The 57,087-nt window shown below is 68.5% G+C and carries 54 protein-coding genes and 1 rRNA gene (1 of these 55 running past the window's edge); 37 read left to right on the top strand and 18 right to left on the bottom strand.

Annotated elements, in window-relative coordinates; all coding sequences use genetic code 11:
* Nucleotides 1-2,192, top strand: partial view of a phenylalanine--tRNA ligase subunit beta gene (gene pheT / locus RN607_RS08220; protein WP_313541788.1) — the 3' portion only. The gene continues 427 nt to the left of window position 1, outside the view; the window shows 2,192 of its 2,619 coding nt (coding positions 428-2,619); the start codon falls outside the window, past its left edge; it ends in the stop codon at nt 2,190-2,192.
* 71 nt (nt 2,193-2,263) lie between these two features.
* On the opposite strand, the gene RN607_RS08215 is transcribed toward pheT, so the two are convergent.
* Nucleotides 2,264-3,370: a type I restriction endonuclease gene (locus RN607_RS08215; RefSeq protein WP_313541785.1), complete on the bottom strand. Its 1,107-nt coding sequence runs from the start codon at nt 3,368-3,370 to the stop codon at nt 2,264-2,266.
* A gap of 198 nt (nt 3,371-3,568) precedes the next feature.
* On the opposite strand from RN607_RS08215, the gene RN607_RS14675 reads away from it, so the two are divergent.
* From RN607_RS14675 to RN607_RS08205, 3 genes are all read left to right on the top strand, one after another.
* Entirely contained in the window at nt 3,569-3,907 is a 339-nt protein-coding gene (locus RN607_RS14675; RefSeq protein ID WP_376784142.1) for a DUF2510 domain-containing protein, read from the top strand.
* A gap of 127 nt (nt 3,908-4,034) precedes the next feature.
* Nucleotides 4,035-4,592, top strand: coding sequence for a hypothetical protein (locus tag RN607_RS08210; protein WP_313541782.1), 558 nt, complete (start codon nt 4,035-4,037; stop codon nt 4,590-4,592).
* Nucleotides 4,582-4,980 carry a hypothetical protein gene (locus RN607_RS08205; RefSeq protein WP_313541779.1) on the top strand — a complete coding sequence of 133 codons (399 nt, stop codon included), beginning with the start codon at nt 4,582-4,584 and terminating at the stop codon, nt 4,978-4,980. The genes RN607_RS08210 and RN607_RS08205 overlap by 11 nt, the downstream gene beginning before the upstream one ends.
* A 310-nt stretch (nt 4,981-5,290) precedes the next feature.
* On the opposite strand, the gene RN607_RS08200 is transcribed toward RN607_RS08205, so the two are convergent.
* The 5 genes from RN607_RS08200 to RN607_RS08180 form a co-directional block, all read right to left on the bottom strand.
* Nucleotides 5,291-5,650 carry a VOC family protein gene (locus RN607_RS08200; protein WP_313541777.1) on the bottom strand — a complete coding sequence of 120 codons (360 nt, stop codon included), beginning with the start codon at nt 5,648-5,650 and terminating at the stop codon, nt 5,291-5,293.
* A gap of 51 nt (nt 5,651-5,701) precedes the next feature.
* Nucleotides 5,702-8,113 carry a glycoside hydrolase family 2 TIM barrel-domain containing protein gene (locus RN607_RS08195; protein ID WP_313541774.1) on the bottom strand — a complete coding sequence of 804 codons (2,412 nt, stop codon included), beginning with the start codon at nt 8,111-8,113 and terminating at the stop codon, nt 5,702-5,704.
* Nucleotides 8,114-8,134: 21 nt separating this feature from the next.
* Nucleotides 8,135-8,776 carry a TetR/AcrR family transcriptional regulator gene (locus tag RN607_RS08190; RefSeq protein ID WP_313541771.1) on the bottom strand — a complete coding sequence of 214 codons (642 nt, stop codon included), beginning with the start codon at nt 8,774-8,776 and terminating at the stop codon, nt 8,135-8,137.
* Between the two features lie 158 nt (nt 8,777-8,934).
* Nucleotides 8,935-9,873: an NAD(P)H-binding protein gene (locus tag RN607_RS08185; RefSeq protein ID WP_313541768.1), complete on the bottom strand. Its 939-nt coding sequence runs from the start codon at nt 9,871-9,873 to the stop codon at nt 8,935-8,937.
* A gap of 155 nt (nt 9,874-10,028) precedes the next feature.
* Nucleotides 10,029-10,457, bottom strand: a complete 429-nt coding sequence (locus tag RN607_RS08180) for a hypothetical protein (RefSeq protein WP_313496101.1) — start codon at nt 10,455-10,457, stop codon at nt 10,029-10,031.
* 170 nt (nt 10,458-10,627) lie between these two features.
* Between RN607_RS08180 and RN607_RS08175 the strand changes: the two genes are divergently transcribed.
* From RN607_RS08175 to RN607_RS08165, 3 genes are all read left to right on the top strand, one after another.
* Nucleotides 10,628-11,188 (top strand): HAD domain-containing protein, encoded by a 561-nt coding sequence (locus tag RN607_RS08175; RefSeq protein WP_313541766.1) that lies wholly within the window; start codon nt 10,628-10,630, stop codon nt 11,186-11,188.
* Nucleotides 11,189-11,506: 318 nt separating this feature from the next.
* Entirely contained in the window at nt 11,507-13,075 is a 1,569-nt protein-coding gene (locus RN607_RS08170; RefSeq protein WP_313541763.1) for a DEAD/DEAH box helicase, read from the top strand.
* A gap of 450 nt (nt 13,076-13,525) precedes the next feature.
* Entirely contained in the window at nt 13,526-15,022 is a 1,497-nt protein-coding gene (locus RN607_RS08165) for an HNH endonuclease signature motif containing protein (RefSeq protein ID WP_313541760.1), read from the top strand.
* A 443-nt stretch (nt 15,023-15,465) separates the two neighbouring features.
* Here the strand turns inward: RN607_RS08165 and RN607_RS08160 are convergent, their stop codons facing one another.
* Nucleotides 15,466-15,774 (bottom strand): single-stranded DNA-binding protein, encoded by a 309-nt coding sequence (locus RN607_RS08160; protein WP_313496094.1) that lies wholly within the window; start codon nt 15,772-15,774, stop codon nt 15,466-15,468.
* 95 nt (nt 15,775-15,869) lie between these two features.
* Complete coding sequence (locus RN607_RS08155) at nt 15,870-16,667, bottom strand: alpha/beta fold hydrolase (RefSeq protein ID WP_313541757.1); 798 nt, start codon at nt 16,665-16,667, stop codon at nt 15,870-15,872.
* 172 nt (nt 16,668-16,839) lie between these two features.
* On the opposite strand from RN607_RS08155, the gene RN607_RS08150 reads away from it, so the two are divergent.
* From RN607_RS08150 to RN607_RS08140, 3 genes are read left to right on the top strand one after another with little or no spacing between them, the layout of a single operon-like run.
* Nucleotides 16,840-18,477 (top strand): sodium-dependent transporter, encoded by a 1,638-nt coding sequence (locus RN607_RS08150; RefSeq protein WP_313541754.1) that lies wholly within the window; start codon nt 16,840-16,842, stop codon nt 18,475-18,477.
* Nucleotides 18,474-18,620 carry a methionine/alanine import family NSS transporter small subunit gene (locus RN607_RS08145; protein ID WP_313496088.1) on the top strand — a complete coding sequence of 49 codons (147 nt, stop codon included), beginning with the start codon at nt 18,474-18,476 and terminating at the stop codon, nt 18,618-18,620. The genes RN607_RS08150 and RN607_RS08145 overlap by 4 nt, the downstream gene beginning before the upstream one ends.
* Nucleotides 18,621-18,627: 7 nt before the next feature.
* A complete protein-coding gene (locus RN607_RS08140; RefSeq protein ID WP_313541751.1) occupies nt 18,628-19,149 on the top strand; it encodes an O-acetyl-ADP-ribose deacetylase in 522 nt (173 codons plus the stop codon).
* 204 nt (nt 19,150-19,353) lie between these two features.
* Here the strand turns inward: RN607_RS08140 and RN607_RS08135 are convergent, their stop codons facing one another.
* Nucleotides 19,354-20,229, bottom strand: coding sequence for a LysR family transcriptional regulator ArgP (locus tag RN607_RS08135; protein ID WP_313541748.1), 876 nt, complete (start codon nt 20,227-20,229; stop codon nt 19,354-19,356).
* A 70-nt stretch (nt 20,230-20,299) separates the two neighbouring features.
* Between RN607_RS08135 and RN607_RS08130 the strand changes: the two genes are divergently transcribed.
* The 7 genes from RN607_RS08130 (at nt 20,300) to RN607_RS08100 (ending at nt 26,476) form a co-directional block, all read left to right on the top strand.
* Nucleotides 20,300-21,184 (top strand): LysE/ArgO family amino acid transporter, encoded by an 885-nt coding sequence (locus RN607_RS08130; RefSeq protein ID WP_313541746.1) that lies wholly within the window; start codon nt 20,300-20,302, stop codon nt 21,182-21,184.
* 107 nt (nt 21,185-21,291) lie between these two features.
* Complete coding sequence (locus tag RN607_RS08125) at nt 21,292-21,819, top strand: GNAT family N-acetyltransferase (protein WP_313496081.1); 528 nt, start codon at nt 21,292-21,294, stop codon at nt 21,817-21,819.
* Between the two features lie 172 nt (nt 21,820-21,991).
* Nucleotides 21,992-22,732 carry a hypothetical protein gene (locus RN607_RS08120; protein ID WP_313496080.1) on the top strand — a complete coding sequence of 247 codons (741 nt, stop codon included), beginning with the start codon at nt 21,992-21,994 and terminating at the stop codon, nt 22,730-22,732.
* 245 nt (nt 22,733-22,977) lie between these two features.
* On the top strand, nt 22,978-23,142 hold the full coding sequence (locus RN607_RS08115) for a hypothetical protein (protein WP_313496078.1): 165 nt from the start codon (nt 22,978-22,980) through the stop codon (nt 23,140-23,142).
* A 102-nt stretch (nt 23,143-23,244) separates the two neighbouring features.
* The gene (locus RN607_RS08110) at nt 23,245-24,405 is read left to right on the top strand and encodes an Rv2578c family radical SAM protein (RefSeq protein WP_313541743.1); all 1,161 of its coding nucleotides are present in this window, start codon (nt 23,245-23,247) and stop codon (nt 24,403-24,405) included.
* A gap of 41 nt (nt 24,406-24,446) precedes the next feature.
* Entirely contained in the window at nt 24,447-24,833 is a 387-nt protein-coding gene (locus RN607_RS08105; protein WP_313496075.1) for an ACT domain-containing protein, read from the top strand.
* 2 nt (nt 24,834-24,835) lie between these two features.
* The gene (locus tag RN607_RS08100; protein WP_313496074.1) at nt 24,836-26,476 is read left to right on the top strand and encodes a cation:proton antiporter; all 1,641 of its coding nucleotides are present in this window, start codon (nt 24,836-24,838) and stop codon (nt 26,474-26,476) included.
* Nucleotides 26,477-26,627: 151 nt separating this feature from the next.
* Here RN607_RS08100 and RN607_RS08095 read toward each other — a convergent pair whose 3' ends face one another.
* A complete protein-coding gene (locus tag RN607_RS08095; RefSeq protein ID WP_376784141.1) occupies nt 26,628-27,533 on the bottom strand; it encodes a cation diffusion facilitator family transporter in 906 nt (301 codons plus the stop codon).
* 111 nt (nt 27,534-27,644) lie between these two features.
* Between RN607_RS08095 and RN607_RS08090 the strand changes: the two genes are divergently transcribed.
* Nucleotides 27,645-27,986, top strand: a complete 342-nt coding sequence (locus RN607_RS08090) for a hypothetical protein (RefSeq protein WP_313541740.1) — start codon at nt 27,645-27,647, stop codon at nt 27,984-27,986.
* A 32-nt stretch (nt 27,987-28,018) separates the two neighbouring features.
* On the opposite strand, the gene RN607_RS08085 is transcribed toward RN607_RS08090, so the two are convergent.
* The 4 genes from RN607_RS08085 to zwf form a co-directional block, all read right to left on the bottom strand.
* A complete protein-coding gene (locus RN607_RS08085) occupies nt 28,019-28,630 on the bottom strand; it encodes a sugar O-acetyltransferase (protein WP_313496071.1) in 612 nt (203 codons plus the stop codon).
* Nucleotides 28,631-28,754: 124 nt separating this feature from the next.
* The gene (locus RN607_RS08080) at nt 28,755-30,668 is read right to left on the bottom strand and encodes a DUF4914 family protein (RefSeq protein WP_313496069.1); all 1,914 of its coding nucleotides are present in this window, start codon (nt 30,666-30,668) and stop codon (nt 28,755-28,757) included.
* Between the two features lie 205 nt (nt 30,669-30,873).
* Entirely contained in the window at nt 30,874-31,917 is a 1,044-nt protein-coding gene (gene gnd / locus RN607_RS08075) for a phosphogluconate dehydrogenase (NAD(+)-dependent, decarboxylating) (protein ID WP_313496068.1), read from the bottom strand.
* Nucleotides 31,914-33,347 carry a glucose-6-phosphate dehydrogenase gene (gene zwf, locus RN607_RS08070; protein WP_313496067.1) on the bottom strand — a complete coding sequence of 478 codons (1,434 nt, stop codon included), beginning with the start codon at nt 33,345-33,347 and terminating at the stop codon, nt 31,914-31,916. Before zwf ends, gnd begins: the two co-directional genes overlap by 4 nt.
* 248 nt (nt 33,348-33,595) lie before the next feature.
* On the opposite strand from zwf, the gene tal reads away from it, so the two are divergent.
* From tal to RN607_RS08050, 4 genes are all read left to right on the top strand, one after another.
* Nucleotides 33,596-34,705, top strand: a complete 1,110-nt coding sequence (gene tal / locus RN607_RS08065) for a transaldolase (RefSeq protein ID WP_313496065.1) — start codon at nt 33,596-33,598, stop codon at nt 34,703-34,705.
* A gap of 41 nt (nt 34,706-34,746) precedes the next feature.
* Nucleotides 34,747-34,914: a hypothetical protein gene (locus RN607_RS08060; RefSeq protein WP_313496063.1), complete on the top strand. Its 168-nt coding sequence runs from the start codon at nt 34,747-34,749 to the stop codon at nt 34,912-34,914.
* A gap of 70 nt (nt 34,915-34,984) precedes the next feature.
* Nucleotides 34,985-35,812 carry a phosphodiester glycosidase family protein gene (locus RN607_RS08055; protein ID WP_313541737.1) on the top strand — a complete coding sequence of 276 codons (828 nt, stop codon included), beginning with the start codon at nt 34,985-34,987 and terminating at the stop codon, nt 35,810-35,812.
* A 130-nt stretch (nt 35,813-35,942) separates the two neighbouring features.
* On the top strand, nt 35,943-36,551 hold the full coding sequence (locus RN607_RS08050) for a hypothetical protein (protein ID WP_313496059.1): 609 nt from the start codon (nt 35,943-35,945) through the stop codon (nt 36,549-36,551).
* A 22-nt stretch (nt 36,552-36,573) separates the two neighbouring features.
* Here RN607_RS08050 and RN607_RS08045 read toward each other — a convergent pair whose 3' ends face one another.
* Complete coding sequence (locus RN607_RS08045) at nt 36,574-37,074, bottom strand: GNAT family N-acetyltransferase (RefSeq protein WP_313496057.1); 501 nt, start codon at nt 37,072-37,074, stop codon at nt 36,574-36,576.
* 20 nt (nt 37,075-37,094) lie between these two features.
* On the opposite strand from RN607_RS08045, the gene RN607_RS08040 reads away from it, so the two are divergent.
* Nucleotides 37,095-38,660 carry an MFS transporter gene (locus tag RN607_RS08040; RefSeq protein ID WP_376784139.1) on the top strand — a complete coding sequence of 522 codons (1,566 nt, stop codon included), beginning with the start codon at nt 37,095-37,097 and terminating at the stop codon, nt 38,658-38,660.
* Nucleotides 38,661-38,675: 15 nt separating this feature from the next.
* Here RN607_RS08040 and RN607_RS08035 read toward each other — a convergent pair whose 3' ends face one another.
* Nucleotides 38,676-39,656, bottom strand: coding sequence for a quinone oxidoreductase family protein (locus RN607_RS08035; RefSeq protein ID WP_313496053.1), 981 nt, complete (start codon nt 39,654-39,656; stop codon nt 38,676-38,678).
* 46 nt (nt 39,657-39,702) lie between these two features.
* On the bottom strand, nt 39,703-40,320 hold the full coding sequence (locus RN607_RS08030) for a hypothetical protein (RefSeq protein WP_313541734.1): 618 nt from the start codon (nt 40,318-40,320) through the stop codon (nt 39,703-39,705).
* Between the two features lie 71 nt (nt 40,321-40,391).
* On the opposite strand from RN607_RS08030, the gene argC reads away from it, so the two are divergent.
* The 8 genes from argC to argH all read left to right on the top strand — a co-directional run bounded on the left by argC (nt 40,392) and on the right by argH (nt 49,102).
* A complete protein-coding gene (gene argC / locus RN607_RS08025; protein WP_313541731.1) occupies nt 40,392-41,441 on the top strand; it encodes an N-acetyl-gamma-glutamyl-phosphate reductase in 1,050 nt (349 codons plus the stop codon).
* Nucleotides 41,442-41,463: 22 nt separating this feature from the next.
* Nucleotides 41,464-42,639 (top strand): bifunctional glutamate N-acetyltransferase/amino-acid acetyltransferase ArgJ, encoded by a 1,176-nt coding sequence (gene argJ / locus RN607_RS08020; protein WP_313541728.1) that lies wholly within the window; start codon nt 41,464-41,466, stop codon nt 42,637-42,639.
* A gap of 7 nt (nt 42,640-42,646) precedes the next feature.
* Nucleotides 42,647-43,564, top strand: coding sequence for an acetylglutamate kinase (gene argB, locus RN607_RS08015; protein ID WP_313496045.1), 918 nt, complete (start codon nt 42,647-42,649; stop codon nt 43,562-43,564).
* On the top strand, nt 43,561-44,808 hold the full coding sequence (locus RN607_RS08010) for an acetylornithine transaminase (RefSeq protein ID WP_313541725.1): 1,248 nt from the start codon (nt 43,561-43,563) through the stop codon (nt 44,806-44,808). The genes argB and RN607_RS08010 overlap by 4 nt, the downstream gene beginning before the upstream one ends.
* Nucleotides 44,805-45,734: an ornithine carbamoyltransferase gene (gene argF / locus RN607_RS08005; RefSeq protein ID WP_313496041.1), complete on the top strand. Its 930-nt coding sequence runs from the start codon at nt 44,805-44,807 to the stop codon at nt 45,732-45,734. Before RN607_RS08010 ends, argF begins: the two co-directional genes overlap by 4 nt.
* A gap of 41 nt (nt 45,735-45,775) precedes the next feature.
* Nucleotides 45,776-46,231, top strand: a complete 456-nt coding sequence (argR, locus tag RN607_RS08000; RefSeq protein WP_313541722.1) for an arginine repressor — start codon at nt 45,776-45,778, stop codon at nt 46,229-46,231.
* Nucleotides 46,232-46,273: 42 nt separating this feature from the next.
* The gene (locus RN607_RS07995) at nt 46,274-47,476 is read left to right on the top strand and encodes an argininosuccinate synthase (RefSeq protein ID WP_313496039.1); all 1,203 of its coding nucleotides are present in this window, start codon (nt 46,274-46,276) and stop codon (nt 47,474-47,476) included.
* A gap of 195 nt (nt 47,477-47,671) precedes the next feature.
* A complete protein-coding gene (argH, locus tag RN607_RS07990) occupies nt 47,672-49,102 on the top strand; it encodes an argininosuccinate lyase (protein ID WP_313541719.1) in 1,431 nt (476 codons plus the stop codon).
* A gap of 20 nt (nt 49,103-49,122) precedes the next feature.
* Here argH and RN607_RS07985 read toward each other — a convergent pair whose 3' ends face one another.
* Complete coding sequence (locus RN607_RS07985) at nt 49,123-49,605, bottom strand: YbaK/EbsC family protein (RefSeq protein WP_313541716.1); 483 nt, start codon at nt 49,603-49,605, stop codon at nt 49,123-49,125.
* A gap of 23 nt (nt 49,606-49,628) precedes the next feature.
* Between RN607_RS07985 and RN607_RS07980 the strand changes: the two genes are divergently transcribed.
* The 6 genes from RN607_RS07980 (at nt 49,629) to RN607_RS07955 (ending at nt 56,805) form a co-directional block, all read left to right on the top strand.
* Entirely contained in the window at nt 49,629-50,189 is a 561-nt protein-coding gene (locus RN607_RS07980; protein ID WP_313541714.1) for a nucleoside/nucleotide kinase family protein, read from the top strand.
* Nucleotides 50,190-50,232: 43 nt separating this feature from the next.
* On the top strand, nt 50,233-51,393 hold the full coding sequence (locus RN607_RS07975; RefSeq protein WP_313541712.1) for a M20 family metallopeptidase: 1,161 nt from the start codon (nt 50,233-50,235) through the stop codon (nt 51,391-51,393).
* The gene (locus RN607_RS07970; protein ID WP_313541709.1) at nt 51,390-52,241 is read left to right on the top strand and encodes a hypothetical protein; all 852 of its coding nucleotides are present in this window, start codon (nt 51,390-51,392) and stop codon (nt 52,239-52,241) included. The genes RN607_RS07975 and RN607_RS07970 overlap by 4 nt, the downstream gene beginning before the upstream one ends.
* Nucleotides 52,238-53,362, top strand: coding sequence for an o-succinylbenzoate synthase (gene menC, locus RN607_RS07965; RefSeq protein WP_313541706.1), 1,125 nt, complete (start codon nt 52,238-52,240; stop codon nt 53,360-53,362). The genes RN607_RS07970 and menC overlap by 4 nt, the downstream gene beginning before the upstream one ends.
* Before the next feature lie 54 nt (nt 53,363-53,416).
* Entirely contained in the window at nt 53,417-54,679 is a 1,263-nt protein-coding gene (tyrS, locus tag RN607_RS07960) for a tyrosine--tRNA ligase (protein WP_313541704.1), read from the top strand.
* A 602-nt stretch (nt 54,680-55,281) separates the two neighbouring features.
* Nucleotides 55,282-56,805: ribosomal RNA gene (locus RN607_RS07955) — 16S ribosomal RNA — on the top strand.
* Nucleotides 56,806-57,087: the final 282 nt, after the last annotated feature.

Below are 57,087 nucleotides of genomic sequence, written 5' to 3'. Positions count from 1 at the left end.
CGAAGGAGCTGGGCCTGGGTGAGGACCACTCGGGCATCATCGTGCTGAAGTCCCCGTCGGGGGAGTCCGCCGTGTTCGCGGGCGCCTCCGTGCCCGACGAGGCGCTGGTGCCTGGTGCCGACGCGATCCCGCTGCTGGGGCTCGACGAGCAGACCATCGAGATCAACGTGACGCCGGACCGCGGCTACTCGTTCTCGGTGCGCGGCGTGGCGCGCGAGTACTCGCACTCCACGGGTCAGCCGCTGCGCGACCCTGCCGCCATCCCGGTGTCGGGCAAGCGCGGCGCGGGCTTCGAGATCGACATCGACGACCTTGCACCGATCCGTGACCGCGTGGGCTGCGACCGCTTCGCGGCACGGATCCTGCGCGGCTTCGACCCGAAGGCTCCGAGCCCCACGTGGATGAAGCGTCGTCTGGACCAGGCGGGCATGCGGCCCATCTCCCTGGCGGTGGACGTCACCAACTACGTGATGCTGGAGCTCGGCCAGCCGCTGCACGCCTACGACCTGGGGACGCTGTACGCACCCATCCAGGTGCGTCGCGCGCGTCCGGGGGAGAGGCTGACCACGCTGGACGACGTGGAGCGCGAGCTTCACGCCGAGGACCTGCTGATCACGGACTCCAAGGACGGGCTCGGCGCCCGTGCGATCGGTCTGGCGGGCGTCATGGGCGGTCTGGAGACGGAGATCTCCGACTCGACCACCGACATCCTGCTGGAGGCGGCCCATTTTGATCCGGTGACCATCGCGCGGACCGCGCGCCGGCATCGTCTGGGCTCGGAGGCATCGCGCCGGTTCGAGCGTGGTGTGGACACGGCGCTGCCGCCGCACGCGATCGAGCGCGCGCTGAGGCTCATGCAGGAGTTCGGCGGCGGTGAGATCGAGGAGATCTACACGGACGTCAACACCGTGGAGCCGGTGCGCCCCATCGTCATGGATGCGACGTTCCCCGGCACGATCGTCGGCGTGGAGTACCGCCAGGACGTCGTGGTCGACTCGCTGGAGCAGGTGGGCTGCACCGTGGTGGAGGACGGCACCAAGCTGACCGTCACGCCTCCCACGTGGCGCCCCGACCTGGAGTCGCCGGTGAACCTGGTGGAGGAGGTCGCACGCCTGGAGGGCTACGACAACCTGCCGTCCGTGCTGCCGGTGGCGCCCCCGGGGCGTGGCCTGACGCACAGCCAGAAGGTGCGCCGTTCGGTGGCGCGCACGCTGGCCGAGGCGGGCCTCACCGAGGTGCTGACGTACCCGTTCATGTCGGAGCAGCGTCTGGACGACATGCTGGTGCCGGCCGATGACATCCGTCGTGTGCAGGCGGTGCGTCTGGCCAACCCGCTCTCGGCGGCCATGCCGCTCATGCGGACCGGGCTGACCGCCACGCTGATCGACGCCGTGAAGACCAATCTGGGCCGTGGCGCGCAGGATGTGGCGATCTATGAGATCGGTCGCGCGTACCGTGCGGACCGCATCGGCAACGTGCCCACGTCGTTCTCGGGTTCAACGATCACGCCGGACGACGTGGAGCGCCTCAACGAGGCGCTGCCGGGTCAGCCGCGACGTGCGGCGGGCATCATGGCCGGCAACCGCGTACCTGCGGCGTGGAACCACGGCGCGGAGCCGTTCGACTGGACCGACGCCATCGCCATGGTGAACAAGGTCGCGGCGGCGTGCGGCGTGGAGCTGTCGGTGTCGCGTGAGCCGTTCGAGGGGCTGTCGGTCATGCCGATGCACCCGGGCCGTGCGGCCATGTTCCGCCTGGCAGACGGCACGCCGGTGGGTGTGGCAGGGGAGATGCACCCGAAGGTGTGCGAGAACCTGGGCCTGCCTGCACGGACCGTGGGCTTCGAGGTGATCCTGGACGACATGATCGAGGAGTCGGACGGGCGCATCGCGCCCGCGACGCCCGTGTCGCAGCAGGTGCTGGCCAAGGAGGACTTCGCGTTCGTCGTGGCCGACTACGTGCCCGCAGGTGAGCTGGTGGCGGCCGTGAAGGCTGCTGGCGGCGAGCTGGTCGAGGACGCTCACGTGTTCGACGTCTACACGGGCGAGCAGATCGGCGAGGGCAAGAAGTCGCTGGCCGTGAACGTCGTGATGCGTGCTGCGGATAGGACGCTCGGTGCTGATGAGGTGCTCGCGGTGCGCGAGGCGATCATCGCGGCGGCGGGCGAGGAGTTCGGGGCGGTGCTGAGGTAGAGCGCGAGCCGTCAAGCGAAAGGCCAGCCGGCTGTCGCGTCGGCTGGCCTTTCGCTTTGCGCTGTTGCCGCCTATGAGTTGAGATAGCGGCGCACAGTCGCGCGGATCGTGTCGATGTGCAGATAGATGTCCTCGAGGCTGTCGATTGGAACGCGCGTTTCGTTCTTATCTGCATCGAGAAGTCCCAGGTACTTCTGCTTCTTGCTATTGAACCAAAGTCGCGCGATCGGCTTCCGGTTGTTGTCGTCCAGAAGGACCGCGAAGTAGCTCTTGGCGTCACGGTGGACGACCCGCTGGGGCTTCACCTCGGCGCACGCGATCGCCTTCACGATTTGGAAACCCTCGAGCTCCTCAAGCGTCGTCTCGATATCGGGGTCACGAGTGAGGTCCTCTTCGACCACGGGCGCGCTCTCGACGGTGGCCTCGGGTACGTCGGTGGCCGACGGTGTGGGTGCGGTGTACGACGCACCGAGCGCGGTCTTGAGGCGGTCGTTTACCTGCTCACTCGTGAACTGCCGCAAAGCCTTCGACACGAGAGCCGTGAACTGTCCTCGGACCTCCTGCGTGAAGCGACCGTCGTAGACCTGGCTAGTGAGTAGGCGAACGAACTGCTCGCTCGGACTCTTGAACTCGGCGGAGATGGCCCTCTTCAGCGACCCGACGTACTTGAGCTCCTCGGCAGCGTTGATGACGGAGTCGATGTCGAAGACGTCCTTGGAGAGCTTCTTCAGCTCTGGAATCAAGGTCGGGTCGATGTCGAGAAGATCAAGCACCAGGAATGGCCTGTCGTCCATGCGATTGGGCACGTCCAGGTCGGTGTAGAAGTTGTAGACCTGGCCGTTCGTCAACACCGCGATGCGTGCATTTGTGACCGAGAAGTAGCGAAAGAGCTGCGACGCGTGCTCAATGGTCAACGCGCCCGATGACCGCTTGCACTCGATAAGTAGTTGGACGTCACGTTCGCGCAGAATCGCGTAATCGACCTTTTCGTTCCGCTTGGTGCCGACGTCCGCGTTGAACTCTGGTACCACCTCGAGCGGATTGAACACGTCGTAGCCGAGGATTGTCGCGATGAACGGCATCACGAACGCGTTCTTGGTCGCTTCCTCAGTCTGGATAGCGTCCTTCTGGTCACGTACCTTGCTCGCAAGCGCTGCGAGCCTGTCTTCGAACTCCATCGTTCGCCCCCTTCGGTTGCTCAGACATTATCGGAACCTGAAGTGTTGCACTTGAGTCTGGGGCGACCCGGCTGGCGCCCCTGCCGTGCACGAGCAACGGAAGACGCGATCGATCGGCTGGTCACATACGGGTCTGCCACGAGTTCCGTTGACGAGAGTCAACGGAACTCGTGGCAGACCCATCGCCCGTGCGGGTGAATGTGTACCTGCAGGCCGCAGGCCGCATGTGAAGGACTAATGCGGGCTAGGGTGACGCTACGAACCACGTCACGAATGAGGGAGCCACAAGTGTCACAATCACCCGAAGCGGGCTGGTATAACGATCCGAACGACCCTTCCACTAGCCGCTGGTGGGACGGCGCGAATTGGACCGACCACACGAAGTCAGCTGAGCCAGTGCCGTCGGTCGCGAACACGAGCGACCAAACGCGCGGCTCGCTGCGCGGCGTCGGTCGGATTGTTGCGGCATTGGCGGTTGTAGCGATTGGTCTACTCATACTGATGATGTTTGGCTACGCACTCAGCATGGCTTCCTAATTCGTTTCCCGTGCCGAAGGGCCTGGCGAATTCCGCTAGTTGCCAATCCAGCCGCATCGGGTCGGGTGCCGATTCGCTAAGTTGTACTCATGCGAGAGGACAGCCTGGTTTTGCGAGGGGGGTCGCGTTGATCGAGACTACTGCCGCCTACGCATCGCTGTTAGGGCTGGCGATTGCCATCTTCCAGATATGGCGCACTGGACGGGTTGTGCTGGCAACGCGTAGGGCGACGGAGTACACGACTTCCCGGCTTGCCGAGTATGCAGTCCTTGCACAGTATTCCGAGTTGCTTGAATTGCAGGCGGAACTCGACAGGGCCGTTGCAAACGATGAGCCTCAGGCAGCGCGCGTGGCCCTCTTGCAGTGGGACCGACGAGCGTTCGAACTGGTCGGGATGCGGGTGGTGACGAGTATTCCTTCCGACGACGTCCGGCGCGCGGCACTTTCGGCTCGTGAAGCAGCAGAGAAGATCAAGCGGCGTCACAAGGCAACGCTTGCAACCATCACGGCTTCTGCCGAAGGCCACATTGGTACGGTCTGCAGTATCGTCCGGCAGGCGAACGGCGAGCTTCGGGTGAAGCCGCCACTCGACCTCACGGTGCCTGATCGCGGTGCCCGTGAAGACCTGCGCGAGTTGTACTGGCCTATGAAGATCAAGATTGGAGGCGGTGGCCGTGGCCGATGAAGTGAACCCGCTGGAGACTCTCGCGGCACGCTTGCTTGAAGCGACCAAGGCTAAGAGGGTCAGTTGGGATGCGACGAGCAATACGTCGTACGAATGCTCTCTCGGGACCGCGACTGTCGTGGTTCGCAGCAAGGACAACGATGGCATCCAACCCTTCGAGATTCGGCTGTTGAACTTCGGCGGTGTAGTGGTTGACTCCGCCGTGACCAGCCTGGTGGAGAACGAATCGTCGTGGGATCGCGAGTTGGTGCACGCGAACCGTCTTAGCGCGCTCATTGAGGATCTCTTCGTTGCGGCACGGAGAAACGCGCTCGATGTTGACGCCGTTGTTGCCGAAGCGCTTGGAGCGATTCCGTTGGCTATCGACGACGGCGACCTTCCGTTCTAGGCGCGCGGAGCGCGCTCTTCAGTCGAATCTGCGACGTAACTCGTCATGCCATCCAGACCCCTCCGGCCATTCGATAGCGGCTGGCTTCGGGGCGGTTCCGGGTTCGCCGGACACTTGCCCGCTCGGGTGGCAGGAGTTCGCAGGTGCCGTACCGGGGCGGGGCGCGCCTGCGGCGCAGGCTGCGCCGCGCCCGGCCCCGCCGGCCCTCGATGCGTGCTCAGCGGTGGGGGTGGATTACCGCTTAGTCGGCAACGCCGTCTGAGTCACCCCCCAGAAGGGCGGGTGCTCGCTCGTCGCGCTGGCTCAGCTCCTACTTCGGCATCTCCCACAGCTCGATCGGCAGCCCCTCGGGGTCGTGGATGCGCACGAAGCGCCCGTACTCGGTCTCCCAGTCCGGCTGCCGCTCCACGGCGATGCCGGCGCCGTCGAAGTGGGCGAGCATCGCGTCCAGTCCGGTCACACGGAGGTTGAGCATGAACGGCTGGTCCGCGTCGAAGTACGGGCTGTCAGGGCTGAACGGCGCGAAGACGGTCATGCCCGCCTCCTGCTGCCACACCGCGTCCGAGCCTTCGGCGCCCGCATCGATGCCCAGATGCTCCCGATACCAGGCCGCACGCCCTTCAGGGTCATGACTGCGGAAGAAGAGCCCGCCGATTCCGGTGACCGCCATGGCTTCAGGCTAATCGCGCCGGGCGGCAGTCAGCCGACCGAAGCCACGCCGTCAGCCGACCGAAGCCACCGTAAGGTCCAGCACCACGTCCTCGTGTCCATCCGCCGTCACGGTCACCTTCGCCGAGCCCGTGCCGGCAGGACGGAGAACGGCCAGCGCACGGCCGTCGAACGTCGTCCACGTGGAGGCGTCGAAACGCTCCTGCGTGCACGGGTTCGCCGAGCACATGCCAGCCAGCACCGCCGCACCCTCGACGGTCACGGTCACGGACGCCACCGAGTCAGCGGCAAGGACGCCGGAGGCGTCCCGCAGCTCGATCGCCACGTACGCCAGCTCGTCGTCCGAGTCCGACAGCTCGGCCCGGTCCACGGACGCGGTGAGCCTCGGGGCGGAAGCCGTCGTGAGCGTCGTCCTCCCGACCTCCACGCCGTCCCGGAACGCTACGGCCACGAGCGAGCCAGGCTGGTATGTCGTCTCCAGGACGGCCAGCATCGGCTTCCTCTCACCGACGGCTCCGCGTGCGATCTCCGTGCCGTCGAGCTCCAGCGACACCGTGTCGGCGTCCGCATAGACCTCCACGGTCACCGGCTTGCCCTCGTAGCCGTGCCACGTCCACGAGGACACGGAGTCGCTCCACGCCCACATCGACGGGTTGACGATCTCGCGCCCATGGAACTCGGGGCGCAGCACGGCGATGTACGGCTCGGTTCGCAGACCGAAGACGATCTCCCGGTAGTAGGACAGCGGGCGGCGATGACCGGTGATGTCGATGTCGCCGCACCAGGCCGTGAGGTACGGGAACTCGCGCTCCAGCTGGCCCGACGCCTTGTCGTCGCCCGCGTATATCGTCGAGCCGATGCCCACCTCGCCTAGGTAGTCCCAGCCGGTCCACGTGAAGTCGCCGATCACGTTCGGGCTGGCCATCACCATCGGCCACAGGCGCCCGATCTCGCCGCCGAAAGTCTCCGACCCCACCAGCACGCGGTGCGGGAAGAGCTCGCGGTCCGCGGCATAACGCGACTCGGCGTAGTTGAGTCCCAGCACGTCCAGCACGGACGACGACTCCTCGATCCGCACGGTCGCGTTCTCCGTGCTCGACACCTTCGCGAAGGCGCTCTCGTCGGCCATCAGCGCGTTCAGGCCGCCCAGCGCCTCGATGATCTGCGGCATCTCGTCGATCACCGCCAGCAGGGCGTTGACGCCGTTGGTGACGGGCCGCGTCGGGTCGATCGACCGCACCTTCTCAGCCAGCCGCCTGGCCCAGCGTGCGCCGTGCGGCGTGCCCGTCTCCACGATCTCGTTGCCGATCGAGTACATGATCACCGACGGGTGGTTCCGGTCCTTCGTGACCAGCGCCTCGATGTCCGCCTCCCACCACACGGGGAAGTCCGCGGCGTAGTCGTACGGCGTCTTGAACCGCGTCCACATGTCGAAGGCCTCGTCCATCACCAGCATGCCGACGCGGTCGCAGGCGTCGAGCATGGCGGGGGAGACGGGGTTGTGCGCGGCGCGGATCGCGTTGAACCCGGCCTCCTTCAGCAGCTCGATGCGCCGCTCCTCGGCACGGCCGATCCCTGCGGCACCCAGCGGGCCGTTGTCGTGGTGGATGCAGGCGCCGCGCAGCAGCACCTCCTCGCCGTTGATCCTGAGCCCCCTCCGCGGGTCCACGGTGAGGGTGCGGATGCCGAACGTCGTCACCACCGGCGGCTCGTCATCGAGTGCGACCGACGCGGTGTACAGGGTGGGGCTGTCGGGCCCCCACAGCGCCGGGTCCGCGATGTACAGGTGCTGCCGTACCAGGGACGTCTCTCCGGGAGCCAAGGTGAGCGGCGTGGAGTCGCCCTCCACCTGCGCGCCCGACGCGTCGGTCACCGTCGTCTTCACGCGGACGGTGCGCGTCGCCCGGGTGTCGTTGACGACGGATGTGGCGACTGAGACGACGGCCTGGTCCTGCTCGACCCGCTCCGTCACGACCGCGATGCCGTCGGTGACGACCCGCACCGGCTGGTCCACGTGCAGGAGCACCGGCCGGTGCAGGCCGGCGCCCGAGTACCAGCGGGAGTCCTCGCCCGAGCGCACCTCGATGCGCAGCGCGTTCGCCGTGCCGTACGCGAGGTACGGGGTGAGGTCCACGAAGAACCTCGCGTATCCGTCGGCCCTGATGCCCGCCAGCTCGTTGTTGAGCAACACCTGCGCGCGTCGGAACGCACCCTGCACCTCGAGCTGGACCGTCCTGCCCTCCCACTCGGCGGGCACGTCCAGCGTGCGCTCGTAGGTGTACGCGCCGGCGGGGTGGTAGGCGCTGGCGCCCTTGGAGGGCACGTCGGGCGAGCGGACCTCGTCGCGAAGGGCGTCGTGCGGCAGACGCACGGTCCCCAGCGTCTCGGGTCCGCCGGCGATGCTTGCGAACGGCCCCGTCGGGTGTCGGTACGTCCACTCGTCGTTGAGGGGGATGCGTGCCATGAGGTAGTGCCTTCTTGTCTCTCAGGTGCTCGGGAGCACGTCTTCGTGAAGGAGCAGGCGGAGGTGATCCTCCAGCAGGGCGACGACGTCGACGCCGTCGGGGTCGATCAGCCAGTGCAGCTGCGCGCCCTCCCACAGGGCCAGGAAGGAGGCGGCGGCGAAGGCGGGGTCCACGCCGTCGCGCAGCAGGCCTGCGTCGGCCATGCGCGTGAACCAGTCCTCGAACGCGCCGCGGACACGCGCGATCCGTGCGCGGAAGAATTCGCCGAGGGGATGGTCGGGGGTCACGGACTCGGCGGCCAGCAGCGTGTAGAGCTCGATGATCCCCGGTGTGCCGGCGTTGTGCCGGGCGAGCGCGAGCGCCGCCTGCGGGATCTGCTCGGGCGCGTCGGCATGCTGCGCAGCCAGCACGGCGTCCGCCTGCCGGTCGCGGTCCGTCATCAGCTCGAGCAGCAGGGCGGACTTGTCGGGGAAGTGGTGCAGCACGGTCGACTGGTCCACGCCGCAACGGCGGGCGATCTCCCGCATGGAGCCTGCGCGGTAGCCCAGCTCGGTGAAGACGTCGGTGGCGGCGGCGAGGATGCTCGCGCGGGTCTCGGCGGACCTCTTGTACGGGCCGCGGGTGCGCGCACGGAGCGGACGCGTCGCGTCGTCTGCGCTCATGGTCTCCCGCCCGTCTCCATCGAAAATCCAGCACTTGAGGGAATTTCATGATCGTGCCGGGACGTGCAGGTGTCAAGAGGCGGCGAAGGGCGCGCGCCGGGCTGTGCCGGCGCGCGCCCTTCGAAGGTGCGGCAGTGGGGTGGGGCTGTCGGGTGCGGCTACGCGTCCACCGAGTGGCGTGCGCCCACCTGGAAGCTGTCGGCGTCCGCGAACATCTCTGCCACGGTGATCGGCCTGCGGCCCGTGACCACGGTGTAGTCGAGCGAGTGCACTGCCATCTTGCCCATGCGGATCGCCTCGCCGAACGTCACCATGCCCTCAGAGGAGAACGGTGCCTCGGAGCCGTCCTTGAACTCGCCGTCCGTGGTGCGCGGCACGCCCATCGCGTCGAACACCTCGTACTGCTGCTCATCCGTCAGCTCGCGGAACGGGATGTCGTTGCCGGTCGCTGCGTTGCCATACCCGCAGAACTGGGCCATCGTCATCGCCTCGGCGCCATTGATGTTGAGCGCCAGGTGGTGCAGATACGGGTTGGCCAGCACATGCGCGGCGGCGCGGGCGCAGTCCTTGCGGGAGATGAAGGCCATCAGGCCCTCGCCCGCGTTGTTCGCCATCGCGCCCATCGGCACTGATCCGAGGTAGGCGGTGATCATCGCCTCCGCATACTGCGAGTTGCGCAGGAACACGTAATCCAGATCGGTGGCCTGGATGTAGGCCTCGGTCCACGCGTGGTCGATCTTCTCGATGCTGGGGTTCTCGGGGTCCGTCGCGTTCACGAGCGACGTGTAGACCACCTGGCGCACACCGGCCGCCATGCAGGCGTCCACGGCGTTCTTGTGCGCGGCCCGACGCTTGGGGCCCACGAACGGCATCGAGATCACCAGCACCTTGTCCGCGCCCGTGAATGCGGCGACCAGTCCGTCGGGATCGTTGAAGTTGGTGACCGCGGTCTCGATGCCGGCGGCCTGGTACTCGGCGAGCGCGTCGGGCGTCGGTGCCGTGACGCGGATCCTGTCAGCAGGGACCAGCTCCCGCAGGACGCTGGCGGCGTAGCCTCCGAAGTTTCCGTCCACTCCGCAGATGACGAGCTTGCCCATGTCGGTGACCTCCTGTGATCGGTTCGGATGACTCGATCGTAGGCAGGTGTCCAAGTGAGGTGTCTCGCCCTTTGGTCCCCGATTTGCAGGGAGTTCCCGCAGAGGCCGACGACGGGTCGACGCGCGCGACGGGTCAGCGCGGCCTCGGCGACGGGTCAGCGCGGGCCCAGGATCGGGTGGTTCAGCACCACCCGCAGGATGCCGCTCGCGGTGTAGATCACGTGCGGCTCGGTGCCGTCGGGCAGGGGCCGGGTGCGATCGATGTCGTCGGGATCCAGCGCGACGATCACCCAGCTCGACGGGAACGCAGGCGTGCCCACCGGCGGCGAGGCGACCCAGCACGCGTGCGGCTCGATCCAGTGCTCCGTGAGCACGGTGCGCATGCTCACCGCGTGGTCGGCCGACGGCGTGGAGATGATCAGCGGGGACACGCCCTGCGACACGAGCCAAGCCGACAGTCGTGCCGTGCGCTGCACCTGCTCCAACGGCGTGCCGGTGAGCGTCTCCAGCGAATGGCCGTACTGGAACGCAGTCTGGCCCAGCTTCGCCAACGGCGAGCCTGGGGTGAGCGTCGGTGCGTCCATGGGGTCTCCTCGATGTGCCGGGGGCCTGGCGGCCCGCCGGGTGCACACGTATCGTCGATCCCATCGGCCGCGGCGTTGCGGGTGTGAGCGTAGCCGCGTTCGGCTAGGACCTTTGACACGTGGGGCCCAGGCTACGGTCTGCCGCCTCACCTCACGATCGGAGCGGCACGATGACGCAGGTGGCGATCCTGATGGACGTCGACGGCGTGGTGCTCCCGTACGTCACCCCGGGTGAGCGGCTCGCGCACTGGCCCGCCGCGACGTCTAGAATCGCCCCCGTGCTTCGGGACATCGAGATCCGCTGGTCCGACGCGATGATCGAGCGCCTGGCCGTGCTCACCGACCTGCCTGGGGTCCAGCCGATGTGGTGCACGACCTGGGGGAGCCGAGCTGCCACGCTGCTCGGGCCGATCATCGGGCTCGGCCAGGACTGGCCTTGCCTCGAGGGTGATGGAGGCGGCGCCTTCGCGGAGGCAGGCTGGTGGAAGGCGGACCGTGCGCGCGAGGCCGTCGCCGTCCATGACGCGGTCGTTTGGGTCGACGACCTCATCGACGGGTGGCGCGACGAGATCGCTGACACGGGGCTGCCCACTCCCGAGCGCTGGCCGGGCGGACGCCTGCTCACGGTGTGCCCGCGACCCGACCGCGGCCTCGAACCCGAGCACCTGGACCACATCGAGGAGTTCGTGCGCGGCGCGTCGCGGTCGCCCGCGTCGCCCTCGCCGCTGTAGCCGTCGCCCGCGTCGCCGCCGCCGCAGCTGTAGCGCGGCTGCAGCCGCGGCCGCATCGTCCCCGCTACGGACGTCGAAGAGCGCGTCTGATACTCTTGCACCCGTGCAGCCGCCGCCATCGGCCCTGCATGCGTCGCAGATTGCTTCTCCTTCTCGCCAGCGCCAAGTCCCCAGACACCCGCGCGGCTCGTAGAAATCCTCTCTTCGGCGAACGAACGCGGACACCTTCGCGCTTCGCCACCACTGCCGGTGCCGTGATCTCCACGGACAGACAGCGCACGCCTGCGTGCGTCCGGCACCAAGCCCGAAAGGCTTCCCATGGCCATCCACTTCGCCGACCTCGGCGTGCCCCAGCAGCTCACCACCGTGCTCGAGCGCGAGGGCAAGCTCACCCCGTTCCCCATCCAGCAGGACACCCTCCCCGACACGCTCGCCGGCCGCGACGTCCTCGGCCGCGGCAAGACCGGCTCCGGCAAGACCCTCGCGTTCTCGCTGCCCGTCGCCGCCCGCCTGGGCGCCAAGGGCGGCAAGGCCCGCCCCGGCCGTCCCCGCGCGCTCATCCTCGCGCCGACGCGTGAGCTCGCCACCCAGATCGACGCGGTCATCGCGCCGCTCGCCAAGGCATACGGCATGAGCACCACCACGATCTTCGGAGGCGTCAACCAGCGTCGTCAGGAGACCGCCATGGCCCGCGGCGTCGACATCGCCGTCGCGTGCCCCGGCCGTCTCGAGGACCTCATGAAGCAGGGCATCGTGTCCCTGGACCAGGTCGAGATCACCGTGCTCGACGAGGCCGACCACATGGCCGACCTGGGCTTCCTGCCCGGCGTCACCCGCATCATGAGCGCCACCCCGGCCCGCGGACAGCGCCTGCTGTTCTCCGCCACGCTCGACAACGGCGTGGACAAGCTCGTCAAGAAGTTCCTCAACAACCCCGTCACGCACTCGGTGGACAGCGCCGACAGCCACGTCGACGCGATGACGCACCACGTGTTCCACGTCACCGGGGCCGACGCGAAGCGCGACGTGGTCCGGGCGCTCGCCTCGGGCACCGGCCGCCGCATCCTCTTCATGCGCACCAAGCACCAGGCAAAGAAGCTCGCCAAGCAGCTGACGATGGACGGCATCCCCGCCGTCGACCTGCACGGCAACCTGTCGCAGGGCGCGCGTGACCGCAACCTTGCCGCATTCGCGGGCGACCAGGTGAAGGTGCTCGTCGCGACCGACGTCGCCGCCCGCGGCGTTCACGTCGACGGCATCGAGCTCGTGATCCATGTGGACCCGCCTGCCGAGCACAAGGCCTACCTGCACCGCTCCGGTCGGACGGCGCGTGCAGGTTCCTCGGGCGACGTGGTCACGATCGTCACCCCCGAGCAGCGCCGCGACACGCAGCAGCTGCTGCGCAAGGCCAACATCACGGTCGAGCCGCAGGCCGTCAACGCCGAGTCCAAGCAGGTCGTCGCGTTGATCGGCGACGTCGCGCCGTACGTCAAGCCCAGCCCGGTCGAGGCCAAGCAGCCTCAGGGTGGGGGCCGAGGTCGTGGACGCTCCCAGGGCAGCGGTCGCGGCGCTGGCGCAGGCCGTGGCGCCGGTGCTGGCCGTGGCGCCGCCGGACGCGAGGGCGGGGGGCGTGACGGTGGTGCCGGCGGTGGCCGTGGGCCTCGTCGGGACGACGCGCAGGGTCAGGCCCGTGCGGCACGCCCGCAGCAGGCGGGTGGACGACGCGGCGAGAGCCGTGACCGCGGCGCCGCCGAGCAGTCGCAGGGGCACGCCCCGCAAGGCCGCGGTGCACGCACCCGTGCGTCGGCGCAGACTCAGTCGCGCCATGCCGGTGGTCACGCCAGCGCAGCATCGTTCAGCGCGGGCGGACGCCGCCGCGGACGCTGATCGACTCGAGGCCCGGTGACCGTGAGGTCGCCGGGCCTCGGCGCGTCGCGCCCGCACCCTCTGCGCTCGCGGGTTCGAAGTCTCGTGGGCTCGTGCCCGGACGCTCCCGGGCGCCTGCGCGCGCGAAGGTTCGAAGTCTCGTGGGCTCGCGGGCTCGCTCCGGACGTCTGAGATGTCCGAAATGTCAGACCGTTCTGATGGGATGTACCCATGGTGATCGGGACGGTAGATGTCGAGCGGGCGAGCGCGCAGGTGCGTGCGCTCGCCGAGCGTGACATCGCCTCCCTGACCAAGGCCCAGCTGCTCGATCTGACGCATGCCGTCGCGCGGCTCGAGCGCCTCGTCGGCGCGTTCGGTTCACGCGTCGCGGGGGAGATCGCCAGGCGTTCTGCGCCGGATCTGCCGGGCGGCGGCCTCGCGCGTCGCGAGGGCTATGGGGACGCGAGCCGGATGATCTCCCAGGTGCGAGGCGGCTCCTTTGCGAGCGCGCGCCGCGCGATAGCCGCGGGGGAGGCCTTCGCGCCGCGCCAGATCGCAGCCGGTTCCGACGCCGACGCTGCGCCATCAGGCGTTTCGATGCCTGGGGACGTCCGCGATCTCGCGCGCGGCGCTTCCGACGAGTTGGCTGCAGGCCACCCTCCTACGGATCCTTCTCCCGGGCCGAAGTGCCCCGAGGTGGCGCGCGCCTCGCTTGCCGGAGACCTGTCGGTCGACGCCGCGGGCCTCATCGTCGCCGGACTGAACTCGGTCGCTGAGAGCGTCGACGGCGAATACCTGGCTGACCTTGAGCGCAGGCTCGTCTCAGGTGCGGCCGCGAGGTCCGCGCATGAGGTGCAGACCATGGTCGCGCGTGCTGTGGCACGAGTCGACGCGCGTGAGCATGAACGACGCGAGCGAAAGAACCACGAGGAGCGCTACCTGTGGTGGAAGCAGGGCCATGACGGGGTCGTGACGCTCCACGGGCAGCTCGATGCGGTGACTGCCGCGCCCGTCATCAGTGTGCTCGAGCAGATGACCACCAGGGGCATCCGGCGTCAGGGCCGTGATGAGGCGCCGGTCGCGCGGGACACGCGCACTGTCGGCCAGATTCGTGCTGATGCCCTGTTCGAGCTCGCGCGCCACGCGCTCGGATGCGCTCAGACGGCCCAGTCGGGCGTGCGGACCACGATGGTGATCCGCATGACCCTCGCCGACCTGGAGCGCGGTGAGGGACTCGGAAGCATCGATGGCATTCGGCAACCCGTGTCTGTGCGCGAGTTGCGCCGACTGGCGGGCGATGCCGGAGTGGTGCCAGAGGTGCTCGGAGGCGACGGAGAGGTGCTCGAGCTGGGGCGCGAACGACGACTCTTCACCCGCGCGCAACGCCTCGCGCTCCTCGAGCGCGACGGAGGCTGTGCGAAGTGCCACGCTCCTCCCGAACACTGCGAGGCGCACCACATCATCGGGTGGGAGCATGGTGGCCGGACAGATCTCACCAACGGGGTGATGCTCTGCACGCGCTGTCATCATGATGTGCACCGAGACGGCTGGCGGATCGACGCCGACAAGGGCGAGGTCAAGTTCACGCCACCGCCTGAGCTCCACGACGAGGGTGATGCGATCACCGGCGGGGTCGCCGCCTGGGATCTTGCAGGTCTTCGAGCCTCGCAGCCTCCGGGAGTGGACAACTTCCGCGATGACGACATGGTCCGTCTATGGGAGGCGCAATCGCGCGTGGACGCCGAGCGTGTGCGCGCGGGGTTGCAGAGCGGTGAACAGTTGCAAAGCGGTGAACGGTTGCATAGCGGTGAACGCTTGCAGAGCGGCGAACGGTTGGGGAGCGGTGAACGCCTGCAGAGCGGTGAACGGGCGCGGGGGGCTGGGCTGCTGCCTGGCGGCGCGCGGTTGCATGGATCCGAATTGCGTCATGCGTGCGTGGGACCCGCATCGCCGGCTCTCGCACGCTGACTGGTGTCGGCACGCCATTGTGCGCGACCAGTCGGGATGGGACAGGTGCGTCGTCTCGCACGGACGAGGCGGCGCCCCGGTGTGACCGGTCCTTAACGGATGTCGGTCTTCGACGTGGCCTCCATGGCAGCGGCGATCTCATCGAGAACCGGTGCCGGGAGGTGCGTGTAGCCGTTGCTCGGGCCTGCGAGACCGGCGAGGAACTTGAACATCACTGACTCCTTCCATTGATGATGGCCGGGAGCCGGAACGTGGAGTCCCGGTCACCCGGTTGCCCCACGTTGGGACGAAGAAGCGCCCCGTCCTGGATCGGCGGCTGATGCCACCATTGCCAAGAGCGAGACGCTGCCTTCACGATACCTCCGCCGAGCTGCCGCTGTCACTGAACCTCGCGGTCCGGCGAGTCATCAGGTGGGGCGACGTGAAGCGCACATCTGTTCTTGTCAGGGGCCGGTCGGCGGCAGTGCCAACGAAGCCAGGTCGATCAGCATCCACGACGACGATGTGCTGCCCACTGCGCGCGGTGCGGCGCGCAAGGTGCCGGTGACCACCAGCTCGACCCCGAGCCTCACCAGGTCGCGTCCCGCGATCGCGTCGTCGCCCACCATGCGGACCGTGAACCAGTCGGTCTGAAGCGTGCCCGACCTGTCGCGTCGAGTGCACGCCAACTGGAACGTGCAGATCGGCTCGCCGCCGGGAAGTCCGTGATGCTCCAGCTCGGAGGCTGCTCGCCCCGTCGCGACATAGGTCATCTTCTCTGCTCCTCCAGGCCGGGGTACACACCAGAACCTAGTCGAGCAATCGACAGACGGATGACGTCTGTGAGCCACGCGGGCGATCGGGGGAATCAGGCGGTGCGCTGCGCCTCGGCCCGCATCCTCTGCAGCCAGTCCAGCATCAGGACATTCGCCACCTCAGGGCGTTCCAGGTGGACGTTGTGGCCGGCCGAGTCGAGCGTCGCGAAGGTCGCGCGAGGGTAATGGGCCTGCCGAGCCCACGCGTCCTCGTATCCGACAACATGGTCCTGGCGTCCCATGAGGAACAGGGACGGTGCCGTGAACGGATCAGGCGACTCCTCCTCCGGCTCCTCGGCGAATCCGTACTCGTCCGCGATCCTGTCCATCGTGGCCTGGTCCGCGGCCTCCAACCCCGGCTGCACGTGCCGGAGGAACGCCTGGGCGTTCTCCGCCGTGTGGACCACCGCCATGTCCGCAAAGGCTCCACCGGCGTCGCCCAGCGACTCGACCAACGCGGCGTCCTCCAGCACGAGCGACCGTTCCGGGACTGTGCGGTCGTCCACCGACGCGATGAACACCCCCGCCACCGTCGCGAGGCCGAGAATCCGGTCGCGCAGGTCGTGAGCCACTCGTCGGGCGATCATCCCGCCGAAGGAGTTGCCGATCACAGCGAACGCCGCGTCGCCCAGGCGATCCTGGATCGCGGCCTTCACCGCCTCAGAGACCTCATCCGTGCTGGAGACGCCGTCCCCGGCGGAACGGCCGTGCCCCGGGAGATCCACGTAGAGGCGACGCCAACCACCTGCGTTCGCGATCACATCGTCCAGGCTGGTGAGGACGCGATGGTCCACCCCGAACCCGTGGATCAGGACGATGGGGGTGCCGGAACCTCGCTCGACGATGTGCATGGCCACACGCTAGCCACGCGACGACGCGCGAGTTCGTGCGAAGGTCCCGGGTCGCGCCGTCATCGCACGCTCATGTGTCCACAGGCCGGCGGGCGAGTGTCCAGGGTCGGGGCTAGCGTGAGACCCAACGGCCCGCACGCACCGGGTCCGGGCGGTACGAGGGAGGTTCCTGATGGCAGAGCCGAACGTCGAAGCGGCGCCCGCCGGCTCCGCACCGCCTCAGGGCCGCGAGCATTGGAGCGGTCAGACCGCGTTCATCCTCGCCGCCATCGGATCCGCTGTCGGCCTCGGGAACATCTGGCGCTTTCCCGGACAGGCGTACGAGAACGGCGGCGGTGCGTTCATGATCCCGTACCTGCTCGCGCTGCTCACCGCAGGCATCCCGATCCTCTTCCTCGAGAATGCGATCGGTCACCGCTTCCGTGGCTCCGCGCCGCTGGCCATGCGACGCGTGCATCGCTCCGCCGAAGGCGTGGGCTGGTTCCACGTGGCGATCTGCTTCGTGATCGGCCTGTACTACACGGCGATCATCGCCTGGTCCCTCAGCTACTTCTGGTTCAGCTTCAGGCTCGACTACGGCGATGACCCGGCCCAGTTCTTCGCGTCCCAATACCTGCAGCTGGGTGAGCCAGGAACGCTCTCCGCACACATCGTCCCCGGCGTCGCCCTGCCGCTGGTGCTGGTGTGGGCGCTCACCATCGCGATCCTCGCGCTCGGCATCCATAAGGGCGTCGAACGGCTCAACGTGGTGGGCATCCCGCTCCTGGTCGTGACGTTCGGGATCCTCGCGGTGCGTGCGCTGTTCCTGCCCGGCGCGACCGACGGGATCGAGGCGTTGTTCACACCCGACTACTCGGTCCTCACAGATCCTGACGTGTGGATAGCGGCCTACGGGCAGGTCTTCTTCTCGCTGTCACTGGCCTACGGCGTGATGATCACGTACGCCTCCTATCGCCGCCGCAGGTCGAACGTGACAGGCCCTGCGCTGGTGGTGGCGTTCGGCAACAGCTCCTTCTCCCTGCTGGCCGGCCTGGCGGTGTTCGCGACGCTCGGATACCTGGCACACGTGCAGGGGGTCGGCGTATCGGACCTCCAGGGCATCGATGGGGTGAACCTGTCCTTCGTCACGTTCCCCGCTGTCATCGCCCAGATGCCGGGCGGCCAGCTCTTCGGCGCCATGTTCTTCGCCTCGCTCGTCCTCGCGGGGCTGACGTCGCTGATCTCCGTGATGCAGACCATCTCGGCGGCGTTCCAGGACAAGTTCGGATGGAATTCGCGCACGACGGCCGTCGCCGTCGGTTGCGTCTCCGCCGCACTGTCCATCGTCGGCTTCTCCAGCTCGACTGGCCTCTTCCTTCTCGACACGGTGGACCAGTGGTCCAATCAGCTGGGCATCGTGGCAGGCGCCATCGCCATGATCGCCGCCGCGCTCTGGTTCGGACGCCGCGGCCATGAGCTCGAACGGCACCTCGCCGCCGTGTCGACGATCCGACCGGGGAGGTACTGGCCTGCGCTGGTCAACGTCGTCACGCTGCTGCTGATCTACATGTTCGTGTCGAAGGCGGTCTCACTCGCCAAGGATGGCTACGGAGGTTATCCCACCTGCTACATCATTACCTTTGGGTGGGGGACGATCGCCTTCATCGCCCTGGTCGCCGTCGTGATGCCATGGCTGCGGTGGCACAAGGACGTCGAGCATCCGCACCTGTGGCCGTCGCGCGCGCAACTCGGTCTGCCGGATCGGATCGGAGTCAAGGCGACTGAGCGGTACCGGCCTGTGCCCAGGAACGATGACGGGGAGACGCCGTGAGCGCCGCGTCGCTGCTGCTCATGATCGCCTCCATGGTCGTCATCTGGGGAGGGCTCACCGCCTCCGCCGTCGCCCTCGTGCGGCGCCCGGAGAACTCGCACATGCCGGACGGTGGCGAGGACGACCCGCCCCCCGACGAGTGAGGCTGCCGTGGGCGCTGTCACCGTCCGGTGCGTCGACATCACAACACTGGACGTCGACGCGATCGTGGACGCCGCGAAGACGTCGCTGCTCGGTGGCGGCGGCGTCGACGGCGCGATCCACCGCGCCGCAGGTCCGGGGCTGCTCGACGAGTGCCGCACGCTCGGCGGGTGTCCTGTCGGTCACGCGCGGATCACCCGGGGTTACCGGCTGCCCGCACGCCACGTGATCCACACCGTCGGGCCGGTCTGGCGCGGCGGTGGCCATGGTGAGTCCCAGCTGCTCGCCTCCTGCTATCGCGAATCGCTCGCGCTCGCGGACTCGGAGGGCCTGACGTCGATCGCGTTTCCTGCGATCAGCACGGGCATCTACGGGTTCCCGGCCGCGCTCGCGGCACAGATCGCAGTGCGTGAGGTGAGGGCGTACCTCCCGAGGGCCACGTCCGTGGCGCGCGTGATCCTCACTGCGTTCTCCACAGGCGACGAAGCCGTGCTGCGAGCGGCTCTCGAGGCTGCTGAGCGGCGCGGCTGACGACCGTACGCGCCCGCGGGCCCGGCGCGAGATGCGGGGGCCCGGCGCGAGGAGCGGGGGACCGGCGCGAGGAGCGGGGGGCCGGCGCGAGGAGCGGGGGACCGGCGCGAGGAGCGGGGGACCGGCAAGTGATCGGCGGGCAGCGACGGCATGACGACCAGTGGTCCCGTCGGCACGACCTCGGCAGTCCGTCCGCGTCCTGCTTCAGGCGAGCAGCGCGCGCCGTGCCTCCGCTGTGACCTCCTCGGTGAGCTCGTCGAGCAGCCCCGAGCGCACACGCCACTGCTGCCAGTACAGATCCACCGTGATGTCCGGCCCGCCCAGGTCGACGATCCCTGCGGCGCTCTCTCGCTGCGCCTGCGGCATCAGGCCCCACGCGATTCCCATCTCGATCGCGCGCGCGAAATCGGGCGTGGTCGGGATGCGGTGGCGCGGCGGCAGCGCAGGATCCACGCCGCGTGCCTCCAGGTAGCGGGTCTGCAGCTGGTCCTCCGAGTCGACGTCCACCAGCGGGGCGCTGGCAAGGGCCTCGGCGGTCACCCCGGATGGGAACCAACGGCGAGCGAAGTCGGCTGATGCCACAGCGCGATACGACTCCGTGCCCAGGCGCGTGACGGTGCAACCCGGTACCGGATCGTGCCGCGTCGTCACCGCCGCGGCGACCGTGCCGTTCACGAGCAGGTCCGCCGTGCGTCCTTCGTCGTCCCGGTGAAGGTCGAAGATCACGCCGTGACGCTGGGCGAGGCGCGCCAGCGGTGTGAGGAACCAGGTGGCGAGCGAGTCCGCGTTGACCCCGATCGACAGGACGGGGCGCGAGGCGCCCTCCAGCCCGAGCGACGCTGAGGCCTCGGCGTCGAGCTGGGCGATCTGGCGGGCGTAGCGCACCACCACCTCGCCCGCCGGGGTCGGTCGCACCGGTCGCGAGCGCACCAGCAGCACCTGCCCGGTGAGCCGCTCGAGGGTTCGCAGCCGCTGGCTCACGGCCGGCTGGGTGATGTGGAGGGCACGTGCTGCGGCGTCGAGCGACCCCTCGTCCACGGTGGTGGCGAGGGTTTGGGCCAGGTCCGCCGGAATCTGCATATAAGGCAGGCTAATGCAACCAAAGAGATCGTGAGTGGTGCTTCTTCGTTCGAGGCCGTACGTTCGCCGCATGACCTATGTTGCAGGGCTTGGGCTCTCGTTCTCGCTCATCATCGCCATCGGCGCGCAGAACGTGTTCGTGTTGCGTCAGGGTCTGCGCCGCGAGCATGTGCTGCTCGTCGTCGCCGTCTGCGCGCTGTCCGACGCGATCCTCATCGCCGTCGGAGTCTCCGGCGTGGGTCTCGCCGTGGTCGGGCTGCCCTGGCTCGTGTCCGCGGCGCGCTGGGCGGGTGCCGCATTCCTGCTGGTCTACGGCCTGATGGCGGCGCGCCGCGCGTGGCGACCGGACGGGAGCGCGCTGCGGGTGCCCCGCAGGTCCACCGACGCGCAGAGTCCCGGTTCGGGTATGCGGGTGGTCGACGCGCAGCATCCCAGTTCGGACGTGCGGGTGGTCGACGCGCAGCATCCCAGTTCGGGTATGCGGGTGGTCGATGCCGACCGTGGCGCAGTCGGCGTCTCAGCGGCGCGTCGGCCCACCGTGGAAGGCACCCCAGTCCCGTCACGCACGTCGTCGAGCGGCCGCCGGTCGGCAGCTGTCGGCATGCCTGCGAAAGGATTCGCGGCGGCGTCCGGTGCGGCGGCCCAGACGAGCGTCGTCCGTCGTGATTCGCTGCGCGCCACCACACTGGCCGTGCTGGCCGTCACATGGCTGAACCCCCACGTCTACTTGGACACGGTGCTGCTCATGGGCACCGTCGCCGCGACCCACGGGGAGGCGCGATGGATCTTCGCTGCAGGCGCGGCCTCCGGCTCGGTCCTGTGGTTCACGGCGCTGGGCTACGGCGCCCGCCTGCTCGCCAAGCCGCTCGCGCGACCTGGTGCGTGGAGGGTGCTCGACGGCGGCATCGGCGTGATCATGCTCGTGCTCGCTGTGACGCTCGCGGCCGGAGCGTGAGCGGGCCTCCGGCGCGCCACCGTCCGGCCATGCCCCTGACCGGCGGCGCCGCAGGTCTCGAATCCTGGTGCGTGCCCGGCGGTGGGACAGGTCTAGAGTCTTCGTGCGTGAGAGGTGTCGACGATCCTGCCGTGGTCGAGATCGAGCTGCGGATCGCTCCGGAGGCGGCCGCCCAGGCGATCGGGGTCATGCATCGTGCCTTCGATGAGTACACGGCCAAAGGTGAGACCTCAGGCGCGATGCTCGAGACCCCACTGACGCTCGCGCTCGAGATCGAGACGGGCCTCGGCGTCGCGATCGCACGAGTCGACGGCCGCCCCGTGGCGCTCGCGAAGCACCACGACGCGGGAGACGGCTCGCTCTACTTCGGGCGCCTGGGCGTGGTGCCTGAGGCGCGCGGCCGGGGCATCGCCTCCACGCTCGTCGCCGCGTTGCGGGAGGCGGCACGTGCCGAAGGCCTCCAGGGTCTGTCCTGCCTGGTGCGCGCTCAGGAGGACGACAACATCGCCCTCTACGAGCGGCTGGGCATGGTGATCGTCGAGCGCGGTGAGAAGGTCAGCCGCACGGGTGCGGTGATCCCCGTGGTCGCGATGCGCGACGCGTCGATCGCGACGGGCGGCCTCCGCCGCGGCTGATGCCGGCGATCCCGATCTGCGATCCCGATCCGCCGCTCCGATCGCGGCGATCGACGATGTTGGCGGCATTGCTCTCGCACAGGTGAGGGTCCGCGACTAGGCTCTCGATCGACGCCAGGCACACATGGCGCGGACCGAGTCGGGGGGCTCTATGCGAAGGTGGATGCTGGCCGTGCCAGCCATCCTGCTGGTGCTCGTCGGTGCCTGGGCGCTGGCCCGGCATGAGTCGTCGCTCCCGCCAGCCGAGGAGGCGTCGCCCGCGGATGGCGAGGCCCCTGCGGTGATCGCGGCCGACGGCACCGAGGTCACCTGGAGCTGCGTAGGAAGTCAGTGGGACGAGGGCTGGTCCCGGTCGTGGCTCGCGCTCGAGGGTGCGCGCACGGGCTGGGTCGACGCTTGCATGCGCGCCTACCTGGTGACGTCGGATGCCGGTGGCGACGGGGACGCTGGCGCCGCGGGAGGCGACACCTACAGGATCGCCGTGACCGCCTACTGGACCACCCGAGGCGGCTATGCCGTCGCCCCATGGCAGTCCGTCGACGCGGTGCCGGCGGGGCCCGTCACCGTCGAGATCACGTCGGGAGCCGACGGGGTCGCATCGTCCCTCATGACCGCCGGGTTCAGCGTGCAGCCGTGCGGCGAGGGAGAGACCGCCCAGCGCACGTGGCTCGAAGGGTGGGACCTGCTGCTCACCGACGGGTGCCCGGGGCCTCTGCCCGACGTCGTCTCTGAAGAGGGCGTCGACGTGGACCGCGCCTACTGGGTGGTCGACCGGCCCTCGGACGCCGACATCACCGTGCACACCTGGCAGGTGACGTTGCCGGCCGGGCAGGAGCCGCGGCTCTCCCTCCAGCTGTCGAGCCCGGCGGGCTACACGCGCGCGGGTGAGCCGGCGGAGGGCGCGACATCATGAGTCGTGGCTCGCCCGCACCCTGTGGCGCCGTTGAGACGGGTCGCTCCACCGCCCGATGGAGCGGGGCGCTCCGGAGTTCCCGGCATGCGACCGCAGCCGCAGCATGGGTTGCGGCCCTGGCTCTCCTGACGGCGTGCAGCAGCACGGAGTCCCGTGGTCCGCAGCCGATCGAAGGGGCCGAGCTGAACGCCGGTGCGCTGCGAGTCGTCGTCGGTACATGCCACGGTGATCCTGAGACGGAGGTCGTGGAGACGACGACGGAGGTGACCGTCACCGTGACCTCGACCTACCGGAGCCCGAACGACGCGTGCCAGGACATCGTCGATGTCGCGCTCACGGAACCGCTGGGTGCCCGGGTGCTCGTCGATGGTGCGACCGGTGACGAGGTCGACGTGGCAACCGTCGGCTGAGGTAGACGTGCCGACCGTCGGTTGAGGCTGGCGCGGGAGATCGTGCCGGCGAACGAGGCGTGGGACGTTGACATCGCATCGAACGTTTGTTCGAATGGGTCTGTGAGGTGGGACGGACAGACGCTGGACTCGGAGCAGGTCGACGCACTGCCGGGCCTTGCTCGACTCAGCAACCTGATCCGTTCGGTCCGCACGCCCGAGTTCGACGGCATCGTCTTCCATGAGATCGCAGCCAAGAGCGCCCTCAACAAGGTCGGCTCCAGCTCGGTGGTGCCTTTCACCTGGACCATCAACCCGTATCGCGGCTGCAGTCACGCCTGCGTGTACTGCTTCGCGCGGCCCAGCCACCAGTACCTCGAGCTCGACGCAGGGCGGGACTTCGACACCCAGCTGATCGTGAAGGCGAACGTCGTCGAGGTGCTGCAGCGCGAGCTCTCGCGACCGTCGTGGACCCGCGAGCATGTCGCGCTCGGCACCAACACAGACCCGTACCAGCGCGCGGAGGGTCGCTACCGCCTGATGCCGGGGATCATCGCCGCGCTCGCGGACTCCGGCACACCCTTCTCGATCCTCACCAAGGGTTCCCTGCTGCGTCGTGATCTGCCGCTGCTCGCGGATGCGGCGACACGCGTGCCCGTCGACCTTGCGATGTCGATCGCGGTCTTCGACGACGATCTGCAGCAGACGCTGGAGCCTGGCACCCCGACCACCGCCGCCAGGCTCGCGACCGTGACCGCCGCGGCCGAGGCCGGCTTCGACGTCGCGGTGTTCATGATGCCTGTGCTGCCCTACCTGACCGACGACACGGAGCACCTGGACGCAGCGCTCGCCCGCATCAAGGCGGCAGGTGCCACGTCCGTCACCTACAGCGCACTGCATCTGCGCCCAGGCGTCAAGGAGTGGTACGCCCGTTGGCTCAACACGTTCAGGCCCGAGCTCACGCCCCGTTACCGCGCTCTCTACGGTGACGGCTCCTACGCGCCCAAGCGCTACCGGCAGGAGCTCGCGGCGCGGATCAAGCCGCTCATCCGTGCCCATGGGCTGGACCGTGCCGCCGTCGACCACAACACCGGGGGAGCCGCATCGTCAGCGTCCGAGCCGGCGCGAACGGAGGTGCGGCGGGCGGAGGCTCGCGACCCGGACGGCGAGTGGCGGCGCACGCCCTCAGCATCAGACCTGGTGGAGCGAGAGCTCACGCGCACAAGGCCGGCCGGCGCGGAGCACGCCCGCACGCGCCTCGATGGCGCGGACCGGCTCTTCTGAGCGTCCTTCCGCGTGACCGACCGCGGCCCTAGGCTGGGCATATGTCAGGAATCGACGACCTCGAGCTGCTCATCCAGGGCATGAGCCCCCGGCTCAACGAGGGCTGCTACGTGTGGGCCACGGTCCGCACGATCCCCATGGGCGTCACCCCCGTCGCGACCATCGTCGAGGATGAGGGGATCTCGATCGTGATCGACCTGGCGACCGCCACCAACCTGAGGCTGGTGCACGAGTTCCCGTCTGCCTGGATCACCCTGCAGGTCCACTCCGCGCTTGACGCGGTCGGACTCACCGCCACCTTCGCCACGGCGCTCGCCGATGCCGGCATCAGCTGCAATGCCGTGGCGGGGGCCAAGCACGACCATCTCTTCGTGCCGTACGACGAGCGCCACCGGGCGCTCGAGGTGCTCGCCGAGGTGATCGGCTGACCATGGAGCAGATCCTGATCCTGGGCGTTCTCGCGCTCCTCGGCATCGCCGCTTCGCATGCGCTCAGCCCCAGGGTCGGCATCGCGGCGCCGCTCCTGCTCGTCGCGCTCGGCGTCCTGGCGAGCGTCGTTCCCGCCATGCCCGAGGTGGAGGTGGATCCGGAGATCATCCTTGCGGGTGTGCTGCCGCCGCTCCTGTATGCGGCGGCCGTGCAGATCCCTGCCACGGACTTCCGTCGCGAGCTCCGTTCCATCTCGGGGCTCTCCCTGGCGCTGGTGCTGATCTCGACCGCGCTGCTCGGCGTGTTCTTCCACTGGATCCTGGGTCTCAGCTGGCCGTGGGCGCTCGCGCTGGGCGCGCTCGTCAGTCCCACCGACCCTGTCGCTACCGCGATCATCAAACGTCTGGGCGTCAACCCCAGGGTGACTACCGTCCTCGAGGGCGAGTCCATGCTGAACGACGCCGTCGCGCTCGTCCTGCTGCGCGCCGCTGTGGCCGCCTCGGCCGCATCGGTCACGTTCTGGTCCGTCAGCGGCGTGTTCGTGATGGCGCTCACCGTGGCCGTGATCATCGGGTGGGCGGTCGGTCGGCTCAACCTGTGGGTGCGTTCGCATGTCAAGGACACGACGGTGAACACCGTCATCACCTTCACCGTGCCGTTCATCGCATCGATCCCGGCGGAGGCGATGGGCGCGTCGGGCCTGGTCGCAGCGGTCGTCGCGGGGCTCGTCACCGGCAACGGTGCGGCGAGGGTGCTCTCACCCCAGCACCGGGTGGCGGACCGGCAGACGTGGCACGCGCTTGAGCTCGTGCTCGAGGGTGCTGTCTACCTGATCCTCGGTCTCGAGCTGATCGGGGTCATCGAGGATGTCCAGGCCAACCATCAGGGAGTGGGCCGAGCGGCGTGGATCGCGCTCGCCGCGCTGGTGCTGAGCCTCGTCATCCGCGCGGGATTCGTCGCGCCCCTGATGGCCGGCCTGCGGCGCTCCGCCGCGACCGTGGACCGACGGCAGGAACGCATCGCGGCCGACCAGGCTCAGCTCGCCGACCTGTCCACTCCGCCGCCGCTGACCCCGCTTGAGCGCCTCAGCATCCGGCTCCGCCCCGGAAGGCCTGAGGAGGAGCTGCATCGGCGCATCCATGCGAGGCTCGTGCGTGCCGAGGCCGATGCGACCTATCAGGTGTCGTCCCGGCTGGGCTGGAGGGACGGCACGCTGATCGTGTGGTCGGGCATGCGAGGCGTCGTCACCATCGCTGCGGCTCAGACGCTCCCCGCGGACGCGCCCGAGAGGTCTCTGCTGATCCTCATCGCATTCGTGGTGGCGGTCGTGTCGCTGGGCGTCCAAGGGGGCACCGCCGCGACGCTCGTCCGATTCCTGAAGCCCGACCCCGGCCAGACCCCGCAGCAGCGTGCGCAGGAGCGCGTCGAGCTGCAACGGATGCTCGGCGAGGCCGCGGACGACGCTCGGGACGAGCTGCAGGCGAGCGCCGACGAGCTCGACGAGATCGGGGAGCAGCTGGCCGTCATCCACGCGCAGCGTGAGGTCCTGCTCGAGGCCCGCATGGTCGGTTCATTCACGTCAGCGACCCTGCAGTCCGCCATGCGCGAGCTCGACGCCGATCAGATCCGGCTCGAGCTCTGACGGCCCCCGCTCGGTACTGACGCACGGTCGCGGGGTGTCGGGGTCGCGCGAGCGCGCCCTTCGGCTCGATTGGGCCCTCGATGCGAGGCCGCGTGAGCACGGCCGCCCGCTCGGATGACGCGCCCGCTGCGGAGGTCGGATCGGCGGCGTGCTACCAGCTGACGTCGTGGCACTGGGCGGACATCTGGTCCTCCAGCTGCAGCGTCGCGTGAGCAATCCCGTGCTCGTCGCGGAGCACGGCCTGCGCGACGACGAGCGTGGAGGACGGATCGGCGCCGTGCTCGAGCAGCAGATGTGCCGTCGCCACGTTCATGCCGGAGGTCAGCGTCCACGCGTGGAGGTCGTGGACGCCCCGCACACCCGCAAGCGCGGCGAGGTCGTGCGCCGCTGCGTCCACGTCGAACCCTCGCGGCGCGTGCTGGCCGAGGACATCCAGCACCTCTCGTGCCAGGAGCACTGCGCGGACGGCGACGAAGGCGCCGATCGCGAGCGCTACGACCACGTCCCACGCAGGCGAGCCCGTGGTGATCATCAGCGTCGCTGCGAGGATGACCCCCACCGAGCCTGCGGCGTCGGCGATCACCTCTAGATAGGCTCCCCGCACGTTCAGCGACTCCCGTGAGCCTGCCCTCAGCAGCATGAGGCTCACCACGTTCACGATCAGTCCCAGACCGCCGACGACCAGCATCGGTGCGGCGGGGATGGTGGGCTCCGTGCCGGCGCGCCGGATCGCCTCGACGACCACGTACACCGCGACGGCGAGCATCACCAGCGCGGCCAGTCCGGATGCGAACACTTCCGCGCGGTACGAGCCGTACGTGCGCGAACCCGACGTGTCGCTGCGCCCGGCGATGCGTGTCGCCACCAGCGCTGCTCCCAGGGTGACGACGTCGGCCGCCATGTGGCCCGCATCCGACATCAACGACAACGAGCCCGAGCTCAGCGCCACGATCACCTCGACGGCCATGAATGCGGCGACCAGCATGAACACGCCAGCGAGGCGGTCGCGATGACGGCTCGCCGCGTGCTCCACGGGTGCGTGTTGGTGAGGGCTCACCCCTCGACGGTACGGGCTAGGTGCGTCGGGGAGAAGTCGGGCATGATCACCGTTCTCACCAAGGCTGTGGCGGTTCGCCGCGTACGGAGCGACGCGTGAGAGAATCGCCGCATGATTCTCGCCGCCGCTGCCGACCAGGGTTCGCCGATCGCCGCGCAGGCGTTCTTCTACATCGCCATCGCCATCGCGGTGATCTACTTCGGGTATCAGTTCTACAAGGGAGCGAAGGAGAACGGCGGAGCCTCCAACTACGGGTGGCTCTCGGGCGCCAAGAAGAAGGCGGGCGATCCGGAGGGTGCCGACGGCGCCGCGGCCGGGGAGCGCGCCGACGAAGCTCCTGGCGGACTCGAGCCGGGGGACGATGCCTCTGGCGAGGTTGCCCGTGGCGACGACGCTCCTGGCGGACTCGAGCCCGACGGCGCCGAGCCCGACGGCGGCGACACCAGGCGCTGACTCGGAGTCCTCGCCAGGCTGCCCGCCTCTGGTCAGAGGCTCTTCAGGACCCTCGCAGGATTCCCTCCGACGACGGACATCGGGGGGACGTCCTTGGTGACGACGGAACCTGCGGCCACGACCGATCCACGCCCGATCGTCACGCCAGGGCAGATCACGACGGAGCCGCCGAGCCACACGTCGGGCTCGAGGACGATGGGGAATGCGCGCTCCCAGCCCTCGCGACGCAGCTCGACGTCCATCGTGTGGTTCACGGTGTAGAAGCGCGCGTCCGGTCCGATGAGGGCGTTGTCGCCGATCGTGACCTCACCGCTGCCGAGGATCATGAGGTTCGCGTTGATGAAGACGTTCGCGCCGAAGCGCACCCGCTCGCGATACTCGAGGTAGATGGGCGGCCTGAAGTCGAGTCCCGGCCCGCACTCCTCGACGAGCTCGCACAGGATCCGCGTCGCTTCCACGGGCTCCTCGAAGTATCGTGCGCTGACGTCGCGCAGGGTGGCGAGCGTGGCGCGCTGCATGTCGGCGAGCTCGGGCCCCAGCCGGTACTTGAACCATTCGTCGTTCATGAGCTTCTGGTACTCGGTGCGGGTCGGATCGTCGACCGGCACCTCGTTCATTCGCGCGCGCTGCTCGTCCGCGTCCATCAGGTCTCCTCGCATCGGTTGCCGTCATCAACCTACAGTGGCGGCGATCCGCGTCGGCGCGGCGCCCCGCGGATGCGGGTCGCCGCGCCGATGGGCTGCAATACGGGCGCGGATCTCCGGCGCGCTACAGGTAGAGCGGCGTGAGCGCCTCGTAGTCCTCGACGGTGCCGTCGCTGAGACAGGTCTCGATGATGCGGCGTGCCAGGGGGTCCAGGTCGTCCGTGAGGTATTGCTGGAGCTCTGACTTGAAGAAGCCTGTGAGGATCGCACAACCGGCGTCGTACGCGTCCGTGCCCACCTGCGACTGCAGCTCGGGCCGCAGCAGCGTGCGCCGGATGGGCTGTCCGTCGAGCGTGATCTCGGTGGGCGTGTAGCCGAACAGCGAGCAGCGGGCAGGCTCGAGCTGATCGGCCCGCATGCGGCCGCCGCCCTTGCGTGCGAGCCACTCGCGGGTGAGCCACTCGGCGGAGAAGCCGACCTTGTAGGCACCGATGTGCTGGTTGGGCACGAGCACGTAGCGCGTGCGGTCGTAGGTGACGATCTGGTCGAGCAGCAGGTTGGCTGCAGCGACCTTCGTGCCGGTGGAGAACGGCCAGTACGAGCCGACGCCCTCCGAGACCATGCCGCCGTGCTCGAGTCGCTTCACTGCGTCGGGCGCCTCGCCGATCGACGGGTTCTTGTCGCCGCGCGGGGCGATGAGGCGCCACAGCCATGCGATGGCCGGCGGGACGAAGTGGGCGAGCCCCATGATCCCGTAGGTGGGCGCGTCGGCGGTGCAGGCGGGCATACGGACGCCGAACGTGCGGACGTCGACGGGCTCCGGCTGGTTGACGATGCGACGGATCGCTCGACGAGGGATCACCACCCGCGGATTGGGGCACGGCCGTCCGGTGGAGTCGGGCGTGTGCTCCCACGGCAGGGCCGTCGCGTCGGAGACGCCGTCGATGCTGAAGAACACGAGCGGCGTGTCCGGGTGGATGACGGCGCGCTCGAAGTGCGGGTCCTCGCCGTACTCCTTGAGTCCGTCGACGCGCACGAACCAGCCATCCTCCGCGTCCGCGACCACCAGCTTCCCGGAGCCGTCCTGGACGGCCGGGTGGCAGAGCGTCATGTCATCGGTGACGGGCGCGAGCTCGGAGGTCTCCGAGAGGGTGATGAGGTAGGGCTCGTCGGTCACCACGTTGCGGCCCACGAGGATGCGGCCGTCGTCCTCGCGGCGCAGGTCCTGGCACATCTCGGACTTGCCGCCGCCGGAGGCACCCTCATGCATGATCACGGTGTCGTTGTCGTACGGCGTCGTCACGCGCACGGATGAGGCGTGGGCGGTGATCCAGCCCTCCGCCTCGCCGATGTCGAGCAGCACCGAGAACACGCCCTTCTTGGCGCTCGGACCCGGATAGAGGTTGTAGGCGAAGATCTCGTGCAGGGTCGCGGTCCGGTCGTGCACCACCACCTGCCTGCCGTCGAAGTGCGTGTGCCGGAACGGGGGCGCCACGTACAGGATCGAGCGCGGGGTGAACGCGCCGATCTCGTCGAACGTGGTCCAGCCCTGCAGGTCCACCAGCGCCAACGCGAAGAATGCGGAGCTGGCGGGGATGATCGCGATCGAGGGCGACCCGTAGGTGAGGCCGCCGGCCTTGAACGGCACGACCACCAGTTCCTGCGTCCCGAGCCACTGGAGGGTCTCGGCACGCACTCGGTCGAACCTCTCGCCGAACCGGTCCGCGTAGCGTTCCTTGTCGGTGGGGCGGTCGTCCGCGATCAGCATGCACTTCGGATCGCGGCGCCGCATGTAGTCCTCGGGGAAGTTCACTGCGATGCCGTTGCGGCAACGGGTCACGGTCGCCTCGGTCACCGTCGTTCCGTTCGCGTCGTAGTCGACGGAGAACACCGGGCCACCTGTGGGCCCGAGAGCGAGCGCGTAGAGCGCCTCGCGCGTCTCGGGGATCGTCACGCGGGGGCTGGCCTCGAGCGCGGCGCGCACCTCAGGGGCGAGGTCGACGGCGGCAAGCAGCTGGGACGGGGTCGTGATGCTCACGAGGACTCCTTCATCTGCGGGATGGCGTTCTGCGGGGACGGCGACGGTGCCTGCGGTGCACGGCACCGGGGTGGCCGCATCTGCGGCGCAGGGCAGCGCACCGCGTCGGCGCGCTCCCTTTACCCGGAGTTTGCCGGTCGCTGAGCATTCCTGGGTGGGACATTTGTCCCGACTGTTCCCGACAGCGGCGGAGTCCGCCCGATCGCTACTCCCCGGTGGGGCGCTCCACGTGCCCGCCGAAGCCCTTGCGCATGGCGCTGAGCACCTTCTCCGCGTACGCGTCGAGGTCGCGGGAGGCGAACCGCGAGTACAGCGCGGTGGTAAGCACCGGCGTGGGGACGCCCTCATCGATCGCGGCGATGGACGTCCACCGTCCTTCGCCCGAGTCCGCCACATTGCCGGAGAACTCGGCCAGGTCAGGGGAGGCGTGCAGGGCGTCGGCGGTGAGGTCCAGGAGCCAGGAGCCGACGACCGAGCCACGACGCCAGACCTCCGCCACCTCGTCCACCTTGAAGTCGTACTGGTAGTACTCGGGATTCGCCATGGGTGCGGTCTGCGAGTCGTGCGCGGCCGTGCCGGGAGTGCCCGCGTTGGCGGCCTTCAGGATGTTGAAACCCTCGGCGTAGGCGGCCATCAGTCCGTACTCGATGCCGTTGTGGACCATCTTGACGAAGTGTCCCGCACCGACGGGGCCGCAGTGGAGCCAGCCCTCCTCGCCGGGCAGCGGCTCGCCGTCCTTTCCATGCGTGCGGTCGGCCGCTGCGATCCCGGGCGCGAGCGTGCGGAAGAGCGGTGTGAGCCTGCCGACCGTCGCGTCGTCGCCGCCGATCATCAGCGAGAAGCCGCGCGCGGCGCCCCACACGCCGCCGGACGTGCCGACGTCCACGAACGAGATCCCCTTCTCGGCGAGGGTCGAGGCGTGCCGCAGATCGTCCCGGTAGTAGGAGTTGCCTCCGTCGATGATGGCATCGCCGGGCTCGAGCACGTCTGCGAGCCTCGCGATGACGTTCTCTGTGACCTCGCCCGCGGGGACCATCACCCACACCGCGCGCGGGGCATCGAGCGCTGCGACCAGCCCCGCGAAATCGTACGCGGGCACGGCTCCCTCGGCGGCGAGCGCGTCGACCGCGTCGGCCGAGACGTCGTTCACCGCCACCGTGTGCCCGTCGGCCAGGAGCCGGCGGGTGAGGCCCGCTCCCATGCGTCCCAGGCCGATCATGCCGAGCTGCATCGGGGTGTCGGTGGTCATGCGTGGTCTCCTTGATCGGTGGTGGGGTTCATCCAGGTGGTGTGAGGCGCGATCAGCGCGTCCGCCTCGGCGGGACCCCAGGTGCCGCGGGCGTACGGGATCGCCGGTGAGTGGTCGTCCAGCACGTCGTCGACCACGCGCCAGGCGGCCTCGATCGACTCCTCCTGGGTGAACAGTGACGGGTCGCCGCGCAGCGCGTCGGACAGCAGCCGTGCATAGGCGGGCCGCTCGTTGGTCTGGTTCGACACGACGCTCAGCTCGCGCTGGCTCCCGCGGAACTCCTCCCCGGGCGTCTTCACCCTGGCGGCCAGGGCGATCTCGGGGACGGGGGAGAGGCGAAAGCGAAGGTAGTTGGCCCGCTCGGAGCCGTCGAGCGCATCGTCGAACAGCTGCTGCGGCGGTCGCTTGAACTCGACCACGACCTCAGCCGCCTTCGTCGGCAGGTGCTTGCCCGTGCGCAGGTACCAGGGCACGCCTGCCCATCGCCACGAGTCGATCCACAGCCGGAGCGCGGCGAAAGTCTCCACGTCGGAGTCGGGCGCCACGCCGCTCTCGTCGCGGTAGCCCTCGAACTGGCCCCTCACGACATCGTCCTTGGTGAGCGGGCGCATGGCCTTGAACACCGCGACCTTCGCGTCGTGCACCGCCTTGTAGCCCTGGTAGGCGGGAGCCTCCATGGCCAGCAGCGCGACCACCTGGAACATGTGGTTCTCGACGACGTCGCGCAGTGCTCCCGCGGATTCGTAGAACGAGCCTCGTCCCTGAACGCCGAAGTCCTCTGCGACGGTGATCTGCACGCTCGCGATCCTGTCGCGGTTCCACACAGGCTCGACGAGCGCGTTCGCGAACCTGAAGTAGAGGAGGTTCATGATCTCCTCCTTGCCCAGGAAGTGGTCGATCCGGAACACCGACTCCGCAGGGAACGCCGATGAGATGATCGCGTCGAGCTCGACGGCGGACTCGAGGTCGCGGCCGAACGGCTTCTCGACCACCACGCGCGCATCCCTGTTGAGACCCGCAGCCGCCAGGCCCTCGATGACGGTGCCGAACAGCGCGGGCGGGATCGCCAGGTAATGGGTCGGGCGGGCGGCGCCGCCCAGCGCCTCCTTGAGCGCGCCGAACGTCGAGGCGTCGCGATAGTCGCCGTCGACGTAGCGCAGCAGACCGAGCAGACGCTCGAAGGCCTCGGGGTGCTTGTCCGCGGACTTCCCGACGGACTCCCGCGCGCGCTGCTTGAGGTCGTCGATCGTCCAACCGGACGACGCGACGCCCACCACGGGCACGTCCAGCTGGCCGTCGCGCACCATCATCAGCAACGACGGGAAGATCATCTTGCGCGCCAGGTCGCCCGTCGCTCCGAAGAAGACGAACGCGTCGGATCGCTCGAAGCGGGAGAGATGCGGATCGTAGCGGTGCGGTGCGTCGCTCACGACTGTCCTTCCTGGACGCCGGGCCATCGCGCGGCGGATGCGCCGCGACGTCGGCGTCCGGGTGCGTAACGTCATCGGGGGTCGATAACCTTCCCGCGATCCATCCTCTCGCAATCGACTTGAGCTGGGAGACCGGCATCCGCGGTCGCCTGCCGCTGGTGGGGGAACATCGGTCCCCGTGCCCCGCGTTGACTTCCTAGGAGGCGCGTGGCGTCCGCCGCGTGCCGCTCGATCCGAAGGAGGACGCTGTGAGTGCCACGACCACCATCAAGGCGGGGCCGCTCGAGTCGCTGCGCCAGGCGGGCGTGTCCGTCTGGCTCGACGACCTCTCGCGGGACAGGATCCGATCCGGCGGTCTCGCCGCCGACATCGCTGAGCGCGGTGTCGTGGGTGTGACGACCAATCCGTCGATCTTCGCCGCCTCGATCTCGGGCGGCGGAGCATACGACTCGCAGATCGCGGACCTCGCCGCACGCGGGGTCGGCGTCGAGGAGGCGGTGCGGATGATCACCACGGCCGACGTCCGCGCCGCGTGCGACGTCATGGCGGTGGTGCACCACGCCACCGCGGGGCAGGACGGCAAGGTGTCGATCGAGGTGGACCCGCGCTTCGCGCGGGACACGGAAGCGACCATCGCCGAGGCGCGACAGCTGTGGTGGCTCGTCGACCGCCCGAACGTCATGATCAAGATCCCCGCGACCAAGGAGGGTCTGCCCGCCATCCGCAAGGCGATCTCCGAGGGGATCAACGTCAACGTCACCCTCATCTTCTCGCTGCAGCGCTACCGCGAGGTGGTCGACGCCTACCTGAGCGGCCTCGAGGACGCGCTCGCAGCGGGCAGGGATCTCACGGTGATCCGTTCCGTCGCGTCCTTCTTCGTCTCGCGTGTGGACTCCGAGGTCGACTCGCGGCTGCCCGATGGGTCGCCGCTGCGGGGTGCCGCCGCTGTCGCGAACGCGGCACTCGCCTACGAGCACCACCTGCGCGTCCTGCGGTCCGAGCGGTTCAAGGCGCTCGCGGACCATGGCGCGCATGCGCAGCGGCCCCTGTGGGCGTCCACCTCCACCAAGGACCCGTCGTTCCCGGACACGAAGTACGTGGACCAGCTGGTGGCGGACGGCGTCGTCAACACGATGCCGGAGGCGACGCTGGACGCCGTCGCCGACCACGGCGCCAGCGAGGCGGCTGACACCGTCACGGGAACGTTCGACGAGGCGCGAGCGCGGCTAGAGGCGCTGGCCGCGGCGGGCGTCGACCTGGACGACGTGACGGCGCTCCTCGAGACCCAGGGCGTCGACAAGTTCGCACAGTCCTGGGAGGAGCTGCTCGCGCACGTGCGTGAGGCGCTCCTGGGCTGAGACCGACGACGCGTGCATGACCACGACGAGCGAGGAGGAGCATGATGCCCGAGGACAACGGCTGGAGCGACACCCGCCGACGGCAGTACGAGCACATCAAGGAGTCCGAGCTGCAGATGGGCAAGGACGAGCAGACCGCCGAGGAGATCGCGGCGAGGACGGTGAACAAGGAGCGCGCGACCAAGGGGGAGACGAAGGGCAGCGCATGATCGCCTCGATCCCTCGCATCCGCGCCTGCCGTGGGCGGAGCGGCGCCTCCCAGAGCCTAGGCTTGCCCGCATGCCCACGATGCTCAGGACCTCGGCAGCACTCGCGCTCGTGATGCTGCTGGTGGGCTGCGCGGGCCCACAGGTCGACGAGTCGTCGGCCTCGCCGTCCGTGACCACGCCGTCGGCGAGCGGATCCGAGACGCCGTTCATCGTGACCACGACCGAGCCTGCGAAGCAGGTGGATCCGGACAGCGCCGTGCAGCCGTACGAGTTCGAAGGCGTCAGGTTCTCGGTCGCGCGGCTCGACCTCTCGCAGTGGGACATCCGGGTGGTCTGGGACGGTGAGAAGGGAGGCACCTATCTGGGCGAGGTCGACGGCGACGTGCTCACGAACGCAGGGATCTTCACGCCCAGCTACGTGCCTGGTGGCCTGCTCGTGTCCGACGGTCAGCAGCTGGTGCCGCTCAACCTCAACGGCGGCGAGGGCAACTTCCACCTGCTTCCGAACGGGGTGTTCGCGATCATGGACGACGGCACGGCGGAGGTGGTGGACTCGATGGACTACAGCCCTGACGGCGTGATGCAGGCGACGCAGTCGGGGCCGGCGCTCGTGCTCGACGGCGTGATCCACCCCGCCTTCACGGCAGGCTCCACGAACGTCGCCTTCCGCAGCGGAGTGGGAGTCTCCGCGGATGGGCGGACCGTGTACCTGGCGATCTCGGACGATCTCGTCAACTTCGACACGTTCGCACGCATGTTCCGCGATGGGCTCGGAGCCTCGTCGGCGCTGTACCTCGACGGTCAGATCTCCGGCCTGTGGGCCGCGGGCGCCGGGCGGGACATCGACCTGCTTCTCCAGCCGTACGCGGGCATCATCGCAGCCACGCGCAAGGGCTGATCAGCCACGCGCCCGCGTGCTGCGCGGCGACGCGCCGGTGTGACGAACCTCATCGACATCGGCCCCCGTCCCGGGGTACAACAGACGTAGCGGTGACGCGGAGGCGTCGCCGGGTTGAGGGGAGACGGCCATGCGCGCTGCGGCGGCCACGCTCGCGGTGGTGATCGTCGCCGTGGTTGCGTCCGGCTGCGCGCCCAGCATCCAGGATTCACCGCCGATCGTCTCCGCCATGCTCTCCTCCGCAGGTCCCGCCACTGCGGAGGCTCCTGCGGGCGCAGCAAGGTCCGCGGTGCCGGAGCCCACCCTGAGCATCCCTGCAGGCTCGGCAACGCCGCTCGCGTCGATCCATCGTGGCCCGGTGCAGGCGCGTATCGAGGCGGTGCGGGAGTCCGACGGGAAGCAGCTCGCGGTCGGGGTCGACGCTCCCGAGGCGGTGGCGGCGGACCCGTTGATCACGGTCAACTGTGGATCGGGCGCTCCCGACGGCGACTTCTCGGTGGTCGTCCAGGACCTCACGATCGAGAGCGGCATCGCCACCGCGACGGTCGGGGTGCCGCGCCCGGTGACGGATCCCGGCTCGTACGACGGCGTGGTCACGTTCCTGGACGTGAACGGGGACGCCTATCGCGGCGCAGGCATGGTGGAGGTCCTCGACGGCCTGGAGTCGGGCCGGTTCGACGTCTCGGATCCCGCGACGGGCGACCGTCTCACCGGCTCGTGGTCGTGCAAGGCGCTCTAGCCTCGCTCCGCGGTCGGGCGGTTCAATACACGGAGAAGGCGAGCAGGGCGACCTTGACGGTGTGATCCTTCGTCCACTGCTCCGCGAGCTGACGGAATCCGAGCCGCTCGTGGAAGGCCAGCGATCCGGGGTTGGGCGGCTCGATGTTGACCTCGCAGCTCACCTCGTTTGCGCCTCGCTCACGGGCACGCTCGAAGACGGACTCGTAGAGCGCGCGACCTACGCCGGTGCCCTTGGCGGACGGCGCGACCACGATCCGGTCGATGTACTGGTGCCGTACCCCGCGCGACTCGAACCACTGGTAGTTCTCAGAGGTGTAAGGCTGGCCCGGCGCGAGCGACAGGAGGAACGCCACGACCTCGCGGTTGCGGTTGGTCGCGACGAGCGCGATGTCGCACAGGTGGAACAGGCTTCCGACCTCGTCCTCGGTGAGGAGGTTCACGGCTGGGGACGCGCCGGCATTGAGCGCCGTGACCGCAGGCACGTCCGACTCACGCATCATGCGCATCCTGATGTTCTGCATGCGCTCATTGTGCCTGGTCAATGTGTCGTTCGCGTGACGACTGGGGGGCGTCTCCTGGGCTATTGTCGGCGAGGAGCCCGCCGGGGCCCGTGGAGGGAGGTCCCGTGACCCAGGAGCAGAACCCGTGGCGTGCCCTGTGGGCGCTGATACTTGGCTTCTTCATGATCCTGATCGACACGACGATCGTCACGGTGGCGAATCCGTCGATCCAGTCGTCGTTGAACGTGGACACGAACGCTGTCATCTGGGTCACGAGCGCGTACCTGCTCACGTATGCCGTCCCGCTGCTCATCACCGGCCGCCTGGGCGACCGCTACGGGCCGCGTCGGATCTACCTCGTCGGGCTCGCGATCTTCACCCTGTCGTCGTTGATGTGCGGGCTTGCGGATACCCTTCCCGGTTCCGCGATCGGCAACCTGATCGCGGCCCGTGCCATCCAGGGACTGGGTGCGAGCCTCATGACCCCGCAGACGATGGCGGTCATCACCCGTACGTTCCCGTCGTCCAGCAGGGGCGGCGCGATGGCGCTCTGGGGTGCTGTCGCGGGGATCGCCTCGATCGCGGGACCTCTCGCAGGCGGTGTGCTGGTGGACGGCCCGGGCTGGGAGTGGATCTTCATCGTCAACGTGCCGATCGGCATCGTGGCGTTCGTCGCGGCGTGGGTGCTGGTGCCGCGGCTCGAGACCCATGCGCACTCGTTCGACTGGTGGGGCGTGGTGCTGTCGGGCGTGGGCATGTTCGGTGTCGTGTTCGGGCTGCAGGAGGGGCATGTCCAGGACTGGGCTGCCTGGGTGTGGGTCTGCATCGGAGCCGGCGTGATGTTCCTGGGCGCGTTCGTGTGGTGGCAGACCCGGAACACGCAGGAGCCGCTGCTTCCCCTGGAGTTGTTCCGGATCCGGAACTTCTCGGTGGCGAACGCCGCGATCGTGGCGGTCGGTTTCACCGCCACGGGGATGTTCATCCCGATCGTGTACTTCCTGCAGGTCGTGATGGGCATGACTCCCACGCAGTCGGCTCTCATGACGGCGCCGTCAGCGCTGGCGACCCTGGTGCTGGCGCGGCTCGCGGGACGCCTCACGGACAGGGTCCACCCCCGTTGGCTTGCGATGCCTGGCACTGCTCTAGTCTCGGTGTCGCTGTGGCTCTACGCGGCGCTGATGCGGCCGGGAGCGTCGATCGGGTGGCTTCTGGTCGCGTCGTTCCTGCTGGGTGCCGGCTCCGCGTTCATGTGGGGTCCTATGGCGACGACCGCCACGCGCGATCTCCCGCCCCGATCGTCTGGCGCGGGTTCGGGTGTGTACAACGCCACCAGGCAGGTGGGCTCCGTGCTCGGCTCGGCCGCCGTCGCGACCCTCATCGCCGCGCGCATCAGCGCCGAGCTGGGCGCAGGGGGCGCGGCCTCGGGTGGCGAGAGCACGTCCCTGCAGCTTCCGGCGGCCCTGCAGGACGGGTTCTCCACCGCGATGGCTCAGACGTTGGCGCTCCCTGCCACTGCGGTCCTGGTGGCGACGGCGCTGTCCGCGCTGTTCATCCCTCCGCGGCACCTGCGTGAGGCTGAGGCGGAGGTGCGCCTGTCCGCCTCCTGACCGGGGCAGTCGGGGTCAGGGGAGCAGCAGCACCTTGCCGGTCGTCTGGCGGCCTTCCAGGGCGGCGTGCGCGGCTCCCGCGTCCGCAAGCGGGTAGGTCGCGCCGATCCTCACGTGCAGGGAACCGTCGGCGATCGCGCCCAGCAGCTCGCTGCCGCGCCATGCGCGTTCCTGCGGCGTCGCCACGAAGTGCCCCAGCGTCGGACGCGTGATCATCAGCGAGCCGCCTGCGTTCAGGCGCTGCAGGTCGAACGGCGGCACAGGGCCGGAGGCCGCGCCGAACAGGGCCATCATCCCGCGGGGTCTGAGCGAGGCGAGCGAGCCGTCGAACGTGGTGCGGCCCACCCCGTCGTACACCGCATGCACGCCCTCGCCGCCGGTGAGGGCTCGCACCGCAGCGGGGATCTCGGCGGTGAGGTCCGTCATGCGGTCGTAGCGGATCACCTCGGCGCCGGCCTGGGAGGCCAGCGACTCCTTCTCGTCGGTGCTGACCGTGCCGAGCACGCGTGCGCCGCGTGAACGGGCCATCTGGGTGAGCAGCAGGCCTACCCCGCCTGCTGCGGCGTGGACCAGGACGGTGTCCCCGGGTTCCACGCGATGCACGGAGGTGACCAGGTAGTGCGCGGTGAGGCCTTGCAGCATCGCAGCGGCGGCGGTGTCGAGCGGCACGTCCGCCGGTACGCGGTAGAGGTCGTCGGGGGAGAGCGAGACCACCTCGGCGTATGAGGCGGGCGCGAAGCCCCAGGCCACGCGGTCTCCCACCGTGAACCCCTCGACCCCGTCACCTACGTGGGTGACGGTGCCTGCGCCTTCTCGGCCGGGTACGAACGGGAGCGGCATCGGATATGCGCCGCTGCGATGGTAGGTGTCGATGAAGTTGACGCCGAGCGCCGCGGCACGCACGAGCACCCGGCCGGGCCGCGGCGCGGGCTCCGGGATGTCGGCGAGGGTGAGGGCCTCGACTCCTCCGACGTGATGCACCTGGATCGCTTTCATGAACACCTCAAGGTCGTGCGGGGCTCAAGCATTCCCGCGTCGCCGATCAGCTGTAGAAGCCGAGGATCTCGCCGGCGGAGACGGACAGCGGCACGCCGCACTCGGTGAGCGACGCATCCGAGGCGAGGAGCGCCTCATTGCCGGTGGCCTCGATCGGGTCCTGCTGCGCCACGATGTCGGACACCTGGGCGAACCATTCGCTGAGAGTGCTGGAGCTGCCGGCGGCCTGCGTGTAGGCGGTGAACTGCGCGTCGGTGGCGGCGACGATGACGGAGATCCACTGCTGCATCTGCGGGCTGTCCGAGTCGGCGGAGGCCTGTTCGTACAGGGCTCGCCACGACGACCAGCCGTTGAGGTCGATGGAGTCGATGTACAGCCGGTAGATCTGGGGGTCCGCGAGCTGGGCGGCGCTCATGGCGGAGGTGTCGAGCCCTGAGAGCGCCTGGGAGATCGCAAGGTCACGGTCGTAGAGCTGTTGCGCGTCGTCGCAGAACGCCTGGGGGAGCGCGAGGGCCGATGCCGACGGCTCGGGCGTTGCCGAGGGCGACGATGTGGCTGTCGCGGGTGAGGTCGGGCTCGCGCTGGGGGTGGTCGACTCGTCGGCGCCGGAGCAGCCGGTGAGCACGAGCGCGCAGGCCGCGGCGACGGTGAGGATGCGTCTCATGCCCCCATTGTGCAATGGTGGACACGCGGTGCCTTCACCTGATCAGGCTGTATTCAGAAGTGTGTATAGTTATGCATATGACGATCTCGGTCGCAGTGTCAGGCGCCTCCGGCTACGTGGGAGGCGAGATCCTGCGCGTCTTCAGCGCGCACCCCGACGTCGAGTTCGGTGCGCTCACCGCGCACTCGTCGGCGGGGGACCGGCTGGGCCTCCACCAGCCTCATCTTCCCCACCTCGCCGACCGCGTGATCGTCGACACGACGGTGGAGAACCTCTCCGGGCACGACGTGGTGGTGCTCGCGCTCCCGCACGGCACCTCGGGCGCCATCGCGGCGCAGCTGCCACCCGAGACGCTCGTGATCGACTGCGGCGCCGACCACCGGCTGGCCAGTGCCGACGCGTGGGCGGAGTACTACGGCGGCGAGCATTCGGGTACCTGGCCTTACGGCATGCCCGAGCTCCTCACCGCTGACGGCCGCCAGCGCGACAACCTCGCCGGCGTCAGGCGGATCGCCGCGCCCGGCTGCAACGTCACCGCCGTCACGCTCGGCCTGCAGCCCGGCGTGGCAGCCGGGCTGGTGGACCCGACCGACGTCGTCGCCGTCCTCGCCGTGGGCTACTCGGGTGCAGGCAAGAAGCTCGCGACGCCGTACCTCGCGTCCGAGGCGCTCGGCTCGGCCGTGCCCTACGCGGTGGGCGGCACGCACCGTCACATCCCGGAGATCATCCAGAACCTCACCTCCGCCGGCGCGGACGACGTCAAGATCAGCTTCACGCCCGTGCTCGTGCCGATGTCCCGTGGCATCCTCGCGACGATCACCGCACCGCTCGCCGCAGGCGTGGACCCTGCAACCGTGCGTGAGGCCTGGATCCAGGCCTACAAGGACGAGCCGTTCATGATCGTCCTGCCCGAGGGTCAGTGGCCCACGACGGCGGCCACGCTCGGCGCGAACGTCGCGCTGATGCAGGTCACGGTCGATGCCAAGGCCGGGCGCGTCGTGGTCGTCTGCGCGATCGACAACCTCGTGAAGGGCACCGCCGGTGCCGCGTTGCAGAGCATGAACGTCGCGCTGGGGCTACCCGAGACCACCGGCCTCAGCACGATCGGCGTCGCGCCGTAAGGCGCCCAGGAAAGGCAGAGAAGTGAGCATCACCCACCCGCAGGGATTCGTCGCGTCAGGCATCACGGCCGGCCTCAAGAAGTCCGGCAAGAAGGACGTCGCGCTCGTCGTCAACGAGGGCCCGCTCCACGTCGGCGTCGGAGTGTTCACCTCCAACCGCGTGTTCGCCGCACCCGTCGCATGGAGCCGCCAGGTCGTGGCCGACGGCCGAGTCGACGCAGTGATCCTCAACTCCGGCGGAGCGAACGCCTCCACCGGCCCCGAGGGCTTCGCCGACACCCACCGCACCGCAGAGCACGTCGCCGAGGCGCTCCAGGCGGCGGGCAAGGATGTCTCCGCTGGAGACGTCGCGGTGTGCTCGACGGGGCTGATCGGTGTGCGCCTGCCGATGGATCTCCTGCTTCCCGGGGTGGACGCCGCTGTCGCAGCGCTCGCCGCCGACGGCGGGGACGACGCCGCGCACGCCATCATGACCACCGACACGGTCACCAAGCAGTCGCTCATCGAGGGCGAGGGCTGGTCCATCGGCGGCATGGCGAAGGGTGCGGGGATGCTCGCGCCGGGTCTCGCGACCATGCTGTGCGTGATCACGACCGACGCGGTCGTCACCCACGAGGCAGCGTCGCGGATGCTCGCCGAGGCGGTGCGCAGCACCTTCAACCGCGTCGACTCGGACGGCTGCATGTCCACCAACGACACGGTGCTGCTGCTCGCCTCAGGCGCTTCAGGCGTGAGCCCGGACGAGTCCGCGCTGGAGTCCGCTCTGACACAGGTGTGCGCGGAGCTCGCTCGCGGACTCGTGGCCGACGCGGAGGGCGCGTCGCACGACATCGCCGTCACCGTCGTCAACGCCACGACCGAGCACGCCGCGGAGGAGGTCGCCCGCGCCGTCACCCGGTCGAACCTCTTCAAGGCGGCCATCTTCGGCAACGACCCCAACTGGGGTCGCGTGCTCGCTGCGGTCGGCACCGTCCCGGAGCAGGTCGCGCCCTTCGACGCGAACCTGCTGGACGTCGCGATCAACGGGGTTCAGGTGTGCAGGGCCGCAGGTGTCGGCGACGACCGCGATCTGGTGGACCTCACGGGGCGCGAGGTCCACGTGACCGTCGACCTCCACGCGGGCGACGCGTCGGTCACGCTGTGGACCAACGACCTCACCCACGACTACGTCCACGAGAACTCGGCCTACTCCTCCTGAGGTGAACATGACCACCGAGAACCGCTCCGTCGACGGCCTCAGCGCCGCCCAGAAGATCTCCGTCCTGATCGACGCCATGCCGTGGATCGAGGAGTTCCGAGGCGCCGTCGTCGTCGTGAAGTACGGCGGCAACGCCATGGTCGACGACGATCTCAAGCGCGCCTTCGCGCAGGACGTCGTCCACCTGCGGCTGCTCGGCCTCAGCCCTGTCGTCGTGCATGGCGGCGGTCCGCAGATCTCCCAGATGCTCGCCAAGCTCGGCATCGAGTCCGAGTTCCGCGGCGGTCTGCGTGTCACGACGCCGGAGGCGATGGACGTGGTCCGCATGGTGCTCTCGGGGCAGGTCACGCGCGAGCTCGTCGGGCTTATCAACGAGCACGGCCCGCGCGCCGTCGGTCTCTCAGGTGAGGACGCCGGCATGTTTCAGGCACGGCGCCGCTACGCGACCGTCGACGGCAAGCCGGTCGACGTCGGCCTCGTGGGCGATGTGGTCAAGGTGAACCCGGCCGCGGTGCAGGACATCATCGAGGCTGGGCGCATCCCGGTGGTGTCCACCGTCGCACCCGACGTCGACGACCCGAGCATCGTCCTCAACGTGAACGCCGACACCGCGGCGTCGGCCCTCGCCGTCGCGCTCCGCGCCCGCAAGTTCATCGCCCTGACCGATGTCGAGGGGCTCTACCGCAACTGGCCGGACCGCACATCGCTGATCCAGCGCATGCACGCGGGCGAGCTGGACACCCTGCTGCCGAGCCTCGAATCGGGCATGGTCCCCAAGATGGAGGCCTGCCTGCGAGCCGTCCGCGGTGGCGTCAAGCAGGCGCACGTGATCGACGGTCGGGTGCCGCACTCGATCCTCACCGAGATCTTCACCTCGGAGGGCATCGGCACCATGATCCTTCCGGACAAGGAGATGTGGACATGACGCACGACGGATCCGAGCTCTCGGCGCACGGCGAGGCCGGCACCAGCGCGGGCGCCGTGGGCCTGCGCCGCTACGACCACTCCCTCATGGGCGTGTTCGGCACACCGCAGCGTGTCCTCACCCATGGCCAGGGCAGCTACGTGTGGGACGCCGACGGGAAGTGCTACCTCGACCTGCTCGGCGGGATCGCCGTGAACGCGCTGGGCCACGCCGACCCTGAATGGGCGGGTGCCATCGCAACTCAGGCCGCAACCCTGGGCCACGTGTCGAACTTCTTCGCCACCGAGCCGCAGATCCGGCTGGCGGAGCGGCTGCTCGAGATCTCCGGCGCCCCGACGGGCTCGCGCGTCTTCCTGTGCAACTCGGGCACCGAGGCGAACGAGGCGGCTTTCAAGATGTCGCGGCGTACCGGTCGCACGCGGATCCTCGCTCTCGTGGACTCGTTCCACGGGCGTTCCACCGGTGCGCTGGCACTGACGTACAAGGCCGCCTACAGGGAGCCGTTCGCGCCGCTCGCCCCGGGCGTCGAATGGATCCCCGCGAACGACGTCGCCGCGCTCGAGGCCGCCATGGACGACGACGTCGCCGCGCTGTTCATCGAGCCGATCCAGGGCGAGGCGGGGGTCATCCCGCTCACCCATGCCTACCTCGAGGACGCCCGCGAGCTCACGCTCCGGCACGGCGCACTGCTCATCGCCGACGAGGTGCAGACCGGCATCGGCCGCACGGGCACGTGGCTCGCCATGCAGGCGCACGGCATCCAGCCGGACGTCGTCACGCTCGCCAAGGGTCTCGGCGGCGGATTCCCGATCGGCGCGGTGATCGCGTATGGCCAGCAGGCTGCGACGATGCTCACCAAGGGGCAGCACGGCACCACCTTCGGCGGGAACCCGCTCGGGTCGGCCGCGGCGCTCGCCACGCTCGACGCGATCGACGCCCGCGGACTCCTGGCGCATGTGAAGGCGCTCGGCGAGCACCTCAAGCAGACCATCGGCGCGATCCCCGGGGTGCTCGAGGTCCGTGGCGAAGGACTCCTGCTCGGCATCAAGCTCGAGTCGGAGATCAGCGCGTCGGTCGCCGCCGCGGCGATCGAGGACGGATTCATCATCAACCCGCCTAGCCCTGACACGATCCGGCTCGCTCCTGCGCTCGTGCTCACGCAGCCCGAGGCGGACACCTTCGTCGAGTGGCTCCGAGGCCACCTCGCGGCCGCCGCCGCCCACACCCAGGGAGACCAGTCGTGACCCGCCACTTCCTCCGTGACGACGACCTCACCGCCGCCGAGCAGCGCGAGGTCCTCGAGCTCGCGCTCGCGTTCCGCAAGGACCGACACCTTCAGCAGCCGTTCGCAGGCCCTCGCGCCGTCGCAGTGCTGTTCGACAAGCCGTCGACCCGCACCCGCGTCTCGTTCTCCGCCGGCGTCGCGGAGCTCGGTGGATATCCGCTCGTGCTCGACGCCGGCTCGTCGCAGATGGGCCGCGGCGAGTCCGTGTCGGACACCGCGAAGGTCCTGGGTCGCCAGGTCAGCGCGATCGTGTGGCGCACCTTCGGCCAGGAGCGCGTCGAGGAGATGGCTGAGCACGCGGGGGTCCCGGTGGTGAACGCGCTCACGGACTCGTTCCACCCGTGCCAGATTCTTGCGGACCTCGCGGCCATCGCCGACGCGCGTGGCGGAGTCGACGCCCTCAAGGGACTCACGCTCACCTACGTTGGCGACGGCGCGAACAACATGGCGCACTCGTATCTGCTGGGGTGTGCGCTCGCCGGGATGCATGTCCGCATCGGCGCGCCCGCCGACTACATGCCCGACGAGCGCATCGTCCTCGACGCCAAGAAGATCGCGGCCGAGCAGGGCGGATCGATCTCCGTCACCACGGACCACGACGACGCGGTGCGTGGCGCCGACGTGATCGCCACCGACACCTGGGTGTCCATGGGGGACGAGGAGCAGTCCTCCGAGCGTGCGGGCCAGTTCGACCGCTATCAGGTGAACGCCCACAGCCTCGAGCTTGCCGCCGAGGGCGCCCAGGTGCTCCATTGCCTGCCGGCCTACCGCGGCAAGGAGATCACCGCCGACGTCATCGACGGCCCGCAGTCCATCGTCTGGCTCGAGGCCGAGTACCGGCTGCACGCCCAGAAGGCGCTCCTCACCTGGCTGGTCTCGCGGTGAAGGCCCTGGTCCCGGCGACGAAGGCCGCCCGTCAAGCGCTCGTGAGGCGCCTCATTGAGACCGAGCGCATCGGCTCGCAGGGCGAGATCGCGCTGCGGCTCGAGGCCGAGGGCATCTCGGTGACGCAGGCGACCCTGTCCCGGGACCTGGCCGACATCGGCGCGGTGAAGGTCCGTGCCGCGTCGGGCGGTCACGTGTACGCCGTCGGCAACGAGGGCGATCCTGAGGAGACGACCGACGAACGTCTGACCCGCCTGTGCGGAGAGCTGCTGTTCAGCGCTGACGGCTCCGCCAACATCACGGTGCTGCGCACCCCATCGGGTGGCGCCCAGTACTTCGCATCCGCGATCGACAGTCACGACGACGCCGACATCGTCGGCACGGTCGCGGGCGACGACACCGTCCTCGTCATCTCCCGCGATCCCGACGGCGGGCTGCGGCTCGCTCAGAAGTTCCTGGACCGTGCCTCCGGCGTGGCCCCTCACTCAGACCTCTAGACACACCCCATCAGAATCACCACTCGTAGAAGGAAGAAGCTCATGACGGATCGGATCGTGCTGGCCTACTCAGGGGGCCTGGACACCTCGGTGGCCATCGGCTGGATCGCCGACGCCACCGGCGCCGAGGTCATCGCTGTGGCGGTGGACGTCGGCCAGGGCGGCGAGGACCTCGAGGTGATCCGCCAGCGCGCGCTGGACTGCGGGGCCGTCGAGGCCTACGTGGCGGATGCGCGTGACGAGTTCGCGAACGAGTACTGCATGCCCGCCCTCAAGGCGAACGCGCTGTACCACGACAAGTACCCGCTGGTCTCGGCACTGTCGCGGCCCGTGATCGTCAAGCACATCGCCAAGGCCGCCAAGGAGTTCGGTGCCGACACGATGGCCCACGGGTGCACGGGCAAGGGCAACGACCAGGTGCGTTTCGAGGTCGGCATCACCTCGATCGCGCCCGAGCTCAAGTGCATCGCGCCCGTGCGCGATCTCGCGCTCACCCGTGACAAGGCGATCGACTATGCCGAGCGTCACAACCTGCCGATCGCGACCACAAAGAAGAACCCTTTCTCGATCGACCAGAACGTGTGGGGCCGCGCCGTGGAGACCGGCTTCCTCGAGGACATCTGGAACGCGCCGACCAAGGACGTCTACGACTACACCGACGACCCGGCGTTCCCGCCGGTGCCCGACGAGGTGCTGATCACGTTCGACAAGGGCGTCCCCGTCGCGATCGACGGCGAGAAGGTGACGCCGCTGCAGGCGATCGAGATCATGAACCGTCGGGCCGGTGCGCACGGCATCGGCCGGATCGACATCGTCGAGGACCGCCTTGTCGGCATCAAGAGCCGTGAGATCTATGAGGCGCCCGGCGCGATCGCGCTCATCGAGGCGCACCGCGAACTGGAGAACGTCACCCTCGAGCGCGAGCAGGCGCGTTTCAAGCGTCGCATCTCCGACGAATGGACCGAGCTCGTCTACGACGGCATGTGGTCCTCGCCGCTGAAGCAGTCGCTCGACGCCTTCATCGAGGACACCCAGAGGTATGTGTCCGGCGAGATCCGCATTCAGCTGCACGGCGGCAAGGCCGTCGTGGATGGCCGCAGGTCGGAGACGGGTCTCTACGACTTCAACCTGGCCACGTACGACGAGGGCGACACGTTCGACCAGTCTGCCGCCCGCGGCTACATCGAGATCTACGGCCTCGCGGCGAAGCAGGCGGCTGCACGTCAGGCGCGGCTGGGCTACTAGCCCGACGCGCTCGAGCGGGTCGCCCGAGGTCGCTGTGGCGCGGATCCGGCTCGTCGTGGGCCGGTCAGCGTCGGTGCGTCGGCGTGGGTGACCCGTTCGGGTGTGTCAGTGTCGGTCTCCGCAGGTCGGTGTGTCCTGCGGGTGAGAGAGTGTCGGTAACGGGTCGCGCAGTGCGACCGGTGCAGGGGAGAGACGATGAGCAAGGCAGAGGGCACCAACGAAGGAGCGCTGTGGGGCGGACGCTTCGAGGGCGGGCCCGACGCGGCGCTCGCCGCGCTGAGCAAGTCCACGCACTTCGACTGGCGGTACGCGGACGACGACCTGCGTGGCTCGATCGCGCATGCGCACGCCCTCCACAAGGCGGGTCTGCTGACGGACGACGAGGTCGCCCGCATGGTCGAAGGGCTTCAGCAGGTGCGGGCGGACGTCGCCTCGGGCAAGTCGGTTGCGGCGGACTCCGATGAGGATGTGCACGGTGCGCTCGAGCGCCTCCTTATCGAGAGCGTCGGCCCAGAGCTTGGAGGCAAGATCCGTGCGGGACGATCCCGCAACGACCAGATCGCCACCCTGCCGCGCATGTATCTGCGTCGCCACGCTCGACTGCTGGCCTCCCAGCTGCTCGACACGGTCGATGCTCTCCTGGGCCAGGCCGATCGCCACCTGGATGCACCGATGCCTGGTCGCACGCACTTCCAGCATGCGCAGCCCGTGACCCTGGGGCACTCGCTCATGGCGCACGCCTGGCCGCTGCTGCGGGACGTCGAGCGCCTGACCGACTGGGACTCGCGCGCCGCGTGGTCGCCGTACGGCGCGGGCGCGCTCGCGGGCTCGACGCTCGGCCTCGACCCGCAGGGCGTCGCGGAGGAGCTCGGCTTCATGGGTCCTTGCGAGAACTCGATCGACGCGACCGCGTCGCGCGACGTCATCGCCGAGTTCGCGTGGGTGACCGCGATGATCGGTGTGGACCTGTCGCGCATCTCGGAGGAGATCATCGCGTGGGCGACCGTCGAGTTCGGCTTCGTGAAGCTCGACGACTCGTACTCGACCGGGTCCAGCATCATGCCGCAGAAGAAGAACCCGGACATCGCTGAGCTGGCGCGTGGAAAGGCCGGTCGCCTCATCGGTGATCTCACGGGTCTGCTCGCCACTCTCAAGGGCCTGCCGCTCGCGTACAACCGTGACATCCAGGAGGTCCACGAGCCGGTGTTCGACGCGGTCGACACCTTGGAGGTCGTCCTGCCGGCGTTCGCTGGAATGATCCGCACGCTCACCTTCCAGACCGATCGTCTGGCCGAGCTCGCGCCCGCGGGTTTCTCGCTCGCGACCGACATCGCCGAGTGGATGGTGAAGCGGGGGGTGCCGTTCCGCGAGGCGCACGAGGTGGCGGGTGCGTGCGTGCGCCTGTGTGAGAAGCGCGGCAAGGAGCTGCACGAGATGACGTCGGACGAGATGGCAGCCATCCACGAGGGCCTCACGCCTGAGGTGCTGACGGTGCTGACCGTCCAGGGCTCGCTCGCGGCGCGTGACAACGTCGGCGGCACCGCCCCGTCGCAGGTGGTGGAGCAGGGCAAGGCGGCGCGTGCCAGGGTGCGTCACTTCCGTCCCTGGGCGTCCTCGTCGTCCTGACGGACCGCGAGCGGAGGTCTCTAGTCGACCTCGACCTCGATCGCGCCTGTGACGTGCAGCAGCTCGGCATACGTGATGGCGAACAGGCTGGCGGGGATCCCCGCGGCAGCCCAGAGCTCGTCGTATTCGAGCAGCGCCACGTCCAGGTAGGTGCGGATCGGGCCGGGATGGCCCACGGGCGCTACTCCGCCGATGACCTGACCTGTGGCGGCGACCACCTGGTCCGCCGATGCGCGGCGCACCCTCGCTGCGCCGATGCGCTCGGCCAAGTGCCCGGTGTCGACCCTGTGCGCCCCGGAGGTGAGGACCAGGATCGGTTCGTCGTCGGCCATGAACAGCAGCGAGTTGGCGATCGCGCCCACGTCGCAGCCAAGATAGTCGGCCGCGGCGGCGGCTGTGGGAGTCGACTCGTCGATCTGTCTGACCGTCACGTCCACGCCGCCGGCATGCAGCGCGGCTTGAACCTGCTGGACCCTGGGGTGAAGCGCCTCGTTCATGGCCATAGCGACACCTTATGCTGTGCCACATGAGCCAGCTGTCGGTGCGCGATGTCGCTGCCAGGGTGCGCAAGGCACCGGCGCGGTGCGGCCACACGCGCGTGGTCCTCGTCGACGGTCCCGCGGGGTCCGGCAAGACGACGCTGGGCGAGCGGCTTGGTGCTGAGCTTGGCGCGCAGGTGGTCCATGGCGACGACATCTACGAGGGCTGGGATGGTCTCGCCACCATGTGGCCGATCCTTGGTCACGGGATCCTCGAGCCGCTTTCTCGCGGCGAGCACGGCGCGTTCGGGCGCTGGGACTGGTATGACGGCCGACGAGTGGAGACGATCCCCGTTCCCATGGCCGACTCGCTGGTGATCGAGGGCGTCGGGGTCGCGCAGCGGGCGGCGCGTGTCTTCGCTTCGATGATCCTTTTCGTCGAGGCGCCCTTCGAGGTAAGGCTTGCTCGGGGCATCGCTCGTGACGGAGAGGCGATGCGCGCCGAGTGGGAGCGGTGGCAGCCTCGCGAGAGCGTCTTCCTCGCCGACGAGGGTGTGAGAGGTGCGGCAGACATCGTCGTCGACGGCACGTCACCCTACCTGGATTAGCGCTGAAACCGCGCCGTAACGCGTCGCATGCCACGATGGCACGGTGACGCTTCTCGACGCAGCCCGCGACCGCCTGGACGCGATGATCGCGGACGCGAGGACGCTGATCGCATGCGAGTCCCCGTCGGAGGACCCTGCCGCTGTCGAGCGCAGCGCCGACGTGACGGCGGCGGTCGTGGATGCCCGCCTTGCGCAGGCCGGTCTCGCCGTGCCGGTCGAACGGATCGTGGTGGACGGCGCGCCACATCTTCGTTGGACGTTCGGCGGGGGAGCGCGTCGCGTGCTGCTCGTGTGCCACCACGACACGGTCTGGCCCCTCGGGACCCTGCAGCGGATCCCGTTCTCCCTGGCGGACGGGGTGATGCGGGGCCCGGGATGCTACGACATGGTCGTGGGCACGGTGCAGGCGCTCCACGCGGTGTGCGCGCTTGCGTCGGCGGGCGGAGCAGCCGCAGTGGACGGGGTCACGCTCCTCGTGACGGCCGATGAGGAGGTCGGCTCGCCATCGTCGAGAGCCCTGATCGAGTCCGAGGCGCGCAAGCATGGTGCGGCGCTCGTGCTCGAGGCGTCCGGTCCCGGAGGGGCGGTGAAGACCGAGCGCAAGGGCGTCTCCTGGTACGAGCTCGAGGTGATGGGGCGTGCAGCGCATTCCGGTCTCGAGCCGGAGCGTGGGGTCAACGCGGGCGTGGAGCTCGCGCATCAGATTCTCGCGCTCGCGTCGCTTGCGGACGTCGATGCCGGCACGACGGTCACGCCGACGCGAGGCGCGATCGGGACGACAGGCAACACTGTTCCCGCGAGCGCCAGGGTCAGCATCGACGTGAGGTGCAGGACTGCGGCGGAGCAGGATCGGGTCGACGCTGCGTTGCACGCGCTGCGGCCGGTGGTCGCGGGCGCACGGCTCGTGGTCCACGGCGGCGTGAACCGTCGTCCGCTGGAGAGGTCATCCGCGTCGTCGCTCTTCGAGCGGGCGAGCGCGCTCGCCGCGGAGGCGGGCATCGAAGCCCTCGATCAGGTCGCGGTGGGCGGAGCCTCCGATGGCAACTTCACGGCAGGGGTGGGCACGCCGACGCTCGATGGGCTCGGCGCGGTGGGGGGTGGGGCCCATGCGGACGATGAGCACGTGCTGGTGGAGCACATCCCGTCGCGGACCGCGCTGGTCGCCTTGCTGATACGTGACCTGGTGCGGGAGGGAACACGATGAGCACGGTGGATCCGAGCGCCATCGCATCGGCCTGGCGCGATGTTCAGGAGGCTTCCGAGCGTGCGCGCGTGGTGGTCAGGACGCTGCGCCCGGAGGAGTGCCCGGCCGCAGCCGAGGTGCTGCGTGGGATCTGGGGCTCGGGGGTGATCGAGGCGCCTCTGCTCGTCGCGCTGGGGCACGCCGGCAGCTACGTGGCGGGGGCCTTCGACGGCGACGTCCTGGTCGGCGTCTGTGTGGGATTCCTGTCGCAGCCCGTCGGCGAGGCTCTGCATTCGCACGTGGCAGGAGTCTCCGCTGGTGCTGAGGCGCGAGGCATCGGCACCGCGATGAAGCTGCATCAGCGGGCCTGGTGTCTCGACCGTGGCCTGACCGAGATGACCTGGACGTACGACCCGCTCGTTGCGCGCAACGCCGCGTTCAACATGCGTCGCCTCGGTGCGAGCCTCGCGGACTACCTGGTGGACTTCTACGGTCCGATGTCCGACGGCGTCAACGCGGGTCAGGGCAGCGACAGGATCCTCGTGAGCTGGCGGCTCGATGCGCCCCTGCCGTCGAAAGTCCCACCGGCACGCGCCGAGCCTGCGACCGAGGCCGACGCTGGAAGCACGGTGCCGGAGGTGCTGTCGGTCGGTCCCGACGATCTCCCCGTGATCTCGCCCATGCCTGCGCGCGCCTCCGTCGTGATGGCTGCATTGCCGCCCGACATCGAGGACGTGCGGCGTCGCGACCCGGACACGGGCGCGTTATGGAGGGTCGCGCTCCAGGACACGCTCGTCCCGCTCCTTGACGACGGGTGGCGGCTCGCAGGCGTCACGCGTGAGGGCCGCTACCGGTTGGAGAAGCCATGAGGATCAATCACGTCGCGCTTCGTACGCTTGACCTGCCGCTGGTGGCGCCGTTCACCACGTCCTTCTCGACCCAGACGCATCGGAGCGTGCTGGTGCTCGAGGTCCACGCGACGGTCGACGGTGTCGACGTCGTCGGCTGGGGCGAGTGCGGTGCTCTGAGCGAGCCGGTGTACTCCGAGGAGTATCTCGCAGGCGTCATCGACGTGACCACCACATACTTGCTGCCCATGCTGTTCGAGGCGCAGCGACGGGCACCGTTGACCGCCGAGTCGGTCAGCGTGCACCTGGAGCGGATCGTCGGCCATCGCATGGCCAAGGCGGCGGTCGAGATGGCAGTCCTGGACGCGCAGCTTCGGGCAGCGGGCATCTCGTTCGCCGACTACCTCGGTGTCACGAAGGATCGGGTGCCGTCTGGTGTCTCGGTCGGCATCCAGGGGTCGGTCCCGCAGCTGCTCGACGTTGTCCAGGGCTACGTCGACGCGGGGTACGTCCGCATCAAGCTCAAGATCAAGCCGGGCTGGGACATCGCCCCCGTCCGCGCGGTGCGCGAGGCGTACCCGGAGATCCCGCTCCAGGTCGACGCGAACGCCGCCTACACACTGGTGGACGCCAACCGTCTGGCCAAGCTGGACGAGTTCGACCTCCTGCTTATCGAGCAGCCGCTCGCGGAGGACGACATGCGTCAGCACGCGGAGCTCGCGAAGCGCATGCGCACGCCGGTGTGCCTCGACGAGTCCGTCGTGTCCGCTACGAAGGCCGCAGATGCGATCGCCATGGGCGCAGCGCAGATCATCAACATCAAGCCGTCCAGGGTGGGCGGGTACCTGGAGGCACGGCGGATCCACGACATCGCCAGCGCGCATGGCGTCGCCGTGTGGTGCGGCGGGATGTTGGAGACGGGGATCGGACGGGCGGCGAACGCCGCGCTCGCGGGCATGCCTGGCTTCACGCTTCCCGGAGACATCTCCGCCTCGGACCGCTTCTATGCGGAGGACATCACCGAGCCGTTCGTGCTCCAGGACGGCCATCTTGCGATCCCTCGTGATCCGGGTCTTGCAAGGGTGCCGATCCTCGATCGGCTCGAGGCCGCGACGGTGGACGTGGTGCGCGTCGATGCGTGAATGCGCAGCACGCCGAACGTGCCGCGGCAGGCGTGCTGGCACAATGGGCCCATCATGACTGAGCACATCCTCGACGAGCTCGCGTGGCGCGGGCTGATCTCCCAGACGACCGGCGAGGAGGAGCTGCGCGCTCACCTCGATGAGGGGCCCATCACCCTGTACTGCGGCTTCGACCCGACGGCGCCGAGCCTTCATATCGGGAACCTGGTGCAGATCCTCACGGTCCGACGTTTTCAGATGGCGGGCCACAAGCCGCTCGCCCTCGTGGGTGGTGCCACGGGGCTCATCGGCGACCCGAAGATGGCCGGTGAGCGAACCCTGAACCCGGTGGAGACCGTCCATCAATGGGTGGAGCGCATTCGCGGTCAGATCGAGCCGTTCCTGAGCTTCGAGGGCGACAACGCCGCGCGGATGGTCAACAACTACGACTGGACCAAGGACATGACGGCGATCGAGCTGCTGCGCGATGTCGGCAAGTACTTCCGCCTCGGCACCATGATCTCCAAGGACACCGTCGCGCGACGGCTCCACTCAGACGAGGGCATCTCGTACACGGAGTTCAGCTATCAGCTGCTGCAGGGCATGGACTTCCTCGAGCAGTTCCGTCGGTACGGCTGCACTCTGCAGACGGGTGGATCCGATCAGTGGGGCAACCTGACCTCGGGCACGGAGCTGATCCGCAAGGCGGAGGGAAGGACGGCGCATGCGCTGTCGACCCCGCTCATCACCAAGGCCGACGGCACCAAGTTCGGCAAGACCGAGTCCGGCACGGTCTGGCTCGACCCGGAGATGACGAGCCCGTACGCGTTCTACCAGTTCTGGCTGAACCAGTCCGACGCCGACGTTGTCGGGTATCTGAAGGTCTTCACCTTCCTTTCGCGTGAGCAGATCGGCGAGCTCGAACGCAGGGTCGAGCATGAGCCGTTCAAGCGGGAGGCTCAGCGCACGCTTGCATGGGAGGTCACGACACTGGTGCATGGCGCGGCGGCCGCGCAAGGAGCGGTCGATGCGTCGCAGGCCCTGTTCGGGCGTGGGGACCTCGATTCGCTGGATGCCGCGACGCTCGCGGGCTGCGCGAAGGAGCTCGGCGGCGTCGAGGGGCCGTCGGGCATCTCGGTGGCCGACGCGCTCGTCGAGACGAGCATCGTTTCGTCGAAGTCGGCGGCTCGCCGCGCGATCCAAGAGGGCGGCGCGTACGTCAACAACGTCAAGATCGATGACGCCGACGCTGTCCTCGCCACTGGCGACGCTCTTGCAGGCGGTTGGACGGTCCTACGACGCGGTAAGAAGACCGTGGGACTTTTCCGGCAGGTCTGACGAGCGCGTGTCACTTCAGTGCGACCATGTGGCCGTCTACCAGGTATGACGCCTGCGACACGCCCGGGCGTCACATGATTTGACTCTGGCGTTCACAAGCCCGTAATGTCTTCCCTGTTGCCGACGACGGGAACGAGATCCGGAGGACTGAAGAAGGCCACGGACTCCAACGCTCACCGCAGGACTGAAGAAGGCCGCGGGAGACGTCGAAGCAGCTCCTCGAACTGATCGAAGGTTGATCGCGCTCTGCGCCCAGCCAAGTGAAGAATGAGGGCCGGCTCCTGAATGGAAAATCGCCAGAACAGCGATTTGACATCACTCAGGAAATGGGTAAGATTGAAGGGTTGCCCCGAGCGAGGCCCGGTAGGGTTGAGTTGGGTGCGCGTCCGAACTTTGAGAACTCAACAGTGTGCCACATAGTCGATGCCAATTAACCTCTGGCGTCTGGTCTGACTGACGTTTGTTGGTTGGGTTGGATGTTGGATTCCTTTGGTAGACAACAATTTGTCAGTGACAATTGTTCGATGCTGGAGATTGAACGGACCTTCGGGTCTACTTCGTTTGTTTGTGATCCGCTCTTCGGGGTGGTTTGCTGATTGACATTTACGGAGAGTTTGATCCTGGCTCAGGACGAACGCTGGCGGCGTGCTTAACACATGCAAGTCGAACGGTGACGGAGGGGCTTGCTCCTTCTGATCAGTGGCGAACGGGTGAGTAACACGTGAGTAACCTGCCCCAGACTCTGGGATAAGCCTTGGAAACGAGGTCTAATACCGGATACGCGACAGGACCGCATGGTCTCTGTTGGGAAAGTTTTTCGGTCTGGGATGGACTCGCGGCCTATCAGCTTGTTGGTGAGGTAATGGCTCACCAAGGCGACGACGGGTAGCCGGCCTGAGAGGGCGACCGGCCACACTGGAACTGAGACACGGTCCAGACTCCTACGGGAGGCAGCAGTGGGGAATATTGCACAATGGGCGCAAGCCTGATGCAGCGACGCCGCGTGGGGGATGAAGGCCTTCGGGTTGTAAACCCCTTTCAGCAGGGAAGAAGCGAAAGTGACGGTACCTGCAGAAGAAGCGCCGGCTAACTACGTGCCAGCAGCCGCGGTAATACGTAGGGCGCAAGCGTTGTCCGGAATTATTGGGCGTAAAGAGCTCGTAGGCGGTTCGTCGCGTCTGCTGTGAAAACCCGAGGCTCAACCTCGGGCCTGCAGTGGGTACGGGCGGACTAGAGTGTGGTAGGGGAGACTGGAATTCCTGGTGTAGCGGTGGAATGCGCAGATATCAGGAGGAACACCAATGGCGAAGGCAGGTCTCTGGGCCACAACTGACGCTGAGGAGCGAAAGCGTGGGGAGCGAACAGGATTAGATACCCTGGTAGTCCACGCCGTAAACGGTGGGCACTAGATGTGGGGCTCTTTCCATGAGTTCCGCGTCGCAGCTAACGCATTAAGTGCCCCGCCTGGGGAGTACGGCCGCAAGGCTAAAACTCAAAGGAATTGACGGGGGCCCGCACAAGCGGCGGAGCATGCGGATTAATTCGATGCAACGCGAAGAACCTTACCAAGGCTTGACATATACCTTCTATCCCCAGAGATGGGGAGTGCTTCGGCGGGGTATACAGGTGGTGCATGGTTGTCGTCAGCTCGTGTCGTGAGATGTTGGGTTAAGTCCCGCAACGAGCGCAACCCTCGTCCTATGTTGCCAGCACGTAATGGTGGGGACTCATAGGAGACTGCCGGGGTCAACTCGGAGGAAGGTGGGGATGACGTCAAATCATCATGCCCCTTATGTCTTGGGCTTCACGCATGCTACAATGGCCGGTACAAAGGGCTGCGATACCGTAAGGTGGAGCGAATCCCAAAAAGCCGGTCTCAGTTCGGATTGAGGTCTGCAACTCGACCTCATGAAGTTGGAGTCGCTAGTAATCGCAGATCAGCAACGCTGCGGTGAATACGTTCCCGGGCCTTGTACACACCGCCCGTCAAGTCACGAAAGTCGGTAACACCCGAAGCCGTCGGCCTAACCCCTTGTGGGAGGGAGACGTCTAAGGTGGGATTGGCGATTGGGACTAAGTCGTAACAAGGTAGCCGTACCGGAAGGTGCGGCTGGATCACCTCCTTTCTAAGGAGCATCTGGCAGCTTCGGGCTGTCCAGGACTCGTTTCGATCTCGTATGTAGGTCGGCGGGTGCTCATGGATGGAACATCGACGGAGGCGTTTGAGTAGCGGATGGTCAGTACGTTCCTTGTCTTCGGACGGGTTCTGGAACCTCCTGATGCACCGACGCGGTTGGCACACTGTTGGGTCCTGAAGGGTCGGGCCGCGTGAAGCGACAAGACTTTTCGGGCCATGGTCCTCCTCGTTGGAGGGGGCGTGGCTGGACGGACCGCCTGGATCCTGTGGA

The organism is Demequina capsici, assembly GCF_032102965.1.
GTDB classification, from domain to species: domain Bacteria; phylum Actinomycetota; class Actinomycetes; order Actinomycetales; family Demequinaceae; genus Demequina; species Demequina capsici.
This window is presented reverse-complemented; position numbering and strand designations above follow the sequence as displayed.

Bases quoted from the DNA above. Each gene is read 5' to 3' on its own strand.
- RN607_RS08215 (WP_313541785.1), bottom strand. From the start codon at position 3,370: ATGGAGTTCGAAGACAGGCTCGCAGCGCTTGCGAGCAAGGTACGTGAC.
- RN607_RS14675 (WP_376784142.1), top strand. From the start codon at position 3,569: ATGTGTACCTGCAGGCCGCAGGCCGCATGTGAAGGACTAATGCGGGCT.
- RN607_RS08200 (WP_313541777.1), bottom strand. From the start codon at position 5,650: ATGGCGGTCACCGGAATCGGCGGGCTCTTCTTCCGCAGTCATGACCCT.
- RN607_RS08195 (WP_313541774.1), bottom strand. From the start codon at position 8,113: ATGGCACGCATCCCCCTCAACGACGAGTGGACGTACCGACACCCGACG.
- RN607_RS08190 (WP_313541771.1), bottom strand. From the start codon at position 8,776: ATGAGCGCAGACGACGCGACGCGTCCGCTCCGTGCGCGCACCCGCGGC.
- RN607_RS08185 (WP_313541768.1), bottom strand. From the start codon at position 9,873: ATGGGCAAGCTCGTCATCTGCGGAGTGGACGGAAACTTCGGAGGCTAC.
- RN607_RS08180 (WP_313496101.1), bottom strand. From the start codon at position 10,457: ATGGACGCACCGACGCTCACCCCAGGCTCGCCGTTGGCGAAGCTGGGC.
- RN607_RS08175 (WP_313541766.1), top strand. From the start codon at position 10,628: ATGACGCAGGTGGCGATCCTGATGGACGTCGACGGCGTGGTGCTCCCG.
- RN607_RS08170 (WP_313541763.1), top strand. From the start codon at position 11,507: ATGGCCATCCACTTCGCCGACCTCGGCGTGCCCCAGCAGCTCACCACC.
- RN607_RS08165 (WP_313541760.1), top strand. From the start codon at position 13,526: ATGATCTCCCAGGTGCGAGGCGGCTCCTTTGCGAGCGCGCGCCGCGCG.
- RN607_RS08160 (WP_313496094.1), bottom strand. From the start codon at position 15,774: ATGACCTATGTCGCGACGGGGCGAGCAGCCTCCGAGCTGGAGCATCAC.
- RN607_RS08155 (WP_313541757.1), bottom strand. From the start codon at position 16,667: ATGCACATCGTCGAGCGAGGTTCCGGCACCCCCATCGTCCTGATCCAC.
- RN607_RS08150 (WP_313541754.1), top strand. From the start codon at position 16,840: ATGGCAGAGCCGAACGTCGAAGCGGCGCCCGCCGGCTCCGCACCGCCT.
- RN607_RS08135 (WP_313541748.1), bottom strand. From the start codon at position 20,229: ATGCAGATTCCGGCGGACCTGGCCCAAACCCTCGCCACCACCGTGGAC.
- RN607_RS08130 (WP_313541746.1), top strand. From the start codon at position 20,300: ATGACCTATGTTGCAGGGCTTGGGCTCTCGTTCTCGCTCATCATCGCC.
- RN607_RS08105 (WP_313496075.1), top strand. From the start codon at position 24,447: ATGTCAGGAATCGACGACCTCGAGCTGCTCATCCAGGGCATGAGCCCC.
- RN607_RS08100 (WP_313496074.1), top strand. From the start codon at position 24,836: ATGGAGCAGATCCTGATCCTGGGCGTTCTCGCGCTCCTCGGCATCGCC.
- RN607_RS08090 (WP_313541740.1), top strand. From the start codon at position 27,645: ATGATTCTCGCCGCCGCTGCCGACCAGGGTTCGCCGATCGCCGCGCAG.
- RN607_RS08085 (WP_313496071.1), bottom strand. From the start codon at position 28,630: ATGGACGCGGACGAGCAGCGCGCGCGAATGAACGAGGTGCCGGTCGAC.
- gnd (WP_313496068.1), bottom strand. From the start codon at position 31,917: ATGACCACCGACACCCCGATGCAGCTCGGCATGATCGGCCTGGGACGC.
- RN607_RS08060 (WP_313496063.1), top strand. From the start codon at position 34,747: ATGATGCCCGAGGACAACGGCTGGAGCGACACCCGCCGACGGCAGTAC.
- RN607_RS08055 (WP_313541737.1), top strand. From the start codon at position 34,985: ATGCCCACGATGCTCAGGACCTCGGCAGCACTCGCGCTCGTGATGCTG.
- RN607_RS08050 (WP_313496059.1), top strand. From the start codon at position 35,943: ATGCGCGCTGCGGCGGCCACGCTCGCGGTGGTGATCGTCGCCGTGGTT.
- RN607_RS08045 (WP_313496057.1), bottom strand. From the start codon at position 37,074: ATGCAGAACATCAGGATGCGCATGATGCGTGAGTCGGACGTGCCTGCG.
- RN607_RS08040 (WP_376784139.1), top strand. From the start codon at position 37,095: ATGTGTCGTTCGCGTGACGACTGGGGGGCGTCTCCTGGGCTATTGTCG.
- RN607_RS08035 (WP_313496053.1), bottom strand. From the start codon at position 39,656: ATGAAAGCGATCCAGGTGCATCACGTCGGAGGAGTCGAGGCCCTCACC.
- RN607_RS08030 (WP_313541734.1), bottom strand. From the start codon at position 40,320: ATGAGACGCATCCTCACCGTCGCCGCGGCCTGCGCGCTCGTGCTCACC.
- argC (WP_313541731.1), top strand. From the start codon at position 40,392: ATGCATATGACGATCTCGGTCGCAGTGTCAGGCGCCTCCGGCTACGTG.
- argB (WP_313496045.1), top strand. From the start codon at position 42,647: ATGACCACCGAGAACCGCTCCGTCGACGGCCTCAGCGCCGCCCAGAAG.
- RN607_RS08010 (WP_313541725.1), top strand. From the start codon at position 43,561: ATGACGCACGACGGATCCGAGCTCTCGGCGCACGGCGAGGCCGGCACC.
- RN607_RS07995 (WP_313496039.1), top strand. From the start codon at position 46,274: ATGACGGATCGGATCGTGCTGGCCTACTCAGGGGGCCTGGACACCTCG.
- argH (WP_313541719.1), top strand. From the start codon at position 47,672: ATGAGCAAGGCAGAGGGCACCAACGAAGGAGCGCTGTGGGGCGGACGC.
- RN607_RS07985 (WP_313541716.1), bottom strand. From the start codon at position 49,605: ATGGCCATGAACGAGGCGCTTCACCCCAGGGTCCAGCAGGTTCAAGCC.
- RN607_RS07980 (WP_313541714.1), top strand. From the start codon at position 49,629: ATGAGCCAGCTGTCGGTGCGCGATGTCGCTGCCAGGGTGCGCAAGGCA.
- RN607_RS07970 (WP_313541709.1), top strand. From the start codon at position 51,390: ATGAGCACGGTGGATCCGAGCGCCATCGCATCGGCCTGGCGCGATGTT.
- menC (WP_313541706.1), top strand. From the start codon at position 52,238: ATGAGGATCAATCACGTCGCGCTTCGTACGCTTGACCTGCCGCTGGTG.
- tyrS (WP_313541704.1), top strand. From the start codon at position 53,417: ATGACTGAGCACATCCTCGACGAGCTCGCGTGGCGCGGGCTGATCTCC.